The organism is Delftia sp. RIT313 (assembly GCF_000632165.1).
Taxonomy (GTDB): Bacteria; Pseudomonadota; Gammaproteobacteria; order Burkholderiales; family Burkholderiaceae_C; genus Comamonas; species Comamonas acidovorans.
In genome coordinates, this window is sequence record NZ_JFYT01000065.1 from 1 (window position 1) to 44523 (window position 44523).

General features: G+C 65.0%; 43 protein-coding genes. 19 read left to right on the forward strand and 24 right to left on the reverse strand.

Annotated features, from left to right (window positions below; genetic code table 11):
• Window positions 1–95: 95 nt before the first annotated feature.
• From hpnC to BW39_RS19790, 4 genes are all read left to right on the forward strand, one after another.
• On the forward strand, window positions 96–1061 hold the full coding sequence (gene hpnC, locus BW39_RS19775; RefSeq protein ID WP_442854787.1) for a squalene synthase HpnC: 966 nt from the start codon (window positions 96–98) through the stop codon (window positions 1059–1061).
• Window positions 1062–1128: 67 nt separating this feature from the next.
• Window positions 1129–1974, forward strand: coding sequence for a presqualene diphosphate synthase HpnD (gene hpnD / locus BW39_RS19780; RefSeq protein WP_012204489.1), 846 nt, complete (start codon window positions 1129–1131; stop codon window positions 1972–1974).
• Window positions 1971–3359: a hydroxysqualene dehydroxylase HpnE gene (gene hpnE, locus BW39_RS19785; protein ID WP_043823844.1), complete on the forward strand. Its 1389-nt coding sequence runs from the start codon at window positions 1971–1973 to the stop codon at window positions 3357–3359. The genes hpnD and hpnE overlap by 4 nt, the downstream gene beginning before the upstream one ends.
• Window positions 3360–3482: 123 nt before the next feature.
• On the forward strand, window positions 3483–4502 hold the full coding sequence (locus BW39_RS19790; protein ID WP_043823816.1) for a Bug family tripartite tricarboxylate transporter substrate binding protein: 1020 nt from the start codon (window positions 3483–3485) through the stop codon (window positions 4500–4502).
• Between the two features lie 39 nt (window positions 4503–4541).
• Here the strand turns inward: BW39_RS19790 and BW39_RS19795 are convergent, their stop codons facing one another.
• A complete protein-coding gene (locus BW39_RS19795; RefSeq protein WP_043823817.1) occupies window positions 4542–5225 on the reverse strand; it encodes a GntR family transcriptional regulator in 684 nt (227 codons plus the stop codon).
• A 167-nt stretch (window positions 5226–5392) separates the two neighbouring features.
• On the opposite strand from BW39_RS19795, the gene BW39_RS19800 reads away from it, so the two are divergent.
• From BW39_RS19800 to BW39_RS19810, 3 genes are all read left to right on the forward strand, one after another.
• Window positions 5393–5791, forward strand: a complete 399-nt coding sequence (locus BW39_RS19800) for a carboxymuconolactone decarboxylase family protein (RefSeq protein ID WP_012204485.1) — start codon at window positions 5393–5395, stop codon at window positions 5789–5791.
• A gap of 10 nt (window positions 5792–5801) precedes the next feature.
• Window positions 5802–6665, forward strand: coding sequence for an NAD(P)-dependent oxidoreductase (locus BW39_RS19805; RefSeq protein ID WP_043823818.1), 864 nt, complete (start codon window positions 5802–5804; stop codon window positions 6663–6665).
• A gap of 132 nt (window positions 6666–6797) precedes the next feature.
• Window positions 6798–7781, forward strand: a complete 984-nt coding sequence (locus BW39_RS19810) for a tripartite tricarboxylate transporter substrate binding protein BugD (protein WP_043823819.1) — start codon at window positions 6798–6800, stop codon at window positions 7779–7781.
• Window positions 7782–7955: 174 nt separating this feature from the next.
• Here the strand turns inward: BW39_RS19810 and BW39_RS19815 are convergent, their stop codons facing one another.
• The 3 genes from BW39_RS19815 to BW39_RS19825 are packed head-to-tail and all read right to left on the reverse strand — an operon-like array spanning window position 7956 to window position 9859.
• On the reverse strand, window positions 7956–8168 hold the full coding sequence (locus tag BW39_RS19815) for a DUF2788 domain-containing protein (RefSeq protein WP_012204482.1): 213 nt from the start codon (window positions 8166–8168) through the stop codon (window positions 7956–7958).
• Between the two features lie 56 nt (window positions 8169–8224).
• Window positions 8225–9058, reverse strand: coding sequence for a DUF2189 domain-containing protein (locus BW39_RS19820; protein ID WP_043823820.1), 834 nt, complete (start codon window positions 9056–9058; stop codon window positions 8225–8227).
• Between the two features lie 30 nt (window positions 9059–9088).
• Window positions 9089–9859: an HAD family hydrolase gene (locus BW39_RS19825; RefSeq protein WP_043823821.1), complete on the reverse strand. Its 771-nt coding sequence runs from the start codon at window positions 9857–9859 to the stop codon at window positions 9089–9091.
• Window positions 9860–9950: 91 nt separating this feature from the next.
• Here BW39_RS19825 and hemH point away from each other — a divergent pair, with 91 nt between their 5' ends.
• The 4 genes from hemH (at window position 9951) to BW39_RS31755 (ending at window position 13545) form a co-directional block, all read left to right on the forward strand.
• Window positions 9951–11048 carry a ferrochelatase gene (gene hemH / locus BW39_RS19830; protein WP_043823822.1) on the forward strand — a complete coding sequence of 366 codons (1098 nt, stop codon included), beginning with the start codon at window positions 9951–9953 and terminating at the stop codon, window positions 11046–11048.
• A gap of 146 nt (window positions 11049–11194) precedes the next feature.
• Complete coding sequence (locus tag BW39_RS19835; RefSeq protein WP_043823823.1) at window positions 11195–12169, forward strand: sulfurtransferase; 975 nt, start codon at window positions 11195–11197, stop codon at window positions 12167–12169.
• A 93-nt stretch (window positions 12170–12262) separates the two neighbouring features.
• Complete coding sequence (locus BW39_RS19840; protein WP_043823824.1) at window positions 12263–13360, forward strand: YeeE/YedE thiosulfate transporter family protein; 1098 nt, start codon at window positions 12263–12265, stop codon at window positions 13358–13360.
• 11 nt (window positions 13361–13371) lie between these two features.
• Window positions 13372–13545: a hypothetical protein gene (locus BW39_RS31755; RefSeq protein WP_192368150.1), complete on the forward strand. Its 174-nt coding sequence runs from the start codon at window positions 13372–13374 to the stop codon at window positions 13543–13545.
• A 104-nt stretch (window positions 13546–13649) separates the two neighbouring features.
• On the opposite strand, the gene BW39_RS19845 is transcribed toward BW39_RS31755, so the two are convergent.
• The 14 genes from BW39_RS19845 to BW39_RS19910 form a co-directional block, all read right to left on the reverse strand.
• Entirely contained in the window at window positions 13650–13868 is a 219-nt protein-coding gene (locus tag BW39_RS19845; RefSeq protein ID WP_013803322.1) for a hypothetical protein, read from the reverse strand.
• A gap of 69 nt (window positions 13869–13937) precedes the next feature.
• Window positions 13938–14258, reverse strand: a complete 321-nt coding sequence (locus BW39_RS19850; RefSeq protein ID WP_013803323.1) for a hypothetical protein — start codon at window positions 14256–14258, stop codon at window positions 13938–13940.
• Window positions 14259–14522: 264 nt separating this feature from the next.
• Window positions 14523–15518 (reverse strand): rhodanese-like domain-containing protein, encoded by a 996-nt coding sequence (locus tag BW39_RS19855; protein WP_012204475.1) that lies wholly within the window; start codon window positions 15516–15518, stop codon window positions 14523–14525.
• Between the two features lie 110 nt (window positions 15519–15628).
• Window positions 15629–16537 carry an alpha/beta fold hydrolase gene (locus BW39_RS19860; protein ID WP_043823845.1) on the reverse strand — a complete coding sequence of 303 codons (909 nt, stop codon included), beginning with the start codon at window positions 16535–16537 and terminating at the stop codon, window positions 15629–15631.
• 65 nt (window positions 16538–16602) lie between these two features.
• Window positions 16603–18807: a 3-hydroxybutyrate oligomer hydrolase family protein gene (locus BW39_RS19865; protein ID WP_043823846.1), complete on the reverse strand. Its 2205-nt coding sequence runs from the start codon at window positions 18805–18807 to the stop codon at window positions 16603–16605.
• Between the two features lie 52 nt (window positions 18808–18859).
• Window positions 18860–19927, reverse strand: coding sequence for a branched-chain amino acid ABC transporter permease (locus BW39_RS19870; RefSeq protein ID WP_043823847.1), 1068 nt, complete (start codon window positions 19925–19927; stop codon window positions 18860–18862).
• 13 nt (window positions 19928–19940) lie between these two features.
• Window positions 19941–20924: a branched-chain amino acid ABC transporter permease gene (locus BW39_RS19875; protein WP_043823825.1), complete on the reverse strand. Its 984-nt coding sequence runs from the start codon at window positions 20922–20924 to the stop codon at window positions 19941–19943.
• Window positions 20921–21664, reverse strand: coding sequence for a branched-chain amino acid ABC transporter ATP-binding protein (locus tag BW39_RS19880; protein ID WP_043823826.1), 744 nt, complete (start codon window positions 21662–21664; stop codon window positions 20921–20923). The genes BW39_RS19875 and BW39_RS19880 overlap by 4 nt, the downstream gene beginning before the upstream one ends.
• The gene (locus BW39_RS19885) at window positions 21661–22443 is read right to left on the reverse strand and encodes an ABC transporter ATP-binding protein (RefSeq protein WP_043823827.1); all 783 of its coding nucleotides are present in this window, start codon (window positions 22441–22443) and stop codon (window positions 21661–21663) included. Before BW39_RS19885 ends, BW39_RS19880 begins: the two co-directional genes overlap by 4 nt.
• A 3-nt stretch (window positions 22444–22446) precedes the next feature.
• On the reverse strand, window positions 22447–23649 hold the full coding sequence (locus tag BW39_RS19890) for a substrate-binding domain-containing protein (RefSeq protein WP_043823828.1): 1203 nt from the start codon (window positions 23647–23649) through the stop codon (window positions 22447–22449).
• Window positions 23650–23919: 270 nt separating this feature from the next.
• Complete coding sequence (locus tag BW39_RS19895) at window positions 23920–24945, reverse strand: methionine synthase (RefSeq protein ID WP_034391642.1); 1026 nt, start codon at window positions 24943–24945, stop codon at window positions 23920–23922.
• Window positions 24946–25061: 116 nt separating this feature from the next.
• Window positions 25062–26045: a DUF1852 domain-containing protein gene (locus tag BW39_RS19900; protein WP_043823829.1), complete on the reverse strand. Its 984-nt coding sequence runs from the start codon at window positions 26043–26045 to the stop codon at window positions 25062–25064.
• 43 nt (window positions 26046–26088) lie between these two features.
• A complete protein-coding gene (gene msuE, locus BW39_RS19905) occupies window positions 26089–26670 on the reverse strand; it encodes an FMN reductase (protein WP_043823830.1) in 582 nt (193 codons plus the stop codon).
• A 284-nt stretch (window positions 26671–26954) separates the two neighbouring features.
• A complete protein-coding gene (locus BW39_RS19910) occupies window positions 26955–27857 on the reverse strand; it encodes a LysR family transcriptional regulator (protein ID WP_043823831.1) in 903 nt (300 codons plus the stop codon).
• A gap of 111 nt (window positions 27858–27968) precedes the next feature.
• Here BW39_RS19910 and BW39_RS19915 point away from each other — a divergent pair, with 111 nt between their 5' ends.
• The 3 genes from BW39_RS19915 (at window position 27969) to BW39_RS19925 (ending at window position 31087) form a co-directional block, all read left to right on the forward strand.
• A complete protein-coding gene (locus BW39_RS19915) occupies window positions 27969–28943 on the forward strand; it encodes a Bug family tripartite tricarboxylate transporter substrate binding protein (RefSeq protein ID WP_034391632.1) in 975 nt (324 codons plus the stop codon).
• A gap of 54 nt (window positions 28944–28997) precedes the next feature.
• The gene (locus BW39_RS19920; protein ID WP_043823832.1) at window positions 28998–29855 is read left to right on the forward strand and encodes a substrate-binding domain-containing protein; all 858 of its coding nucleotides are present in this window, start codon (window positions 28998–29000) and stop codon (window positions 29853–29855) included.
• Window positions 29856–29983: 128 nt separating this feature from the next.
• Window positions 29984–31087 (forward strand): porin, encoded by a 1104-nt coding sequence (locus BW39_RS19925; protein WP_043823833.1) that lies wholly within the window; start codon window positions 29984–29986, stop codon window positions 31085–31087.
• Between the two features lie 118 nt (window positions 31088–31205).
• Here the strand turns inward: BW39_RS19925 and BW39_RS19930 are convergent, their stop codons facing one another.
• The 4 genes from BW39_RS19930 to BW39_RS32050 form a co-directional block, all read right to left on the reverse strand.
• Complete coding sequence (locus BW39_RS19930) at window positions 31206–31463, reverse strand: hypothetical protein (RefSeq protein ID WP_043823834.1); 258 nt, start codon at window positions 31461–31463, stop codon at window positions 31206–31208.
• 415 nt (window positions 31464–31878) lie between these two features.
• Window positions 31879–32673 carry a hypothetical protein gene (locus BW39_RS31235; protein ID WP_143343470.1) on the reverse strand — a complete coding sequence of 265 codons (795 nt, stop codon included), beginning with the start codon at window positions 32671–32673 and terminating at the stop codon, window positions 31879–31881.
• Window positions 32674–32990: 317 nt separating this feature from the next.
• The gene (locus BW39_RS19935) at window positions 32991–37247 is read right to left on the reverse strand and encodes an NACHT domain-containing protein (protein ID WP_152547283.1); all 4257 of its coding nucleotides are present in this window, start codon (window positions 37245–37247) and stop codon (window positions 32991–32993) included.
• Between the two features lie 543 nt (window positions 37248–37790).
• A complete protein-coding gene (locus BW39_RS32050; protein WP_235264247.1) occupies window positions 37791–38450 on the reverse strand; it encodes a S24 family peptidase in 660 nt (219 codons plus the stop codon).
• 238 nt (window positions 38451–38688) lie between these two features.
• Between BW39_RS32050 and BW39_RS19945 the strand changes: the two genes are divergently transcribed.
• The 5 genes from BW39_RS19945 to BW39_RS19965 all read left to right on the forward strand — a co-directional run bounded on the left by BW39_RS19945 (window position 38689) and on the right by BW39_RS19965 (window position 42969).
• A complete protein-coding gene (locus BW39_RS19945; protein WP_043823835.1) occupies window positions 38689–39387 on the forward strand; it encodes a hypothetical protein in 699 nt (232 codons plus the stop codon).
• Between the two features lie 36 nt (window positions 39388–39423).
• Window positions 39424–40167, forward strand: a complete 744-nt coding sequence (locus BW39_RS19950; protein ID WP_043823836.1) for a hypothetical protein — start codon at window positions 39424–39426, stop codon at window positions 40165–40167.
• 28 nt (window positions 40168–40195) lie between these two features.
• Window positions 40196–40876: a hypothetical protein gene (locus BW39_RS19955; RefSeq protein WP_235264248.1), complete on the forward strand. Its 681-nt coding sequence runs from the start codon at window positions 40196–40198 to the stop codon at window positions 40874–40876.
• A 122-nt stretch (window positions 40877–40998) separates the two neighbouring features.
• A complete protein-coding gene (locus tag BW39_RS31245; RefSeq protein WP_152547284.1) occupies window positions 40999–42159 on the forward strand; it encodes an RpiR family transcriptional regulator in 1161 nt (386 codons plus the stop codon).
• Window positions 42160–42969 (forward strand): nucleotidyltransferase family protein, encoded by an 810-nt coding sequence (locus BW39_RS19965; RefSeq protein ID WP_043823840.1) that lies wholly within the window; start codon window positions 42160–42162, stop codon window positions 42967–42969. It begins immediately after the preceding gene.
• 66 nt (window positions 42970–43035) lie between these two features.
• Here BW39_RS19965 and BW39_RS19970 read toward each other — a convergent pair whose 3' ends face one another.
• Window positions 43036–44214, reverse strand: coding sequence for a DUF4272 domain-containing protein (locus BW39_RS19970; RefSeq protein ID WP_043823841.1), 1179 nt, complete (start codon window positions 44212–44214; stop codon window positions 43036–43038).
• Between the two features lie 120 nt (window positions 44215–44334).
• Window positions 44335–44523: helix-turn-helix domain-containing protein (locus BW39_RS19975; protein WP_043823842.1), on the reverse strand; the 189-nt coding region annotated here is incomplete at its 5' end.

Here is a 44523-nt window from a genome sequence, read left to right on the forward strand (position 1 = left end):
GCGCGCGCACCAGGGGCTGATTGCCAGCGGTGACCAGTTCGGGGGCACGGCGGGCGCCCCTTTCGCGGTGGCGCAGGGCCCGCGGGCGGCAGGGCATGCGGGGCTGGCGGGGGGGATTGGAAGGGGCGCCGGGGCGCGGGGGCGGCCGGGTGCTGATCGAGGGGGGCGGCGGGCTCGACGGCTCCGCCAGCACCACCCCCCCCCCCTCCCCCGCCCCGGTCACGCACTACGAGAACTTTCCCGTGGCGTCCTGGCTGTGCCCGCCCCGCTTGCGCCCGCCGATTGCCGCGCTCTACCACTTCGCACGCACTGCAGACGATCTGGCCGACGAGGGCGACGCCACGCCGTCCGAGCGCCTGGCCGCGCTGGCCGCCTACCGTGCCGACCTGATGGCGCTGGGCACCGAAGGCGAGGCCTCCATGCTCGCCCGCACGGCCTGGCCTCTTGTCTTTGCAGGGCTGGCGCCGCAAGTACGCGCCCACCAGCTGCCGCTGGCGCTGATGGGCGACCTGCTCAGCGCCTTCGCGCAGGACGTGCACAAGACCGAATCCGGCACCACCTACGCCGACCGCGCCGAGCTGCTTGACTACTGCCGCCGCTCGGCCAACCCCGTGGGCCGGCTGCTGCTGCATCTGTACGGGGTGGATGATGCCGAATCGCTGGCCCGCAGCGACGCCATCTGCACCGCCCTGCAACTGATCAATTTCTGGCAGGACTTCAGCGTGGACCTGCCACGCCAGCGCCACTACCTGACCGATGCAGACTGCGCCGCCCACGGCGTGCGGCGTGAAGACCTGCGCGCCAAGCCCGCTGCACTGACCCCTGCCGTGCGCGCGCTGTTGGCCGACCAATCGGCATGGGCGCGCGCCCTGATGCTGTCTGGCGCACCGCTGGTGCACCGCCTGCCGGGCCGCATCGGCTGGGAGCTGCGTCTGGTGGTGCAGGGCGGGCTGCGCATCCTGGACAAGGTCGATGAGCTGCAGGGCGCCAGCCTCTACCGCCGCCCCACCGTCGGCAAGGCCGATGCGCCGCTGCTGCTGTGGCGCGCCCTGCGCATGTGATGACGGGCCGGCCGTTGCGACACCCAGGCTTTGGCCCCAAGCCGTCCATGGGACAATCCGGCCCCATATGAATCCGGATCAGTACGTCCAAGACAAGGCCGCCGCCTCGGGCAGCAGCTTTTATTACGCCTTCCTCTTCCTGCCGCGCGAGCGCCGTGCGGCCATCACCGCCTTTTATGCGTTCTGCCGCGAAGTGGACGACGTGGTGGACGAAGTCTCCGACCCCGGCGTGGCCGCCACCAAGCTCGGCTGGTGGCAAAACGAAGTGCACCAGGCCTTTGCAGGCAAGCCCTCGCATCCCGTGATGCGGGCGCTCATGCCGCACGCCCCGGTCTACGGCATCGAGGAGCGCCACCTGCAGGCGGTCATCGACGGCTGCCGCATGGACCTGGAGCAGACCCGCTACCTGGACTTCCAGGGCCTGACGCGCTACTGCCACCTGGTCGCAGGCGTGGTCGGCGAAGTGGCCGCGCGCATCTTTGGCCAGACACAGGAAGAAACCACGGCCTACGCCCACAAGATGGGCCTGGCCTTCCAGTTGACCAACATCATCCGCGACGTGGGCGAGGACGCCATGCGCGGACGCATCTACCTGCCCATCAGCGAGCTGCAGCAGTTCGACGTCAAGGCGCATGAGATCACCAAGCGCGAATACTCGGACCGCTTCACCGCGCTGATGCGCTTTCAGGCCGAGCGCGCCCACCGCCTCTACGACGAGGCCCTGGCCCTGCTGCCCGCCGCCGACCGCCGCACGCAAAAGCCCGGCCTGATGATGGCCAGCATCTACCGCACCCTGCTGCGCGAGATCGAGGCCGACGACTTCCGCGTGCTGCACCAGCGCATCAGCCTGCCGCCGCTGCGCAAGCTGTGGCTGGCCTGGAAGATGCAGGCGCTGGGGCGCATGGCGCGGTGAGCAGAGACAGCGCCAAGCACACGCCTCGCGCCGCTCAGCCGCGCGCCGCCATCCTCGGCGGCGGCTGGGCCGGCTTCGCGGCCGCCCTCACGCTGGCGCGCAGCGGCTGGCACATCACATTGCACGAGGCCGCACGCGAGCCCGGCGGCCGTGCGCGCGGCATGGACCTCGACACGCCACAGGGCCCGCTGCGCGTGGACAACGGCCAGCACATCCTCATCGGTGCCTACACCGAAAGCCTGCGCCTCATGCGCGAAGTGGGCGTGGACCCTGAACGGGCGCTGCACCGCCAGCCCATGGCCCTGCCCTATGCCGATGGCAGCGGCCTGCGCTTTCCCGACTGGCCTGCGCCGCTGGATGCGCTGGCCGGCATTGCCACCGCACGCGGCTGGAGCCTGGGCGAGCGTGCAGCCCTGCTGGCGCGTGCCGTGCGCTGGCGGCTGGCGGGCTTTCGCTGCGCGCCGCAGGCCACCGTGGCCGACCTGTGCGCCGGCCTGCCGCAGCGCCTGGTCAGCGAGTTCATCGACCCGCTGTGCATCTCGGCGCTCAACACGCCCATTCACCTGGCCAGCGGCACGGTGTTCCTTCGCGTGCTGCGCGATGCGCTGTTCAGCGGCCGTGGCGGCTCGCATTTCCTGGTGCCGCGCCGTGACCTGGGCAGCCTGTTCCCGGCGCCGGCCGCGCAGTGGCTGCAAGAGCGCGGCCACGCCGTGCGCCTGGGCAGCCGCGTCGCAGAACTGCAGCCCCAGGGACCGCACTGGACGCTGGGCGCAGCCCAGGCCGAAGACGCGCCCTTTGACGCCGTGCTGCTGGCCTGCCCCGCGCCCGAGGCGGCGCGCCTGGCACTCACCGCCGCCGAGCACGACAGCCTGCCTGCACGCGACAGCATAGCCCTGCAGCGCTGGGCGCAGCTGGCCCAGGACCTGCAGCACCGCCCCATTGCCACCGTCTATGCGCAGGCCTTTGACGCCTCGCACACATTGCCCCCGGGCGCGCCCTGGCTGGCGCTGCGCTCCACGCCCGATGCGCCTGCACAATTCGTCTTCGACCGTGGGCAACTCGGCGGCCCGCAGGGCTTGATGGCCTTCGTCATCAGCGACAGCGCATCGGACCGCGAAACCCTGCAGGCCCAGGTGCTGGCCCAGGCCCAGGCGCAGTTGGGCTGGCATGGACTGGTAGCGCTGCGCACCGTGATCGACAAGCGCGCCACCTTCGCCTGCCTGCCGCAGCTGCAGCGCCCCGGCATGGAGTTGGGCCACGGCCTGTGGGCCTGCGGCGACCATGTGGATGGACCGTATCCGGCCACCATCGAAGGCGCCGTGCGCAGCGGCCTGCAGGCGGCCGAGGCCATCGGCCAGGCCCTGGGTGCCGAGGGAAAAGCCTGATCCCCCGGGTATCTCCGTAGCCTGCAGACCCTGGTTTGACAGCAGATTGACAGCCGCCGGCGCCACCATCGCTGGCGCCGCATCCGCTGCCCATTCACTACAACGATAGCCAGGAGACCAGACATGCCTTCGCGCGACTTTCTTCACCACGCAGACCTGCCCCCGCTCGGCCGCCGCCAACTGCTGGCCGGCACGGGCGCCATGGCCCTGTCGGGCCTGCTGCCTGCGGCCGCGCTGGCGCAGGACGCCTGGCCCACGCGCCCCATCCGCTTTGTCGTGCCCTTTGCGCCGGGCGGCAGCTCGGAAATCGTGGCACGCTCCACGGCGGCCGAGCTGTCCAAGACCCTGGGCCAGAACGTCTTCGTGGACAACAAGCCCGGCGCGGCCGGCAACATCGCCATGCAGGAAGTGGCGCGCGCCGATGACCAGAGCACCGTCATCCTGGGCCACATCGGCACCCTGGCCGTCAATCCCTACATCTTCGACAAGCTGCCCTACGACGCGAACAAGGACTTCCAGCCCGTCAGCCTGCTGGCCAAGGTGCCCAGCCTGTACGTGGTCCACCCCGATGTGCCGGTCAAGAACCTGCGCGAACTCATCGCCTACGCCAAGAAAAAGCCGGGCCAGCTCAGCTACGGCTCGGCCGGCAATGGCAGCGCCGGGCACCTGGCCTTCGAGTACCTGAAGATGACGGCCGAGATCTTCATGCTGCACGTGCCCTATCGCGGCACGGGGCCGATGATGACGGACCTGATGTCGGGCCGCCTGGACGCCGCCTCCGTGGGCGCCGCCGCCCTGCTGCCCTTCGTCAAGGCGGGCAAGGTGCGCTGCATCGCCACGGGATCGACCCAGCGCCTGCCCCAGTTGCCCGACGTGCCCACCGTGGCCGAGCAGGGCTTCCCGGGCTTCGAGATGACGCAGTGGTACGGCATGCTCGCCCCCTCCAGCATGACCCGAGCCCACGTGGACAAGCTGGCCGCCGAATGCGCCAAGGCCGTCAAGGCGCCCGACGCGCTCAAGCGCCTGCAGGGCGATGCGGCCGAGCCCATCGGCAGCACGCCCCAGCAGTTCGCGCAGTTCATTGCCACCGAGCAGGCACGCTGGCAAAAGGTGCTCAAGCGCGCCCAGGTCAAGCCGGACTGAGCGCACACGGACTGACACCCCCAGGCACCGGCCCCGGCATCAGCTGGCCGGGCCTGCCTTCTCGGCCATGGCGCGCAGAACGCCCTGGCCGGCCTTTTGCACGTGATCGGCGCTCAGGCGCGCAGCCTGGTCCGCATCGCCCAGCTCTATTGCCGCCACGATGGCATCCAGCTCGGCCAGCGTCTGCGGCAGGCGCCCGGGCTGGGACATGGAGATGCGCCGCAGCACCGTCACGCGGTTGTTCAGCTGCCGCAGCATCTGGCCGGCCACCAGATTGCCGCAGCCCTCGATCAGGATGTCGTAGAACTGGTTCTTGATCGCCAGCAGGGCCACCTTGTCGCTGGCCACGGCGGGCACGGCCAGCTCGCCCAGCTTGGCGCGCAGCGCGGCGCGCTGGCCTGCCGAGGCATGCAGCGCAAAGCCCCGGCTGGCCAGCCCCTCCAGGCTGGCCCGCACCTCGTAGATATCGCGCACCTCCTGCACCGAGATGTCCGTGACCTCGGGGCCCCGGTGCGGAACGATGGTGATCAGCCCCTCGGCCTGCAGGTGCTGCAGCGACTCGCGCAGGCACGAACGGCTCACATCAAGGCTCTCGCACAGTTCGCGCTCGGACAGCTTCTGGCCCGGCGCAAACACGCCATCGAGGATGGCCGTGCGCAGGGTCTGCGTCGTGCGCAGGCGCAGCGACGTTTCTTCGCGGGGGACACGCAGCATCTGGTTCATGGGACGAATCCTACCCGCCAATCCAGGGGCCGAACGGACTGACGGATTGTCATACACACACCTGGCGCGGCAGGCAATCCCGATTTTCATTAAGTAGGATTGTCTGACAATCTGATTAAATCCACTCCACCGAAAGACATCTTCACCGCCTTCCATCAGGAGTTTTCATGACCCGAGCCTATGCACCCAAGAACCCCGCCCTCTTCGACCAGGGCCTGTCCACCCGCCGCGAGGTGCTGGGCGCCGAGTATGTCGATGCGTCCATCCAGAACGCCACGGACTTCAACATCGACATGCAGGAGCTGGTCACCCAGTACTGCTGGGGCGATGTCTGGAACCGCCCCGGCCTGGACCGCAGGACGCGCTCCTTCCTGAACCTGGCCATGATCACGGCGCTGAACCGCCCGCATGAACTCAAGCTGCATGTGCGCGGCGCCATCAACAACGGCCTGACCAAGGAAGAGGTCAAGGAGGTCTTCCTGCAGACCGCCATCTACTGCGGCGTGCCGGCCGCCATCGACTCCTTCCGCGTGGCTTCGGAAGTCTTCAAAGAGATGGACATCTGAGGCACGCAGCATGACCACCATAGGATTCATCGGCCTCGGAATGATGGGCCAGCCCATGGCCCACCTGCTGCACGCCGCAGGCCACGCCCTGGTCATCCGGGACGCCGTGCCCGCCGCCACCGCACGATTCGCGCAGGAGCATGCGGGCGTGGCCGTGGCATCCGGCGCGGCCGACTTTGCCGACTGCAGCGTGGTCTTCACCATGCTGCCCGACTCCCGCATCGTCGATGCCGTGGTCGGCGAACTGGCACCGCACCTGCCGCCCGGCGCCTGCATCATCGACATGAGCTCGGCCGACCCCAACCGCACGCGGGCGCTGGCCGGCCTGCTGGGCGAGCGCGGCATCGGGCTGCTGGATGCGCCGGTCTCCGGCGGCGTCAAGCGCGCCATTGCGGGCACGCTGTCCATCATGGTCGGGGGCGATGCGGACCTGCTCGCCCAGCACCTGCCGCTGCTGCAGCGCATGGGACAGGCCATCACCCATGTCGGCCCCGTCGGCGCGGGCCATGCGCTCAAGGCGCTGAACAACTATGTCTCGGCAGCGGCCCTCATCGCCACGGCCGAGGCCATCCATGCAGGCGCGGCCTTCGGCATTGCGCCGGCCACCATCGTGGACGTGATCAATGCCTCCACCGGCAAGAACAACACCACCGAAAACAAGGCCCACCAGTTCATGCTGAACGGCGCCTTCAACTCGGGCTTCTCGCTGGCGCTGCAGGCCAAGGACGTGGGCATTGCCCTGTCGCTGGGCCAGGCCATGCACACGCCCATGGCACTGGCCGAACAGGTCAGCGCCATGGCGGCCGAGGCTTCCAGGTCCCTGGGACCCGCCGCCGACCACACCGAGCTGTACAGGTACGTGGCCCCGGCCTGAGCCTGCGCCGTCTCGCCGTCGTCAAGGGCCGCATGCGGCCCTTGCCTTACTGCCTCACGCCACCAAACACGCCACCGACAACCGGCCGCACAGAGCCGGCGGCCCCTGCACGCGCCTCCAGGAGACAAACCCATGCGCCCCCTCATCCGCAATCCCTTTGCCCAGACCCTTCTCGCCGCCGCGCTGTCAGCGGCCAGCCTTGCCGCCCTGGCCTTCCCCAACAAGCCCGTCACCATCGTCGTTCCCTACGCGGCCGGAGGCTCCACCGACGTGCTGGCCCGCGTGCTGGCCGAGGCCATGACGCGCGACCTGGGCCAGCAGGTCATCGTCGAGAACCTGGGCGGCGCCGGTGGCACCATCGGCACCAGCCGCGTCACACGTGCCCAGGCCGACGGCCACACCCTGCTGCTGCACAACATGGGCATCGCCACGGCACCCGCGCTCTACAGCAAGCTCGCTTTCGATGTGAGGCGCGATCTGGAACCCATCGCGCTGGCAGGCGACGTGCCCATGATCCTGGTGCGCAGCAAAGGCTTTGCGCCCGCCACGCTGGCGGACTTCATCGCCCACATGAAGGCCAAGCCGGGCGAAGTGCGCTTCTCGCATGCCGGCGTAGGCGCCACCTCCCACCTGTGCGCCATGCTGCTGCTGCAGACCACCTCCACCGAGGCCACCCTGGTGCCCTACCGTGGCACGGGCCCGGCCCTGCAGGACCTGGTGGCAGGCAATGTCGATGTCATCTGCGACCAGCCCGTGGCCACCGGCCCGCACATACAGGCGGGCATGCTCAAGGGCTACGCCGTCGCCACGCGCGAACGCCTGCCCTCCCTGCCCGATGTGCCCACCTTCGCGCAGGCAGGCCAGCCCGGCTTCGAGCTTGCCGTATGGCACGGCCTCTACGCCCCGCGGGGCACGCCCCAGGCCGTCATCGAACGCCTCAACAAATCGCTGCGCACCGCCCTGGCCGAGCCCGCCCTGGTCAAGCGCTTCACGGACATGAGCGTCATCATCCCGCCCGCAGACCGCCTCACCCCCGACGCCCTGCGCCAGCACACCGCCGCCGAAATCAAGCGCTGGGACCCAGTGATCAAGGCTGCGGGGGCCAAGGCGGAATAGAGGCGCAGCAAGGAGCAGGCAGGCCAGGAAGATAGGCGCGCTGAGCAGGGCACAAAAACCCGACGCAGCCCAAAGCCTGGGACACCGAGCAAGGGCCGCCCCGCCGCGAGGGTGTCGTCCCCCTCCCGCGAAGCGAGAGAGGGGGAAGCCGCGCAGCGGCTCAGGGGGTGACGATCATTTTTCCATCCACCACTGGATAACGATCTTGGCGATGTAGCCGACAAAGCCCACACCCAGGCCCAGGAAGATCACGAAGGTGCCGAACTTTCCTGCCTTGGACTGGCGCGCCAGCTGCAGGATGATGAACACCATGAAGAGGATGAAGGCCCCCACGCCATAGGTGAGGAAGAAATGGGCGATCTGTTCTTCTGTATACCCGAATATCACGACAACACCGTCCTACATCCTACCCTGCAGGCCCGGCCGGTCCGGGCCCGCCCGGCTCAACGCGCCGGGAAGGCCGACGCATCGACCAGATCGCGGTACGCGTGCCAGCTCGCGTGCCCAAGCAGGGGCATCACGGCCACCAGTCCCAGCAGCCAGCTGCCCAGGCCCAGCAGGGTCAACAACACAATGAGGGCGGCCCACAGTGCCAGAGGCACAGGGTTGGCCAGCACGGCCAACCAACTGGTCAGCACGGCCTGGCGCACCGTCACCCGCCTGTCCAGCATCAGCGGCATGGCCACCACGCTGGACGCAAAAATAGGCGCTGCCAGAAAACTGCCCAGCGCCAGCCATATCGCAAACAACTGCCCGTCGCGGGCCAGCACCACGTGCTGCACGAAATCCGCCGGGGTGGCGATGCGCACGGGCGAGAGCACGGTGATCAGCGAGGCCGACACCAGCACCCAGCCCGTGGCCGCCAGCGACAGCAGCAGCCCGAACTGCACCAGGCACCAGTAGCCGCCCTGCCCGTCGGCCTTGGAAGCGTGGCCGCTTTGCCAGCGCATCCAGGTGCTGTGCACCAGGGACAGGTCGGCGCGCTCGCCACGCTCCAGCGCACGGCTGATGGCGTAGAGGCTGGTTGCCACGACAGGGCCGACGATCAGGAACCCCGACAGGGCCCCGGCCATCAGCCAAAAGCGATTGTGCCCCAGCGTCAAGATCAAAAACCCGATCAAGGTCAAGACCAGGCCATGTGCCAGGCTCAGCCAGGGCGCCCTGGCCATGTCGCGCGCGCCACGCGCCAGCCAGCTCAGGGGGTGTTTCCAGCCGATGCTGCGCACGGCGGGGAGGACGGGGGGGTGGAAGAAAGCGGTGCTGTGGCTGGTGGGCATGGCATGGCGCGGCTTCGCGGGCAGGCAGGGTCAGCTGTCAGCCAGCCCCTGGCACAACTGCGCAAGGCTGGCCACCGTGACGTGGGGCGTGGACCCCTCGTGAGGCCATGCTACGCCCGTGCGGTTGAGCCAGACTGCGTGCATACCCGCATCCATGGCGCCCAGCGCATCGAGCCGCGCGTCGTCGCCAATGTGCAGCACCTCGTCAGGCGCCACGCCTGCCGCTGCCGCCGCCGCGTGGAAAAAGCGCACATCGGGCTTGGCCATGCCGGCCTTGGTGGCGCTCAGCGCGGCATGGAAATGCTCGCCAATGCCCACCACGTGCACGCTGGCGTTGCCGTTGCTCAGCGCCACCACGGGCCAGCGCGCGGCCAGGAACTGCAGGGTGGGCAGCGCGTCCTCGTACAGGTCCACGCGCTGGCGCTCGGCAAAGAAGATATCGAAGGCCGTTTCCGCCAGGCCGCCATCGTCGCCATTGCGCTGCAGCGCCAGGCGGATGGACTCGCGGCGCAAGCCGCTCAGGTCGTGGGCAAGGTCCGGGCGGTCACGCTCGATCTGCACGCGGATGGCGCGCAGGGTGGCCACGTCGCGCAGCGCTGCGGCCGTGGTGGGCGCATGGGCGTGCAGCCAGTCCAGCAGCACCTGTTCGGCGCGCGAGATGGCTGGCCATACGGGCCACAGCGTGTCGTCCAGGTCGATGGAAATGGCGCGGATGCGGCCGCTGCGGCGCAGCTGCTGCAAGGCGGCCAATGCAGGGTCAAGAGAGGATTCGGCGAGGGGGGCGATGGTGGCTTGGGACATGGTTCGAGCATAGCGAAGGCAGCCGTTGCCGGCTGCAGCCGGGTCATCCGACTCGCGTGGCAGGCGGCTCCGTCCTGCCACAATCGGCCCCATGCCTTCCCGCTTCGCGCCAGAACCTCCATTCCGCCACGACCAACCCCAGCGCACCGCCGTGCTGCTGTGCAACCTTGGAACGCCCGATGCGCCCACGGCCCCGGCCGTGCGCCGCTACCTGGCGCAGTTCCTGGGCGACGACCGCGTGGTCGAGATCCCCAGGATTGCCTGGCTGCCCATCCTGCACGGCATCATCCTGCGCACGCGGCCGGCCAAGTCGGCGGCCAAGTACGCCACCGTCTGGCATGAGAAGGACGGCTCCCCCCTGCAGCACTGGAGCGCGCGCCAGGCCCTGCTGCTGCGCGGCTGGCTGGGCGAGGCCGGGCACAACGTGCTGGTGCGCCATGCCATGCGCTACGGCAACCCGTCCATCCCCAGCGTGCTCGATGCCCTCAAGGCCGAGGGCGCCACGCGCATCCTCATCCTGCCGCTGTACCCGCAGTACTCGGGCACGACCACGGCCAGCGTGTTCGACGCGGTCTACGACTGGGCCCGCACCCAGCGCCACATCCCCGAGCTGCGCTTCGTCAACCGCTACCACGACGACGCTTCCTACATCGACGCGCTGGCCCAGCGCATCGAGGCCCACTGGCGCGGCAACGGCCGTGGCGAGAAACTGGTCATGAGCTTTCACGGCGTGCCCGAACGCACGCTGCACCTGGGCGACCCCTACCACTGCGAATCGCGCAAGACCGCACGCCTGCTGGCCGAGCGCCTGGGCCTGTCGCCCTCGCAATACCTGGTGACCTTCCAGTCGCGCTTTGGCAAGGCCAAATGGCTGGAACCCTATACCGAGCCCTCGCTGATCGAGCTGGCACGCAGCGGCACCAAACGGGTGGACGTGGTCTGCCCCGGATTCACCAGCGACTGCCTGGAAACGCTGGAGGAAATCAGCCAGGAAGCGCGCGAGGCCTTCCTGCATGCCGGTGGCGAGCAGTTCGAGTTCATTGCCTGCCTCAACGACAGCGCGCCCTGGATCACGGCGCTGAGCCGCATCGCCCAGCAGCATATGCAGGGCTGGCCCACGCAGAAGGCGCCGCAGGCCGAACTCGACGCCAGCCTGGAGCGCGCCAAGGCCGTGGGCGCACAGCGCTGAGGCCGTTCTGCATCTTCTGCGCCGCGCCATATAACCCTGCCTCATGAGCAGAATGCATAAGCGTCTTTGTATATAGATGCTGCAAGCGGGACAATTGCACTCCAGTTGCTTGTTCCGCCGGTCTTCCATGACCGGCCCCAGCCATCATGACCAAGACCTTTTCCCCCGCTCTGCGCCTGGCGGCCCCGCTGCTGGCGCTGGGCCTTGCCTGCACCGCCTTCGGCACGGCCCACGCCGCCGAGCCCCTGCTCACCCCTGCCGGCGTGCAGGCCGCCGCCGGCCAGGACGCCGTGCGCATCATCGACATCCGCGACCCCAAGGCCTATGGCGAGCGCCACATTCCCGGCGCGCTCAACGCCCCCTACGGCAAATGGCGCGGCCCCGCCACCAATCCCGGCGAACTGCCCGAGCTGCCCAAGCTCACCGAACTCGTGCAGTCCCTGGGGCTGACGCCGGCCACCCACGCCATCGTGGTCTCCTCGGGCGCGGACGCCACCGACTTCGGCGCCGCAGCGCGCGTGTACTGGACGCTCAAGCTGCTGGGCCTCAAGGAGCTGTCCGTGCTCAACGGCGGCATGAAGGCCTGGAACGAGCAAAAGCTCCCGCAGGACAACGAGGCCGTCAAAGTCGCTCGCAGCAGCTACCAGCCCCAGCTCGACACCAGCCTGATCGCCACGCGCGAGGACGTGGGCCAGCACGTCAGGCTCAGCAACGCCGCCCTGGTGGACTCGCGCCCCGACGCCTTCTACCAGGGCAAGACGCGCGCGCCTGCCGCCAAGATCTCGGGCACCCTGCCCGGCGCGCAGCAGCTGGACTTCAACCAGTGGTTCGTGCCCGGCACCTCCACCTTTGTCGATACGGCCACGGCCAAGCAGATCGCGGCCAAGGTCAAGCGCGAGCAGGGCCAGGACATGGTGGCCTTCTGCAACACCGGCCACTGGGCGGCCACCGACTGGTTCGGCCTGTCCGAAGTCGCGGGCCTGCCGGGCGTCAAGCTGTATGCGGGCTCCATGGTGGACTGGACGCAGCAGGCCGATGCACCGCCCATGGCCAACCAGCCCGGCCGCGCCGAATCCCTGGCCTACGACGCCAAGCAGTGGTGGGAAAAAAAGTTCAAATAAACACCCCTTGAGGCGCTTGCGCGCCTCCCCCCCGTGGCACGGCGCCTCTCTACCCGCTTCGCGGGGGAGGGCGACTGCATGGAGAAAAATGATATGAAACGACTTCCTCTTGCGGCCATCCTGGCCGTTTTCTTTGGCTGGCTGCTGTGGAGCGTCTCGGTGCGCCAGGCCGCGCTGTTCGCCGTGGGCCTGGGCCTGGGCGCGGTGCTGGCCGGCAAGCGCTTCGGCTTCACCACGGGCTGGCGCATGCTGATCGAGGACAAGGACGCCAGCGGCGTCTTCGGCCAGTTGCTGCTGCTGGCGCTGGCCGCCGCGCTGGCCATGCCGCTGCTGGGCCACTATCCCGAACTCACGGCCGCCCTGGGCCCGCCCAGCATCAGCCTGCTGGTGGGCGCCTTCGTCTTCGGCCTGTGCATGCAGATTGCAGACGGCTGCGGCAGCGGCACGCTGTACAAGGCCGGCATGGGCATTCCCATGAACGCGGCCATCCTGCCCGTGTTTGCCATCGGCAGCTTCCTGGGCAGCCTGCACCTGGGCTGGTGGCTGGACCTGGGCAACACCCAGCCCGTGGGCCTGGTCACGGCCTGGGGCTGGGCCCCTGCCCTGCTGGCCACGCTGGCGGCGCTGGCCGTGGTTGCGCTGGGCGTGGCCTGGTATGTGCGTGGCGCCAACATGGCACTCAAGCGCCCGGCCAAGCCGCTGTTCGTGCGCAAGTGGGTGGTGGGCGCGGTGCTGCTGGCCGTGCTGGCCACGCTCAACCTCGTCATTGCGGGCCAGCCCTGGGGCGTGGTCTACGGCTTCGGCCTGTGGGCCGCCAAGATCGCCAACGCCACAGGCGCTGTGGACCTGGCCGGCAACTGGTTCTGGAGCCAGCCCGGCAACGCCGCGCGCCTGCACGAGACCGTTCTGCTGGACGTGACCAGCATCACCAACATCGGCATCCTGGGCGGCGCCCTGTGGGTGGCCGCCGCCAAGCCCGTCAATGCCAAGCCGCTCACGGGCACGCAATGGATGGTGGCCCTGGTGGCCGGCCTGGTGCTGGGCTACAGCTCGCGCCTGGCCTTCGGCTGCAACGTGGGCGCCATGCTCTCGGGCATCTCCACGGGCAGCATCCACGGCTGGATCTGGGTGCCGCTGGCCTTTGCCGGCACCATCTTCGGCCTGCGCATCCGCCGCCATTTCAATTTCTGAGAGGACCCGCCATGACACAGCAAAACACCCTGCGCGCGGTCTTCTGGGCCGTGCTGGTGCTCTTCCTGGCCTGGGACCACCTGCACTCGCCGCGCGTGGACCTGCGCTTCGAGGCGCCGCTGATCGCGGCTGGCTCGGGCAAGGCCACGCAAGGCGGGCACTGCTCGATGCCGGCGGGCAAATAGGTCTGCTGATGGCAGGACCTCACGACTGAATTCGCCTGAATGAAAAAGCCCCTTGGCAGTGCCAAGGGGCTTTTTTGCTTCGCACGCCCCCTCAGGACCAGGTTTTATTTGTCTTGAGCGATGACTCTCAGCAACTCGATGATCTTCTTCCTTTGCTCTTCTTCCACCGCCGACTGCCGGACCCTGAAAACAACGTAGGGGATGATGCAAAAAGCACAGGCCATAGCTGCAAGTGCCGCCTCTTGCGGTGCTCCCTGGACGCCAATGGTTGAGAGCATGAAAAAGACACCCATCACGGCGCCGATGTAGACAACGTACTTCATATTTCTTCTGGAACGAACCTGAGACAAGGATAAAAAATTGAACTGCAACGGGTGAGACGAGGAAGCTGCCTATTTGTGATCCCATCCGACGACATACCCGTCATCCACCGTGATACGCAGCCGATACCGGTTCCGGCCTGAGGGCTGGTACTTCCACACCTGACGATGTCTCGTCTTCATGACCTTGGAGTCGATGTCGACTGGGCTTCCAAGCGAATCGCATAGCTGCTCCTCTGTCTGCCCCTGCCAGAACATCTTTTTCATGATGCGCTCGACAATGTCCGCATCGCCGTACTTCTCCATAAGCCGCGCCCTCTTCTTCTCATTCAAGACATGCGCCAAATAGAAATATCCAACAGCGCCAAGAATCAAGAGAATCAGCAATGTCATGACCATGCCCTCATTCAAATGAACGGCAATAGTAACAAATTAAAACATTGAAGCATGGCGCGCTTCAGGCACCAGCAAACGCTAGGTGACCATCCTGCATCTTGGCAAGCGATAGGGCGAGGAGCGCATCAGAGAGAGAGCAAGGACCACTTCAGGTCCAGCCCGCTGACGTCTCTACCAGAACAGACGACTCGTTATCAACTTCGTGTGAACGTTAACGTTTTCTCGCCCTCAATCCGGCAGCAATCCGAGGACCTTCAGCCACTACGGCACGCTGGGCGCCGGCCCCTCGTCCGCGCTGGCCGTCACGGGCAGCGGCGCGGTTTCCACGTCGAAGCCAGCCGCCTGCCAGGCCTTGAGGCCGCCCACCAACGGGCGCACATTGGCAAAGCCGGCGCGCTGCAGCTGGCGCGCCAGGCGGGCGGCGGATATCTCGTTGGGGCAGTCGCAGTAGATCACCAGCCCGTGGGGATGGTCGTGCTGGGGCAGCAGGTGCGCATGCGACTCACCGCCATCGCGCGGGCGCAGCTCCCAGGACTGGGCGCCGGGGATATGGCCCTGGCGGTACTGCGGCAGGGCGCGCACATCGATCACCGTGGGCTCCATGCCCTGGGCATGCAGGCCCGCCAGTTCGCGCACCGACATGCGCGGCATGCGCAATGAACGCACCATGCGATGGCGCTGCCACCACTTGCGCACGATGAACAGCCCCAGCGCCACGCCCAGCAGCAACAGGCCCCACTGGCCCAGCGCCGTGAGCACGCCCAGCAGGTCTTCCACCGTGGAGCTGAACAGCGAGCCCAGGTACACGGCCGAGCCCACCCAGATCAGCGCGCCCAGCCCGTCATACAGCACGAAGCTGCGCAGCGGCGTGCCCATGACGCCGGCCAGCGCGCTGGCGATGGAGGCAAACCCCGGCACGAACTTGGCCACCAGCAGCGACCTTGCACCCCAGCGGCCGTAGACGGTCTCGGTCTGGCGGATGCAGGCATCGGGCGACAGCGAGATGCGGCAGATGCGCCCCAGCACCCGGTGGCCATAGGCCTTGCCGGCCTGGTACCAGAACAGATCGGCAATCAGCGCCGCGCTCACGGCCACGGCCACCAGCCACAGCAGGCGCACCCAGTCAGCGCCTTCCAGCGCGCCGGTCACGACAAGCACCGGGTAGGCCGGAATCGGCGCACCCAGCTGCTCGACGAACACATTGAGAAAGACGATGCCGAAGCCGTACTCGCGGATCAGCTCCACCAGAAAACCCATGTCAGGCCTCTCTTGCCCAGACGGTGCCCGCGCCCGAAAAAGAAGGCGAGGCTGCACCCGTCGCAAATGCTAGCGCGGCAGCAACATCCGCGCCCGGCCCGGGTTGATGCTCAGCCGCGCTGCAGATGCTCCAGCACCCATTGCCAGTGCGCGGGCACGTTCAGCGCCGGCGCATGGCCGCAGCCGGGCACCTCCTGCCAGTGCAGCAGGCCGCGCGCACCGGGGCCGCGCTTGGTCATTTCCCCGGCCACCTCGGGCAGCACCAGGTCCGAGTCCACGCCCCGCAGCAGCAGCACGGGGATCTCCAGCGCGTCGTAATGCGGCCAGATGCCGTAGTCGTCGTCATGGGCCGTGAACTGCTCGATCATGGCCGGGTCGTAGTGCGGCGTGACGCGCCCATCGGGCAGGCGGCGCACGCTGGTCTCGGTGAGCTTGCGCCACTCGGAGTCGCTTAACCAGCCATAGGGCCGGTAGGCTTGGCGAAAGAACGCCTCCAGCTCGCCCACGGTGTCGAAGGCCGGGGGCTGGCCCGCATAGGCCTTGATGCGCGCCAGCGCCGACTCGGCCAGTTGCGGCGCGTTGTCATTGAGCACCAGCGTCGCAATGCGTGCGCGCAGCGACGGCTCGAACAGGCCCGAGGCGCAGACCGTGCCAATCGCCCCGCCCATGGACGTGCCCACCCAATGCGCGCGCTCCAGCCCCAGCGCATCGAACAGCCCGCGCGCAATGCGGGCGTAGAAGCCCAGCCGGTATTCCTCGCGCGGCGCGCGGCTCCACTGGCTCAGGCCCCGGCCCGGCGTGTCGGGGCAGATCACGCGCCAGCCCTGGCCTGCCAGGAACTGCGCCAGTGCATCCATGTCGCGCCCCGTGCGTGCCAGCCCGTGCCAGGCGACGACGGTGCCCGCTGGCGCCACATCGGGCGCGGGCTGCCAGTCCATGTAGTGGATCTCGTAGCCCGCGCATTGCGTGTAGCAGGAAGCGGGTACGGGCGCGGATGAGGGAGATGCTTTGGAAGCCATGGGAGAAATCTCTGCTGTGCAGGAGCGGCCGGCCGCCTTGGCCGCCGGCCGCTCCAGGGCCTGGCTCACTCAGGGATGCGGATCAGCCCGTCGCTGACCTCGATGGTGTTGGCCGTGCTGGGCCGCGCCACGAAGGGCGGCACCTGGGCCGCCGTGATGGCGGGCGCCGCGCCCGGCTGGCCGCCGCGCGGCGTGGTGCGCACCACCTGGCTGGCGGGCAGCGCGGTGCTGCTGCGCAGGTTGGCCCACACGGCATCCATGGCCTGGTTGAAGTACGGATGCAGCGGCACGAAGCGCGTGTCGAAGCCGGAGAACGGCAGGAAGGCATCGAAGTGCTGGGCATTCACCACCTCGATATAGCGCAGCCGCGTGTTGCTGCCGTCCAGCCCCCGGTTGAGCACCGTGTAGGCGCGCGCATTGTGGTTGACCGGCACCAGCGCATCGCTGCGGCCCGCCACGATGATGGTGGGCTTGCCGCGCAACTTGGCGGTGTGCAGCACCTCGTTGATGCCGGCGCGCACGGCGTCGCTCTGGGCACGCGTGGGCACGCTGCTTTCGGAGAGATTGAAGCCGGTCACCGGATCGAAGCCCGTCACCAGCGCGTGCTGGCACAGCGCGTTATCCAGGCCCAGGTCGGCCACGCGCGTGGAGGGCGACACGGCAAACTGCCAGGCCTTGGCCCCGCCCACCGAGTCGTTGTAGACCACCGTGGCGGGCGTGCCGTTGGCCGTTCCATTGGCCGTGGCAAAGCTCTGGGCCAGCGCGGCCCCCGTGGCGGGCACCACGTCGCCCGTGGCATTGGCGGCCGCAAAGCTGGTGCGGCACAGGTTGGCATCCACGCCAAACCGGCCATAGGCCATGGTGTACATGGCCGACAGGATGGGGCCGTTGCCCAGCGCGTAGTGGGCGTTGTGCATGGCGTCATGGTCGCGCGTCCAGCCGTACAGGCGCAGCTTGCTCAGTGCATTGGCGGCGCGGTCGGCCGTGGTGCTGCCAATGACCAGGCCCTTGGCGGCCAGGCTGGTGCAGCGTGCCTCGGCCCGCGCCGTCATGGCCGTGAGGCCTATGTAGTTGAAGATGGATGTCTCGGTCAGCGCCGCATCGGGGGCCAGCGCCGCGCAGGGCTGGTAGATGTTGCCGTAGGTGGTGTACTCGGCCAGCGTGCGGCCCGGGTTGGGCATGGTCGCATTGCCCACGGCAATGGTGTAGCCCTGGCGCGTGGGCATCTCGGTCACGGGCTCGGAGGCCACCACGCCGTCGATCAGGCCGTCCGCATCCAGCTCGGCCGCACGCAGCACGGCCGCGCCGCCGTTGGAGGCCGAGCCCGCCAGCACCAGCGTGTTGTCCTTGCCGAAGGGCACGGGGTCCTGCGTGGTGCCATAGCGGGCATTGAGCACGTACAGCGCATAGCGGGCCGCGGCCAGCGTGTCGTTGCCCCAGTCCTTTTCGGGGTTCTGCTGGGAATGCGCGTGCTTGATGGCGATGCGGTTGGGAAACGCCGCGTTGTAGGCGGCGCGCGCCGCATCGGTCAGCCGTGCGGCAAAGAAGGACAGGCTGCCCGCATCCGTGCGCGTGGCGCGCGTGCCGTCCAGCTTGTTGACGGTGTCGTCGCTCAGGTTGTGCAGGCCCACGCCCTTGCCCGCATCGGTCAGCGCCACGGCGCAGCCCTTCTTCAGGCCCCACTCGCCCGCCGTGCCGATGGCGCCATACACGCCGCGCGAGCCAGAGGACGGGCCCAGCACGATGCACGGCCGGTTGCGGTCAAAACTGTCCGGCACCTGCACGGCCACCATGGTCTGCTTGCGGCCCGTGCCGTCGTCCAGCACGGCCAGGTACTCGCGCCCGGGGATCAGCCCTTCGCCCGCAGTCACCTGCCCGTCTGCCGTGATGTTGGGGCCGTACAGCGTGCCGTAGCCGCCGCCCGCCGTGGGGTCCAGGATGCCCCGGTAGTTGGAGTACAGCGCATTGCGCCGCAGCTCCGCCGCCGTGGGATTGGCAGGGTCCGCGTACAGGGGCGCGGCTGCGGCGCCCAGGCCGGTCTTGCCCAGGCCGCCCGTCAGCAAGTCCTGCGTGGCTGCCGTGGCGCCCGTGCCGGTGGCCGTGGCCGGATACACCGTGGCGCCCAGTTCGGTAAAGCCCTTGGGCAGATCGTTGCTGGGCTCATGCTCGCCGCTGCCGCAGGCCGCCAGTGCGGCAGCCGCCAGCGCCGTGAAGGCCCAGCGCCAGGGGGTTGCAGGAATCGACGACACCATCTCTTCACGCTTCAACATGCCCATCTCCTTGTGGTAGTTCTCTGATGCACGAATGCGCCAGGGGCCCTGGTCAGGCTCCGGCGCGGGAAGAACGCAGACGCCCCACGACGCCCGTGGGGAAATAGTAGACCGACAACACGAACAGCACGCCCAGCCACAGCAGCCAGCGGTCGGGCGACAGCAGCGCGGCCAGCCAGGGCAGGCTGTGCGCGGCCTCGCTGGCCACGCGCAGCAGGTCCTGCAGATAGCTCTGGGCAATGAGGAACAGCACCGAGCCGATCGCCGCGCCATAGATGGTGCCCATGCCGCCGATCACCACGATCAGCAGGCAGTCCATCATGATCTCGAACGACAGCGAGGTATCTGGCCCGTTATAGCGCAGCCACAGCGCCAGCATGGCCCCGGCCACGCATGCGAACAGGGCCGACAGCACGCTGGAGAGGGTGCGGTACACCACCACGCGGTAGCCGATGGCCTCGGCACGGAACTCGTTCTCGCGGATGGCCTGCAGCACGCGGCCGAACGGGGAATTGACGATGCGCAGCAGCGCCAGCACCAGCACCACGGCCAGCACGAACAGCAGGTAGTAGGTGATGATGCGCCCGTCGATCAGCACGCCCAGCACCTCGTTCTCGAACGGCTCGAAGCTGGGCGACAGCCACTCGGGCAGCTTGAAGCTCAGCCCGTCTTCCCCGCCCGTCCATTCCGACAGTTGGGAGGCCAGCGTCTGGAACGCCGCCGCCACGGCCAGCGTGATCATGGCAAAGAAGATGGCCCGCACCCGCAGCGAGAACAGGCCGATGGCCAGCGACAGCAGCAGCGACACCAGCAGCGCCGCGGCCAGGCCCAGCGCCAGCGCACCCCAGCCCGCGCCCATGCGCGACGATGCAATCGCCACGCCATAGGCGCCAATGCCGAAGAACATGGTGTGCGCAAAGCTCACGATGCCGGTGTAACCCAGCAGCAGATCGAAGCTGGCCACCAGCACCACGAAGATCAGCACCTTGGCCGCCACGTTCAGCGCCTTCACGCCAGGGAACACGAAGGGCGCCGCCGCCAGCCCCACGAAGATCAACAGCAGCAGCACCGCCAGCACGCGGCTGCGCGGCAGGTCGCCGGAAAGCAATCGGTTGAGCATGTCGATCACTCCTTCAGCGGTTCGCCACGGGATAGACGCCCTGAGGCCGCCACAAGAGGATGGCCACCATCAACGCAATGTTGGAAAACAGCGCCACCTTGGGCACCAGGAACCCCGTGTAGTTGGCCATCAGCCCCACCAGCAGCGCGCCGATCAGCGCCCCGCCCGTGCTGCCCAGCCCGCCGATGATGATCACGATGAAGATCAGCACATTCACCTGCGCGCCCATCTGCGGCACCACGCTCTGCTGGTACATGCCCCACATCACCCCGCCCAGCCCTGCAAGCGCCGAGCCCGCCACGAACACGCCCACGAACAGGCGGCGCACGCGGTAGCCCAGGGCCTCCACCATCTCGCGGTCCTGCACGCCTGCGCGGATCAGCAGGCCGATCTTGGTGCGCGACAGCGTCCAGGCCAGCAGGGCAAACACCGCCAGCCCCACCAGCACGGCCACCACGCGGTACTTCTCCACGGCGGCATCGCCGAGCAGCCAGGCGCCCTTCATGCCCTGGGGCAGCGGCAGCGGAATCTGCTGCGGGCCCCAGATGAGCTTGATCAGCTCCTCGCCGATGATCATGCCGCCCATGGTGATCAGGATCTGCTTGAGATGCTGGCCGTACACGGGCCGCACGATGAAGCGCTCGAACGCCAGCCCGATGGCGCCCGCCACCAGCATGGCCACCACCATGGCCGGCAGCACGGCCAGCAGGTTGCGCCACAGCTGCTCGGACCCCGTCCAGTCGCCCATGGCGCCCAGCACGCTGGTGGCCACGAAGGCGCCCAGCGCGATGAACACGCCGTGGCCGAAGTTCAGCACGTCCATCAGCCCGAACACCAGCGTCAGCCCCGAGGCGATGATGAACACGATCATCCCCATGGCCAGCCCCGCCACCGTCAGCGTCAGCCAGGTCGAGGCCGAGCCCACCAGCGGCAGCGCCACCAGGGCCAGCACGGGCACCAGCAGCAGCGGCTTGAAATCCACATCCAGCTTGTTCATAGCGAAAGCCCCAGCAGCGACTGCTGCAACGCCGCGTCTGCCGAGAACTCGGCCATGCCGCCCGCGTGCACCACGCGGCCGTTGTCCATCACCGCCACGCGGTCGCCCAGGCGGCGGGCAAAGCCCAGGTTCTGCTCCACCAGCACAATCGTCGTGCCGCCCGCCTTGAGCTGGGCGAAGGCCGCGATCATGTTCTCGATGATGGCCGGCGCCAGGCCCTTGCTGGGCTCGTCCACGATCAGCAGGTCGCGCGGCTCCACGATGGCGCGCGCCACCGCCACCATCTGCTTTTGCCCGCCCGACAGCTTGCCGGCCGGGTGGTTCCAGAACTTCTCCACGGCCGGGAACATGCCGAAGATCCACTGCAGCCGCTGCGCGTCCATGCGGTCGGCGCGCGAGGCGCCGCGCGCGGCCAGCAGCAGGTTTTCCTGCACCGTCAGGTCCGCGAAGATGCCCATGTTCTCGGGCACATAGGCAATGTTCAGCCGCGCGATCGCGGGCGTGGGCAGGGCCGTGATGTCGGCCCCGCCAAAGGCGATGCGCCCCTGGCTGGCTCGCCACAGGCCCATGATGGTGCGCAGCGTGGTCGTCTTGCCCGCGCCGTTGCGCCCCAGCAGCATGGTCAGCTGCCCGCGCGGCACGGCCAGGTCCACGCCGTGCAGGATGTGATAGGCCCCGATATGCGTGTGCACGCCCGACAGCTCAAGCAGGTTGGAGTGGGAACTGTGGTCGAGCGTCATGCGGACTCCTTCACGGCGCCCTGCTCCGGCATCACACCCAGGTAGGCCTGCTGCACCACAGGCGAGGCAATCACCTCGGCCGGCGGCCCATCGGCCACCAGCGTGCCATTGGTCAGCACGATGATGCGGTCGGCCAGCTCGCGCACCACATCCATCTTGTGCTCCACCAGCAGGATGATCTTGCTGCGGTCCTGCTTGAGCTTGCGTATCAGGTCCAGGATCACCGGCGCCTCGTCATGGCTCATGCCCGCCGTGGGCTCGTCGAACATATAGACCTGGGGTTCCAGCGCCATCAGCAAGGCCACCTCCAGCTTGCGCTGGTCGCCATGCGGCAGCGCGGCCACGGCCTCGTCGCGCCGGGCGGACAGGGCCACCTGGTCGAGGATGTGCAGCGCCCGCTGCGTCAATGCCCGGTGGTCGCTCCAGATGCTCCACAGGTTCAGGCCGCGCCGGTGCGGTCCCTCGTCACGCGCCTGCACGGCCAGGCGCACGTTCTCCAGCACGCTCAGGTGCGGGAACAGATTGGTGAGCTGGAACGCCCGCCCCAGCCCGGCGCGGGTGCGCGCCGAAGGGGCCAGCCCCGTCAGCTCGCGCCCGCCCAGCAGCACGCGCCCGGCAGTGGCCTTGAGCTGCCCGGAGATCAGGTTGAAATACGTGGTCTTGCCCGCCCCGTTGGGACCCACGATGGCCGTCAGCGTGCCCGGCTCGAAAGCGCAGCTCACGCCGTTGACGGCCACATGGCCCCCGAAGCGGATGGTCAGATCCTCTGTGCGCAACATTGCTCAGCGGCCGTTGCGGATGGGAACCTGCATCTCCTCGGGCTTGATCTCGCGCACCAGCTCGGGCACGCCCCAGGCCAGCGCCGGGTCCACGCGGATCTTGAAGTGGTACATGCTCTGCAGGGCCTGGTGGTCTTCCTTGCGGAAGGTCATCTGGCCCTTGGGCGTGTCGAAGCTCATGCCCTCCATGGCCTTGATCAGCGTGTTGGTCTTGGTGTCTCCACCTGTCTTCTTGAGCGCCGTCACGATGGCCATGGCCGCAGAGAAACCGCCCGCCGTGAAGAAATCCGGCGGTGTCTTGTACTGCTTGTAGTGCATGGACACCAGCGCCTCGTTCACCGGGTTCTTGGGAATGCCGTAGTAGTAGTACGTGGCGCCCTCCATGCCCGGCAGATTCTTGTAGGCCGCCATGGCGGGCAGGATGTTGCCGCCCGTGGCGATCTCGATGCCGTAGCGCTTGAGATCCATGTCCGCAATCTTGAACGGATTGCCCGCCCCGGCCCACACGATCCAGATGATCTTCCTGCCCGGCTGGTCCTTGAGCTTGTCGATCAGCCGCTGCGCCCCTGCCGTGAAATCCGTGGTGGCCGCGGGCAGGTACTCCTCATGCGCCAGCTTGCCCTTCTTGATGGCGTCCTTGAAGGCCTTCACCCCGTCGCGCCCGAAGGCGTTGTCCTGGGCCAGCGTGCCAATCGTCACGCCCGCCTTGTCGATGGCCACCGCATTGCTGATGGCGTCCTGGCTGGAGTTGCGGCCCGTGCGGAAGATGTACTTGTTCCACTTGTCGCCCGTGATCGAATCGGCCACGGCCGGCTCCACCAGCAAAATCCTCTTGTACTCCTCGGCCACCGGCAGCATGGCCAGCGCCACGCCGGACGACGTGGGCCCCACGGCCAGATCGGCCTTGTCATCGGAATACGCCGTGGCCAGCAGGCTCTTGCCCAGGTCGGGCTTGCCCTGGTCGTCCTTCTCGATCACCACCAGCTTTTTGCCATTCACCGCCATGCTGCCGCCCGTGGCGTACTCCAGCCCCATCAGCAACCCGGCCTGGGTCTGCTTGCCATAGGCCTCCAGCGCGCCGGTCTTGCTGTAGACGTGGGCAATGCGGATCTCGCCCTGCTGGGCCATGGCGGCAGGAGCCGCAGCGGCCACGGTGGCCATGGCGGAGAGTGCGAGGGCGGAATGCAGGAAGGGGCGGCGTTGCATGGTTTGTCTCCTTGGGTTGGCGGCTGGGCTGGCGCCCGCTGCTTTTGTGGGGAGGGACCATGCATGCTTTGTGCCAGGCGGGCCCAGGCGGGCCAAGGAGGCGCAATGACGGGCGCAATGGCAGGCACCGGCAGAGCACGGGCAGCGAGTGCCCGACTATTGAACAGATTCAGTGCCTTGACTTCAGACAGTTGCCTGAATCCGATACAGGGCAAACCATGAACCCCTGGCACCCCTGGCATCTTCCCCCGCGCTTGGCCACGCAGGGCATCAGGCCTTGGCGAGCCGCTCCTTTGCCAGCTTCGTGCCTTCTGCCAGCGCCTTCAGCTTGCGCCACGCCACGTCCCGGCCCATGGGCGCCAGGCCGCAGTTCGTGCAGGGGAACAGCCTCTCCTTCGGCACGAACTCCAGTGCCCGGCCGATGGTGTCCGCCACTTCCTCGGGTGTCTCCACCACGTCGCTGGCCACATCGATCACGCCGACCATCACGTCCTTGCCGGCCAGCAGCCTCATCAGGTCGGGCGGCACATGGGAGTGGATGCATTCCAGGCTCACCTGGTCGATGCGGCTCCTGGCCAGCGCGGGAAACACCGTCTCGTACTGGCGCCATTCCTCGCCCAGCGTACTCTTCCAGTCCGTATTGGCCTTGATCCCGTAGCCGTAGCAGATATGCACGGCCGTCGTGCAGGTCAGGCCCTGCGCTGCGCGCTCCAGCGCCTGCACGCCCCAGTCGGCGGCATCCTTCATGTAGACATTGAAGGCGGGCTCGTCGAACTGGATGATGTCCACGCCGTCGGCCTGCAGCGCCAGGGCCTCCTGGTTGAGCAGCTCGGCAAAGGCGAAGGCCATCTTGACCTTGTCGCCATAGAAGCGGTCCGCCACGGTATCGACGATGGTCATCGGGCCGGGCAGCGTGAACTTCAGCTTCTTCCTGGTGTGCGCACGCGCCAGCTGCGCCTCGAAGGCATGCACGCGGCCCTTCAGGCGCAGGGCGGCAACCACCTGCGGCACCATCGCGTCGTAGCGGTTGTCGCGGATGCCCATCTTCACCTTGTTGTCGAAGTCGATGCCCTCCACCTGCTCCAGAAAGCCATGCACGAAATGCTGGCGCGACTGCTCGCCGTCGCACACGATGTCCAGGCCTGCATCTTCCTGGGCCTTGATCCACAGCAGGGTTGCATCGGCCTTGGCCTGGCGAAGCGCATCGCCCTCGGCCTGCCACTGGGGCCAGAGCTTGTTGGTTTCGGCCAGCCAGGCTGGCTTGGGCAGGCTGCCGGCGATAGAGGTTTCAAACATCGGAGAATTCCTTCAAGGCAAAAAGGGGTGGTGCCAGCGTACTTCAGGACCGTTGTCCCAAGCCGCTGTGCAATCAATGAAAAATGGTCTGTCTGTCTGTCTGTCTGTCTAGCCGGTCAGAGCGCGCAATCGGCTGCCCATTGCTCAAGAACATTCCTGTACGGCTTGATGAAATGCTCCTGCGCAAACCTGCCCTGCTTGACGGCCAGCTGGCTGCGCTCTTCGCGGTCATAGACAATCTGCGTCAACGAGTAATCATGGTTCTTCAGGCTCGGCTGATAGATTTTTCCTGCCGCGCAATTGGCGTTGTAGATCTCGGGGCGATAAATCTTCTGGAAGGTTTCCATGGTGCTGATGGTGCCGATCAACTCGAGATTCGTGTAGTCGGCCAGCAGGTCGCCCTGAAAATAGAAAGCCAGGGGTGCAACGCTGTTGGGCGGCATGAAAAATCGAACCTGCATCCCCATCTTCCCGAAATACCGGTCCGTCGATGACAACTCATTTTGCTGATACTCGGCACCCAGTACGGGATGCTGGTTCCCGGTGCGCTGATAGGTCTTGCTGGTAGAGGCGCTGATGCAGATGACGGGGGGCTTGTTGAAGTGCTCCCTGTACGTGCTCGAACGGGCGAACTGCTTGAACAGCTTGCCATGCAGGTCACCAAAATCGTCCGGCGTGCTGAACTCCTGGCGGTTGATGTTGTATTCCGGCAGCAGAACACTGAAGTCATAGTCACGCACGTAGGAAGAAAAATTATTCCCTGCAATGCCGGCTATGCGCTTGTTCGATTTCCTGTCGAGAATGCTGGTCTTCAATATCTCGATCAACGGAAATACGCCACTTCCCATCTCGGCACCCATGCCCATGTCCACGGAGATGATGTCCAGCTCGACTGAATAGCGGTCTCCCGTCGGATTGTCCCAATGCGCCAGGTCATTGAAGCGGTTGTCAATCATCCTCAGCGTGTGGCGCAGGTTCTGCTGCCGGCTCGCTCCCCTGGCCAGATTGGCAAAGTTGGTGGTAATGCGCGTGCTGTCCGATGGGTGATAGTTCTCATCGAAACGGATGCTCTTAAGGCTGAAGTGCAGTTCTGCGTTCATGGTGATCCAATGACCTGATTTAGAAATAAAAATGTGGGTTGATTCAGGCCGCAGCCATTTCCTTGGCCAGGCAGGGCCTGGCGCGGTGCATCAGCTCGACCAGCGGCAATGCCCGTTGCACCGCCAGCGCGGCCCGCTGTATCAGGGCCTCGTCGTGCAGGCGGTAGTCCACGAAATCCTTGTCGGTCGCGTACACGCCCAGCGGCAGGGTGCGCGCCTGGAAGAAGCTGAACAGCGGCCGCAGCTGGTGGTCAATCACCAGGGCATGGCGCTCGCTGCCACCGGTGGCCGCCAGCAGCACGGGCTTGTCGATCAAGGCGTCCTGGTGGACGAAGTCGAAGAAGTGCTTGAACAGCCCGGTGTAGGCGCCACGAAAGACCGGGGTGGCCACCACCAGCACATCCGCCTGCTCCACCGCCGCAAGCTCACGCTCCACCCTCTCGGGCAACTGCGAGCGCCACACCGCGCCGGCAAGCTGCGGCGCAAGCTGGCCCAGTTCCACCAGGCGTTGTTCGCACGGAACTTCGTCGGCGATCAGATCAGACAGATGCTCTGCCAGGGCGGCAGATTTGGAGGGGCGTTGCAGTCCACCAGAAACGGCGACCAGACGGAGCGGACGTGACATGGCTGCTTTCACGCGAGACGGCCAAGTTCAGCGCGGGATCCTGCTCCGGCATCCATGCGATCCGAGGGTGTGGTGATGACCATGACTGCTTCCCAAAATGCAAACGAACAATGGGAGCGAATGGTATGGATGCGAATCGATGAAGTAAAATGGTTTTAATTCACCTATGCATGAGCTGCATTCATGCGAAAGTGTGATCCCATCCTTCTGCGCACTGCGCTATGCGGCAGCCATGCCAGGGCCTGCGCGCAACGGGGTTGCTGCGCAGTGAATCCAAGGCCAGTTCAGCCGCCCGCGCCCTGCACCTGCACCAGGCACTCCCGCAACGCCTGCGCCACAGGCCCCAGCACGCGGTCACGCCTTTGCAGCAGGCCCAGCGTGCGCCACACATCGGGCGCGGTCAGGGGTACGCCGCAGACCTGGGCGTGGTCCTGGCGCAGGGCCAGCTGGGGCACGGCGGCCAGGCCCAGGCCGGCTTCCACCAGGGCCAGGGCGCCTGTGACGTGGTTGCACTCGTGCCAGGCCACGGGCTGCTCTGGCAGGCCGGCCATCACCTGGTCCAGCAGCAGCCGGTTGCCGCTCTTATGGGAGACGGAGACCAGGCGCTTGCCCGCCAGCTCGGCCCACTCCACCTGGCTGCGCCCGGCCCAGGCGTGGCTGCGCGGCATGGCCAGCACATAGCGCTCGCGCGTGAGCGCCTCAAAGCGCAGCGACGGCTCCTGGCTGCCCGTGAAGCTCAGGCCAAAGTCCGCATCCCCGCGCAGCACGGCCTCCACCACCTGCTGCGCGCTTTCGTCGATGACGTGCACCTGCACATCGGGCTGCTCCACGGCAAAGGTCTTCAGCACGGGCGGCAGCAGATTGGTGGCCACCGAAGGCACGCAGGCAACCGTCACGCGGCCACGGCGCAGCTTCAGCTGGTCATCCACGCGCTGCACGGCCTCGTCCAGGCCGGCCAGGGCCCTGCGCGCCTCCTGCAGGAATTCATGGCCCACCTCGGTCAGTTCCACACGCCGCGTGGTGCGCTCCAGCAGCCGCGCGCCCAGCACGGACTCCAGCCGCTCCACCCGCCGGCTCAAGGCAGGAGGCGACAGGAAAAGCGCTTCTGCGGCCAGGCGAAAGCTGGCTTTCTCGGCCGCGGTCACGAAGGCGATCAGTTCCCCCATGTCGAATTTGATGCGCTGCACGCAACAGTCCTTCCAAAAGTTGCAATTCACAGAATAACACCCGCTGCATAGGATGGCGCCCTTGATAACGCTGCCCCCTGCGGGCAGGCAAGACCAACAAACGGAGACGACATGCACCAACGCAGACTGATCGCAGGCGGCGCCCTGGCCGCCCTTCTTTCCCTGGCCGTGGGCACCGCCCAGGCCCAGGACTTCCCCCCCAAGAAACCCGTGGTCATGGTGGTCGGCTTCGCCGCAGGCGGCTCGGCCGACATTGCCGCGCGCATCATCGCCAAGAAGCTGGGCGAGAACATCGGCCAGAGCGTGGTCGTGGAAAACAAGCCCGGCGCAGGCGGCAACCTGGCCCACACGCAGGTGGCCAATGGCCCGTCCGACGGCTCGGTGCTGCTCTTCGGCTCCATCGGCCCGCTGGCCATTGCGCCGCACTTCATGAAGATCGGCTACGACCCGCTCAAGGACCTGGCCCCCATCACCATGGGCGTGAACTTTCCCAACGTGCTCGTCGTGCCTGCCGCCACCGGCATCAAGACCCTGGGCGAATACGTGGCCAAGGCCAAGCGCGAACCCGGCAAGCTGGACTTTGCCTCCACCGGCCCCGGCTCCGCATCGCACCTGGCCGGTGAACTGCTCAACGATGTCGCCAAGATCGACACCCTGCACGTGCCCTACAAGGGCGGTGCGCCCGCCCTGCAGGACGTGCTGGGCAACCGCGTGACCTCCTTCTACGCAGCCCCGCCCACGGCCCTGCCCCACATCGAATCGGGCAAGCTGATCCCGCTGGCCACCACGGGCCTCACGCGCCCGGCCTACCTGCCCAACGTGCCCACCGTGGCCGAAAGCTTCCCCGGCTTCAACGCCACCAACTGGTACGCCTTCGTGGCATCCGCCAAGACGCCCAAGCCCTTGCTGGACCGCTGGAACACCGAGCTGGTCAAGGTGCTGAACACCCCCGAAGTGCGCGACAACCTGCTCAAGCACGGCCAGACCGCCGCCCCGGGCACCCGCGAGGAACTGGGCCAGTTCATTGCCGCCGAGCACGCCAAGTGGGGCCGCATCATCCGCGAGCGAAAAATCACCGCCGATTGATTCCCTCGGCAGCCGTTAGCCGTTCCCCAACCATAAAAAACCAGGAGACAAACCATGACCGCCATCCGTTCCACCCCCCTGCCGCCCGCTGTGCAGTCCTCCGTGCCATCCACCCTGCGCCGCCGCACCCTGGGCGCGCTGCTGGGCGGCGCACTCAGTCTGGGCCTGGCCCTGGGCGCTGCCACGCCTTCCACCGCCGCCGCAGATGAAATCCGCGTGGTCACCTCGGGCGGCTTCTCTGCCGCCTATGACCAGCTGATACCCCTGTACGAGCAGGCCACGGGCCACAAGGTCGTCACCTCGCGCGGCGCTTCCATGGGCAACGCGCAGGACTCCATTCCCAGCCGTCTGGCACGCGGCGAGCAGTTCGATATCGTCATCCTCGCGGATGGAGCCTTGGACAATCTGGCCGCCCAGGGCAAGGTGGAAGCGGGCAGCCGCGTGGACCTGGCGCGCTCCATGATCGGCATGAGCGTGCGCAAGGGCACGCCCAAGCCCGACATCAGCACCGTGGACGCGCTCAAGCAGACCCTGCTGGATGCCAAGACCATTGCCTACTCGGCCAGCGCCAGCGGCACCTATCTGGCCAACGAACTGTTCCCGCGCCTGGGCGTGGCCGAGCAGATGAAGGGCAAGGCCACCCGCATCCTCAGCGAGCGCGTGGGCGCCGTGGTTCTGCGGGGCGATGCGGACATCGGCTTCCAGCAGGTCAGCGAACTGCTGCCGTTCAAGGAACTGGAATTCGTCGGCCCCCTGCCCGATGAAGTGCAGCAGCGCGTCTTCTTCTCCGCAGGCGTGGCCACCGGCGCCAAGAGCCCTGAGACGGCGCGCCACCTGATCCGCTTCCTGGCAGCCCCCGCCGCCGCGCCCATCGTGCGCAGCACGGGCATGGAGCCGGCGGCCAAGCCCTGACGGCAGGCCCCCGAGCCCTCAAGGCTCTCTAGGCACTCAAAGCCATCAGGGCCCTCGACACACAGGGGGCCTTCACCCCTCCCCGGTTCGACCTCCATCCAGCGGCGCTGCAACGGCACTGCTGCGGCATGCCGCTGCCCAGCCCTATCACCCTCGCCACACCCATGAACACCAAAACCCTGGTGCTGATCACCCTCGCCGCTGCACCGCTGTCGGCCCTTGCGCAATCCAGCATCACGCTCTACGGCATTGCCGATACCGGCGTGCGCTACACCAGCGGCCTCACCGCCGCCAACGCGGCCAGCAACACCTCGGGCGCCGCGCTGTCCAGCGGCGTCAACACCACCAGCCGCTTCGGGTTTCGCGGCCGCGAAGACCTGGGCGGCGGCATGTACGCCCTGTTCAACCTGGAAACCGGCCTGAACCTGGACACCGGCACCACCGCCAACTCCAGCAAATTCTTCGACCGCGCAGCCATCGTGGGCCTGGGCGGCGGCTGGGGCCAGGTCACGGCCGGCCGCCAGACCAACCTGCTGGCAGATGCCATCAGCCCCGTGGACCCCGTGGGCATGCGCTTCGCCGCCTTCAACCCCAACATCGCCACAGCGGCCCTGAGCAGCCACGGCCTGGGCGTGGAATACGGCAGCGCGGGCGCCACCACGGGCTCGTACCGGCTGGACAACTCGGTCAAGTACACCGGCCGCTTCGGCGGCCTCACCGCCCGCGCCATGTACAGCTTTGGCGAGACGGCGCAAGGCGGCTCCGCCCGCTCATCGGCCGGCGCGGGCCTGGCGTATGGCACGCAGACATGGACGGTCTCCGGCGCCTACCAGCGCTTCAAGACCGCAGACCAATGGGAGCTGAAAGCCGCCACCCTGGGCGCCTCCTACAAATGGGACAACCTGCGCCTTGCGCTGAACACCGCGCGCAGCGACGGCCAGACCAACGCCACCACCAGCCGCACCGTGCAGCGCGTGCACTCGCTGGGCGCCACCTGGTCCGCCCGCAGCACGCTGGACCTGACCGCCGCCCTGTACCGCGTGGAACGCGAACGCAGCGGCCGCGCCGCAGACGGCTACACCCGCGCCCTGCTGTTTGCGGAATACAAGCTCTCGCGCCGCAGCAAGCTGTATGCGGAGCTGGACCGCACGCATTGGAGTGGAGGGTTTCAGGGCGGGCAGAACAAGGATGTGGCTACGGGGGTGACTGCGGGGTTGATGCATAGTTTTTGAGGGCGGTTGCAGCGACCCGCAGCACCTGTTTTGAGGTGCTTGTGGAGGGCTGCTGCCACTCATCTCCGCCGACCTCAGGCGCAGGCACCGGGCAGTGCATGCGTCTTTCGCGCCGCCATCAATGACAAACTGCCCAGGCCTGCCAAAGCGCAGAGCGTACAGAGCGAAAGGACGGCAGGTCCGCCCTCGGTGACAGGCGGCTGCCTACGGCAAAGACTTCGGAAAAGGCAGCTTTGAAGTCCGCATGCTCGCTGGCCGAAAGATCAAAGTCAATGAACAGATGCTCCATGCTCTTCATGTCCTCAACAGCCACCGCTTTAGAAGTGATCTCGGCGAAGTCACACTTCAAACTGTTGAATAGGCTGGTTGAATACATGGTCGGCAACAGCTTCCAGCGAAGGACTGTTAACGGCCTGGGGTAGTCAATCCCGCCAGGACTGCATTCGGACACTCTGTCGGCATGTCTCGGCTGAATGCGGCCATCGAAAATATCGAAGAAGAAACAGTTCAGGCGCTCATCAGGATGCCCTGCGCGTATTCCTTGAGATCAAGCTTAATGCAGGCTGAGACTTGATGCCAAGGTATGACCGGTCGCGATGCTAACCTTGATGGCTGCTTTAAGCTAATAGTCCGCGTTCGACGACGGAAACTGGATGACGGCAATCGCCCTTAAGCGGATTTCAGTATGGAAAAATTCAATATCTCATCTGAGCTACAAATCGGGAATATCAATTACATAGATAAATTAAGAATTAATTACCATTTTAGAGAAAAAACTTATTCTTTGAATTTTAGAAATTCGGCAACTTAAGATGAGCAGGCCTTATATCAGAAGAGATGTCAAACACTTCACACCCAATATTTTCGATAGCTGTTTGGACATCACTTACTTTACAAACCACAAATGCTTTTTTACTTTCATAATTATCTTTAGTGTAGCTTCTGCGTCTAATTGAAATATATTCATTAGTATTTCCCGAAAGATATTCAGCTGGAATTTTTTCCTCTATGATCTTAGCCACTTTCTCTGAGATATCATTATTTTTCACTAATTGCATAAGCATCTCTTTTGCTTTTTCTTTTCTATTAAGGCGTATAACGACGGAGATTTCATAGAAACGTCGATCATTTTCAATTACTGGCTCAAGGAATACTTGCTCTCTAAGACAAGGAAGTTGTGTACCTTTAAACCAAACAATCGCATGCTTCTCGGAAAGAGTATTTTTCTCCTCAGGAAATATAAGAACAAGCGCCAAGTAGGAGCTTTTCTCTTTGGAAAGTAGAAAAAATTCATCCTCGGTAATCTTGAAATTAATTACAGCTTCTTGTCGTTGATTTTTCTCCTGAAAATAACTAGCCTGAATAATTCTCGACTTAACTTGAAGAACATAAGGAAAATCATAGATCCGGTTAATTTCACTTTTCTCTCCAAAAGATTTATTCATCTGATTAGAGATTAAAAGATCAAAACCGAAATCTGCAGGAAGCTTGAATGCTTCCAAGCCGGCACCAAAAATCTTTCCGGCAACTATATACTCAGCCTTAAATCCACTGTAAAGCCTCTTGAAAAAATCTTTACGCTGCAAAATAAACCCCTATCTATTTAATTTATTAATTTTGTCCATATTTGATATGGCAAATTCAGATATCACACAATTTTAAAATAGAGATATAAAATTTGTACTCCCTTCATGACAGAAGAGCTCAAAAAATTATTGCAATGCCCATTCTATTTTATCGCCTTAACTTCGAGACTTCTTGACTGCTTATGGCCGGCAGCGGCGCTTAGTCCACACGTCCGGCAGCTGGGAATTCTAGGCTATCGCCGTAGTCGCTGGGCCTCATTTTCAGGATTTTAGTGAAGCGATGAGATCTTTTGCTTGCAGCCCGGGCGATTGAATTGCTAGCCCTCTGTGGGCGGAGCCAATCCGGCCTTATTTGCCCGCTTTGTCAGATCAATTCCAATAACCTGGATTTCCTCGACTCCGGGATGATGGGCGGCCACATATGTCCCATGCGACTGCAAAGCAGCGACCAGCGTCACGAAATCAACGAAGCTACCATTAGGCAGTTCCCAGCGATGCTTCTTAGCACCCCGCCAGATCAACAAGTAGATCCCACGGTTGGAGGCTTGGTCTCGCAAATAGTCGCCCGCAAGTTGCCCCTCGAGCCGCTCAAATAGCTTCGGCCCCGTCCAGTTATCAGCGATCTTCAACTCAGTCGGAACTGCGCCAGAAAATGTCGAGCAGGTCCATCGCAAATCAGGACGTTTTGCGTCAGGAAGCTCGTCCTCTTGAGGAATCACGAATCGACCGTGGGCATGTCGTTGGCACCATGCTGCGACCCAGTTGCGCAGCTCGGTTTCAAGCTCCGTGCGGATGACCACTGACGCAGTGCTGAGATCGCTGTCTTCCATTTCATGCTTCAAGTCAAGCAAGCGCATGACAGCCAAGTCGAACATCTCGCGGTGGTTAGCCGGAGAGCGCTCGTAGGTTTCGGCGAATTCGCTCACCTGTATTTCACTCCATGCTGGCCGCTCGCTATCGGCCTGGGCCCTGGCTAGTGCCTGCCGCGCCAGCCAAGGGCGGTAGTCGGCGTGGGGATGTTCCTGCGAAAGGCTCTGCAGTGCCAAGAAGGAATCGCGCCCAGGTATATCCTGCAGCAGCCGCACCAAGTACTCGCGGGCATCCTGGGCGTCATCGCGCAAGCCAGGTGTAAACACGCCCTTGCCAGAGCGGTCAATGTCCTTATCGGCGCGCACATGCTGGTGCGCCAGAAGATAGAGGCGCTTGAGCACCGCTGGCGTCCGGTAAGCGCCGCGCATACAGGACGAGGTCCGCCGGTTGCCTAGCAGATGCGCGACAAACGCCATCGTGAATTCCGTGCGCTGAGTGGCGTCGCCCAGTACGTTCAAGTGCTGCTCCACGGTATGGATGGCTGGGCCAGGATCAACGCTGGTCCATGCCGCGGCCCACAGTGCATGGTGCATGGAACCTGCCGCCCCCATCTGTTCACGCGCCAAGGTGGCAATGAGCCCATCGGACAGAGCTGACACCTGGAGAATGTCAACTAGGTGCTCCAGCACAATGGAACGCTGCGGCGAGTGGATGGCCAGCAGCGAAAGGATGTCGTGCGCCACAGCGTTGGCAAGCCACTCCCTGGCGCTATGGATGCGCGCAACCACATATTGGGCGGCCGTGTACGAGTCGCTCATCTGAAGTTCGAATGCGATCTCGACCAGCAACATCGCTGCGACGACCTGCGGGTGGGCTGCGAACAAGGCAGGAAACCAGTCCGGGAAGCCGTTTATCTCCCGCATCGCGTAGCGGAACGCCACACCGGCCTCCGCAGGCGAGAGAGATGCCATCAGTCCAGGGGTCTCCACGGCTTCGACGGTCAATCCGGTGAGTCCCAACAAGTCAGCATGCGGCATGTTGCTTATTTGCGCGCCTTCGGAGAGCAAAGGGGGCGAATACCGGCGCCAGCACGCTACCATGCCATCCCGGAACGCGAGCGCCGTCGGCGCTCCAAACTCTGCTTCGAGGCTGCGCCAATTGCTGCAGGCCCATCGAGAGTGGTTGACCTTATCCAGCTTGCGCATAGCGTTGAGCAGGTAACGCTGCTCATAGCACACGTTCGAAGGATCATCGAAGCTCGAGTTACGCAAAATGTCCAGCCTGCCAGCGAGAAAGACGACTTTCTCGCAGCGTTGTCGCCTGGCTCGTTCCGCAGCTTCTTTGTTACGCTGAGTCCATTCGGCACTCTGTTGCTCCAACTTCTGGCGCGCATCATCCTTCTCTGGAGGCGCCTCAAGCTGCTGCAGTCTTAGTGCTAAAGCCTCATTACCTACCACGGCGCTCACCAACTGATCGTGCAGACCCTGCGGTCGATCAACCTGCACATACAGCGAGAACGCAATCTCCAGTGCCGTGCGTTGGTCCTCTGCCAAGTCGCGTTCGGCAGTGGCAGCGATGGCGGCGGCGAAGTCGTTCTCATCCCAGACTATGGGGTGCATGGCGGCCTGCGCTGCCCAATGGTTGATGACGCGTTGCTCCGAGCGCAGCCAATCGACGAGATACCAAAGCCAAGCCCATTTGAGGGCAGACCAAGCCTGCACCTGCTCAGGCAGGCCTGTCTCCATCACGCCGTGGACGTCCTCATCGTAGGGAACGTCCCGCATCAGCACATGTAGCGTGGCTACAGCGCTCGGCCTCAGCGCGAGCGCATGACGCGCGGTCACAAGGCGGCTTAGCAACGCGCCTATAGGTCGGCGCAACCATCGGTTCCTGACGGACAGGTAGTAGTCATGGCGGTCCATGACCGGGGGTTCGATCAACAGTGCATACAACTGGTCAATGATGTTCGGCAATAAAGAAAGGTCCGTCCGCTCCAAGAACCGTACTGTCGCGGTGGTAAGCCCCGTAACTTCATATTCGTTGAATTCTTTCAGCCGGGGAATGCAGTAGATCAGCCACTGCAACGTCGCCGCGTCGGGTTGATCGATTAGGTTGAGCAACTCAGCCATGCACCGTCGGTCTAGGCTGTCGCCTTCCGAGGCGAACTTACTGCGAACGATTGCCATATCCGACGGGTGTCCCACAGCATCCACGGCATGGAATGCTGCAATGCGCCCCTCGGAAGGCAATATGGCGGAGAGGGCAATCTGCAGGGCCTCGGGGCCAACGTCGGCGATGCGCGCGTGGTAAACCACCCACATGAGGAAGCCGGTTACGGTTTCCTTGTCCTTGTACTCTTGAATCAGCCGGCGCACTGTCTCGCACATATCCGGCGCCGCGAAGCGATGAATAGCGCCGTACTGAATCAGGCTGCGATCAGATATACCCGACGCCAGTTGCTTGCAGACATCCGTCAGTATGGCGCTGCGCACGTTTGAAGGAAGCAGGAGTGGATCACCACCCTCGAACAGAATCTCCGGCGCCACCTGCTGCACTCGCGAAAGGATGCGTGTATCGGACATAGCCAGCCACGGCAACAGACCGCGCAGCGAGGGTGTCACCACCTGAAGCCCGTACTGCTCGCGAATAAACAGGGCTTCTACGCGCTGACGCGACACCTCTTGCTTGAGCAGCCTGTGAAACCAATGCGCAGCGAGATATTCCAGCACGGATCGATGATGGAACCGAACGCTACCGTAGACGTCCGGATCGAACAGAGATCGCTGAAGCAGCGCAGCGATCTCTACATCGTCCCAGCCCAGCACATCGCGCGGGCGCAGACCCAGACCGGCCTGCGGCCCATCGGGCACCTGGATGTTTTGTAAGCGCGTTAGGACCAGGGCGGCCGCGAGCTTTTCCACCCCCTCTCGCGCACGTGCGGGAGTCATGGGATGCGCTTGTGCGCGATCCTGGTTGTCCTGCAAGCGGCGCTGCACGCTGGCGTTCATTAGTTCCTGCCGTGAACCGATCCGCCCCCGTTCGGCCCAAAATCCCACGAGCTCGTCCAGATCCTGAGGGCGCTGGGTAAAAGAACCGGCATCGGCCCGTTCGATGGCATCCATGAACGGCCTGACGAGCCCGATTCCGCGTGCGGTTACAAATCCCTCAACTTGCGACGACGAAAGTGGCTCCAACCCCACCACCTGGAAGACCGGCCCTTCATCCTGACCCTGGCCGGGATGTTCAGACCGCTTCGCGGATGACGGAAATAGCTGGCCACAGAGCTTCAGATCAGTCCGGGGCCGCCATGCCGACGGCCGCCCCGTTATCAGAATGTGCGTCCGGTCTAACGCCTTAGCCAGCTTCACGGCAACCCTGCGCACCGCCCTCTCGAAATCCTGCGATGAGCGCAGCCGCGACTCATCGATGGAGTCCAACAGCACCCAACCGGGCTCCTCAGAGGCCAACCATGCCTCGAAATCTTCGTGACTGCCGATGTCAAAAGACCCATCGAATTCTTGGATTACATGCTCTAGGCGGAGAAAAAAGGCCGCCTTGCGCTCGCTGCGCAAGCGCCGCGCAGCTTCCTGCAGCAACCATGTCTTGCCGGACCCACCTTCTGCCAGCATGACCACCCTGGGCTGCTCCAGCAGAGCAGACATAAGCACCGCATCCTGTCCCCGACCGGGCTCCATCGCCACGTCATCGCCTGGCCGCCCTGTTGGAAGCAGTTCTCGGAAGGTGCGGTGCAGTTCGATATACATGAGCGGCAAGGATAACTAACAACCTGTCGCCTAGGCAGTGCCGAATGGGCTGCTACGAGTTTCGATGACAACTTCTTGCGTGGCCGATGAAACTGAGAACAACACAATATGGCACGCCGCACGGAAGGTGCTCCTCATGCTCTAGCTACTGCTTCGGGTCGGCAGTACCAGTTCATGAGCCGCAATAGCGGACTTCCAGCAGCCTTCAGGCTGCGCTGACGATCACTGTCGGCTGCCCAGACCTGTCGTTGGGCCGCCGCCAGTTTGGGTGCTCGAATGACTGCTATATAGCCGTGAGCGATTGATCACGAGGCACTAATGAACAGCGGCAACCGCTGCAAAGCCGAGACCCACACCCCACAGATCAGCATCACCAAATGGATCGATATCAGACCAGAAGCTGGACAACTGGCCAAGCCGGTTGATCAGTTCCGAGGGAGATCCCAATTGCTTGGCTCTGCGACTGACCCATCCCAAACGAACGCACAAGGCATTCAAGTTCCCGCGACGAATGAAAGAGTCAGCCATCAACAAACCACAGACTCAGAGCTTGGCCCCGACCCATATGGCTCGCCCTTGCACCAGGCCCTCTGCCTTCCCGGCAATGACGATATCCGGGTGCTCGCTTTTATCAGCGTTGTCAGCCACTGCATGCCAAACATCGCCCACCCGCTGAAAGCGCCGCACAAGCATCTGCCCTTCCCACGCGAATGCATAGACGCTGCCACGGCGCGGCGTTCCATCCGCACGATTGAGCAAGAGCACGGCACCGTCCCGGATCGTGGGCTCCATGCTGGTTCCTGCCACATGGACGAGGGCCGCGTTCACCGCACTGACACCAACTGAGCGCAAAAAGTCGCGCCGGAACTGCAATGCGCCAAGCTCCGCCACAAGAGCGCTCCCAACATCCGAGTCTTCGGTCACGCCGACGCTGAGTTGCGAGACCTGAACGAAGTCGCTGTGTTCTTCATCCCCGTCCAGGGAGTATTTCGGCAGATTCAGCGCCTCTTCTATCTCGCGCGCGAGCTTCGCGCCTATGGGCTTTCTCCCTCTCAAGCGATCAGACCAATAACTGGAGGTCCGGCCAAGTCGGTTGATCAGCTCCGAAGGGGAACCCGAGTTGTCGCCCTTCCGACTGGTCCAGCCCAAGCGCAGGCAAAGGGCATTCAAGTTCGCACAGCGGATATTTGACGTGTCGCTCATGGGTGTACTTGAGCCCACGAATTACACCAAAGGGTGTTGACAAGAAGTGATTCCAACGATGCAATGGCGATTGATCGTTTCTATGAATACACGCTCGTCCTTACCCCATGCACATCACCCACCACTTGCGCGAGTGCCGCTGCCTGGCCGCAATCACGCTGTCGCCCGCGCAACGCGGCAATGCAGGGCCATTGACGGGGCACGCACCGTGTTGAAGTCCACCAAGACAAGGTCCCAAATGGATGAGACCACGCACCTCACCCACCGCTTCACCCGAGGGCTTCGCTTTGACGGACTGTGGACCTACTCGGCGCTCACGCCTTCAGGCCGAGCCTATTGGGCACGGCTGCCGGCAACCCGGGCAGGCGGCATGGCTGCAGCAGATCCACAGCGGGCCTGGTGGTGCGTGCGCCAGTGCGTTGCAGTGCTCAATCGCAGGCCCTGGCGTTCCGCGCATCTGCCCTCGGGCCTGCCTGCGCGGCCGGAATGTGGCGATGTGGTGCTGGCCCTGGGCGCAATGCTTGCGGGCTGGAACGTGAAGGTGCTGGATGACCCCTCGACACAGGCGCCACTGCTGCGCAGCACCGATGCGCTGCTTGCCGGTGGCTGCTCTTTGCTGCAACTGCAGGCCGAGGATTCGAGCGATGGCGTGCAAGCCGTTTTCTGGGCCTGGGTGATCGGCGTGGAAATGCACGAGAGGTTCCAGCGTGCCAAGCGCATTTCAGCCTTTGACATGCCCGGGCGCCCTGGCGCGCTGCTGATCTGGCCCTTCGGCTCGCCCCTGGCATGGAATCACGCCTTGAGGGTGACGGTGGATGGCGAGGGGCTGTGTGATGTGGATGGCCTGGATGCGCGCGCAAGCCGGTACCGCTGCACGGCGGCCATCACGCTGGAGCCACTGAGCAACGACATTGCCGTCAACGGCAGCTTCTCCTGACCGGCTTTTTCTGACCGGCTTTCCTGACCCGAAGAAATGCAGAACTCCAATCTCACGCCAGAGCAGTACGAGCGGGAAATTCCGCTGGAGCCAAGTAGTCCCGGTCAACGCCTCATCAGCGGCCTGCTCTTTGATGGTCACTGGCAATACAGAAGGCGTGCGGAAGCCGGCAAGACCAGCTGGACACAGCTGCCGGTGGCCTCCGACCTTGCTGGCCCGGCCGACCCTTATGGCACCTGGTGGTGCGTTCGCCGGTGCGCCGTGGTTCTGGAGCAGCAGCACTGGTTGTTCCTGCGGCTGCCCGTTCACCTGCCCCCGCTTCCCGACGTGGAGGAGCTGGCGCAGATCCTTGATGTGCTGCTGCCCGATTGGGACGTGCAGGCACCTGCTGAATGCGCCCGGACGCCCTTGCTGTGCGCCCAGGCAGTCGAGCAGGGAGGCAGTGCCTTGCTGATGCTGGAGTCACCGGAATGCGAAGGGCCCAAGCCGGGCATTTTCTGGGCCTGGGTGGTGGGGTACGAGCCGGAGCTGCCGTTGTCGTGCACCGACGATTGCGTTGCGTCCGACACATTGCCGTCCCCGGGCGCGCAGGCCATGGCGCCTCCCAAGGCTTTGCTTGCCCTGCCCTTTGGCTCGACCCTGCCCTGGTCCAGCGGGTACGCCACCCGGATCCAGGTGCAAGCCGACGGGACCTGCCTCCTGCATGATGCGGGCGGCCCCTGGCACCCATGCCAGTGGCTTGGCACGGTCACGCTTGCAGCCAGGCCCGCACCGGCCTGACGGTGGTGGATCTGCAGCCGCAATGCACATGCCCAGGTCTCCCATTCGTACCTTCATGCCCGGCCTGCGCTTCGATACGCAATGGCGCTACGAGGTGGGTACACAGACGCGCAAGACGCGCTGGGCCACACTGCCCACGGTTCCCGATGCCCAGTGCCTGCCCGATCCGCTGGGCGCCTGGTGGTGTGCGCGGCGATGCGCTGCCGTGCTGCGGCAACGGGCATGGCTGCAGGTGCAATTGCCGCTGCAGTTGACGCCGCAGCCCGGCCCGCAAGAGCTGGCGCAGGTTCTGGCTTTGCTGCTGCCCGGCTGGAAAGCGCAGCTTGAGAATTTCCCCGCCCTCGCTCCGCTGCGTTGTGCCCAAGCCATGCAGCGGGGCGGCAGCGCCATGCTGCTGCTGGAAATGCCAGGTCACAGATTTCGCCACCCTGCGCTCTTCTGGACCTGGGTGATCGGCATGGAGCGATCACCGCTGCGCCTGCGCTCTGCAAAAAATCTCACGCGCCTCGAATCCTATCCACCAGCGCAGCCGCTGCCCGAAGCCTTGCTGGCCATGCCCGCCCGCCGCTCAAGGCCCGGCGCCAACCGCCACGTCACCCGCATCCAGATGGACGCCGCCGGGCGCTGTATCTCGGATGACGCCGCCTGGCCATTGGATGGATGCAGGTGGCTGGCCTGCATCACGCTGGAGCAGTTGGGCGGGGGTTGAGTTGTGGCCGCGGCCAGGTGCGATGGTTGGTGAAGGCGGGCCAGGTTTTGCAGCCAGGGGGATCGGAGATTCCTACCACGGCCATGTTATATACAATGCCCACGTTATCCAAGGAGTCGCCGATGCCCTCAACACGCTCACCCATCAGTCGCGCCAGCCAGGCCGAGCGGTTCGTGGCCGGGCTGTTTGAAGACGCAGGCTGGACGATTGATACCGCGCCGGAAGGTGACGATGACCGTGTGGACCTGAGCGTTCACCGTGGCAATCAACGCTATGCGGTGGAGATCAAGTCTTCACAAGGACGGGCTGATCGCGTGGTGCCACTGCTGGCTCAGGCCATTTTGCAGGCCCAGACTCTTGCAACTCAGGAACGCGGCGCGGCTCCGCTGGCGGTGGTCTATGTGGACCATGTATCACCTGCCCTGCTCAGGCAGGTGATGGCATTTGCCGAGCGTTTTGCGCCCCATGTCGCCTTCGGTATCGTGTCTGAAGAGGGGCCCAATCATTTCCACGGTCCGGGCCTCGATGATCTTCAAGAGTCACCGCGCCCGCGCTTGCTGGCCAGACACGCGCCCGCCAGGCCCGCTCCCGCGATCAACCTTTTCTCGGACCTCAATCAATGGATGCTGAAGGTGCTCTTGGCACCTGAGTTGCCTGAAGGTTTGCTCAACGCGCCAAGGGGCCGGTATTGCAGCGGGGCGGAGCTGGCTGCTGCGGCCCAGGTTTCTGCCATGAGTGCTTCCAGATTCCTGACCCAGTTGGGCAATGAGAATTTCCTGGACAGGTCATCAAGCCATCTGCGACTTGTGCGCAGGCGCGAGTTGTTCAGCCGCTGGAGTGCAGCAGCCACACGCCCTGGCACCGAAATTCCCGCCCGCTTTCTGGTGCGGGTGCCGGTGGCCTTGCAGATGCGTGAGTTGCTGGACCGCGCGCCCGGTGAACGCTGCCTGGGCCTGTTCGCGGCAGCCGACGCGCTCAAGCTGGGCCATGTCAGCGGTGTGCCGCCCCATGTCTTTGTGCGCAAGCTGCCGCGTTCGGGCTTTGCGGCCTCTGACGATTGGGACATGCTGGCGGCGTTTCCCGAGGGAACGCCCGACATCATCGTGCGACAGGCACCGTGGCCGGAGTCGATATTTCGGGGCGCCACAAACCATGATGGACTACTGACAGCCGATGCAATCCAGGTCTGGCTGGATGTTTCCAGCCATCCGTCCCGAGGCAAGGAGCAGGCTGAACTGATCTACCAGGAAGTTCTTCAGCCGCTGATCGAAGAAGGACTCTGAATGAATGACTTGCACGCATTCGCCAAGCTGGTCAAGGCACTGAGCCCCTGGCGGGGGCAGTTGGTCTTCATCGGTGGCTGGAGCCATCGGCTGCACAGCTTGCATCCGCAGGCCAACAGACAGGAGCACCAGCCGGTTTTCACACGCGATACGGATCTGGCTTTTGCCAACAAGGCACCCATTGAGGGCGACATGAGGAGTGCGTTGGCGGCACATGGATTTACCGAGCAATTGGCAGGAGAGTTCAAGCCACCAGCGGCTCACTACACGTTGGGCAGCGACAGCAAGGGTTTCTACGCCGAGTTTCTGACACCACTTTCCGGCAGCGGGCGCAAGCGCGATGGAACGCCAGATGCCACGATGGAGAAGGCAGGCATCTCAGCCCAGAAGATTCGTCATCTGGAGATCCTGCTGGTCGACCCGTGGGTTGTCACGGCAGGTCCGCAAAACGGTATTCCGCTTGAAGCACCGGTAGACCTTCAGGTCGCCAACCCGCTGTGCTTCATGGTCCAGAAGCTGCTGATCAAGAAGGACAGGAAGCCAGCGAAGCACGCTCAGGATTTGCTGTACATCTACGACACCATCAGCCTCTTCGGCCATCTTCTGCCGCTATTCAAGGACTGCTGGAACACGAGCGTGCATCCCGCCCTTGGCGACATGGGAGACACGGTTGCAAGAGAGTGGGATGCGAGCTTTGCGCATGTGACTGATGCCATCCGGCAGGCCGCACTCATCCCTGCAGATCGAAAGCTTTCTCCCGAGGAATTGCAGGCCACGTGCAGGTATGCGTTCGACCGGATTTTCAGGTAGGGCAAGCAGTGCAATAGTGCTCGCCCCGATCCGCATGGGTTCTTGATGTGCCCTGCGCAGCACGCCTCAGGTCGGCGTATCCACGTCATCCCAGTCATTGCCTTCGAAGCGCACCAGCCAGTTCAGCGCATGGTGGCGTTCCATGAGCACGTCGGCGCTCAGCCCGGCTGGCGCGGGCTGCTGTTGCACCTGGGCCTGGCGCACGATCCAGTGCAGGCGGTAGTGCTGGTCCAGTGCGTCGAGGATTTCGCTGTCGGGCCGCATGCGTGCGGCATGCAGGGCGCCCTTTAGGTCGCCCGCCTGCAGCAGGGTGCGCGAGGTGAGCGACACGTCGCAGATGGCGTCGGGGAACGGCAGCGTATCGACCAGGCCCAGCGCCCATTCCAGCAAGTACGCGGCTTCGTAGCGCCAGCCGAACTTGGCGATGGCCTCTTCGGAGGGCTGGGCAGTGGCCATGAATTCGCGCTCGTTGGGGGTGAGCGCAGCCTGGGCGGCCGGCAGGCGCTGGAACAGTTGCTCGGGCGTGAGCGGTTCGCCACTGTTCAGTGCTTCGTTCAGTGCGTCGTTCAGTGATTCGGCGCGCACGGCCACGGCCAGCAGAGCAAAGGCACGGGCGGCGATCTCGTCAGGTGCGCGCATGCGCAGTTCGGGCTCGGAGATCAGCGGCGGCAGGCTGGCCGCTGGCGTGAAGCCGCGCTGCGCCAGCAGCTGTTCACTGCGCTGCTTGCGCTGCCAGGCCTGCTGCGGATAGGGCAGCGCAGCCTGCTCATCAGGCTCGGCGCCGTTGGCATCCAGCAGGATGCGGCCTTGCGGATCGCGGATGCTGCCGTCCGTCAGAAAGGCGAAGGCGTTGGCGCGCTGCGCCCAGCCGGCAAAGGCATCGAGCTGGGCCGGCGCAATGCCCAGGCTCAGGTGCTGCTGCACGCGCTGGATGTGGCGCATGGCGTGGTAGCGGTTGCGCGTCATCTGCCCATCGCCGCGCCCCAGCACATAGCCGACAAAGCCGGAAAGATGGGGCGCCAGCTCAGGGTCCGCAAGATCGCGGCGCCCGGCCAACGTGTGCGGAAAGTCAAGCGCGGGAAGGTCCCAGACGGTGCAGTAGGCGTTGATGAGTACCTCATCTTCTGCGGCATCCGACTGGGGTTCGTGCGGCTGGTGCTGGGTTTGCTGGTGTTCCTCTTGGCGAGCGGTCTCGGGGGCGGGCTTGCTGAATGCGGTCTTGAGGCGGGTGAGGAGATTTTTCATGTTCACGGGCTTGGTTCCGGGCTTGGTTCCGGGCTTGGTTCCGGGGTTGGTTCCGGGATTGGGAGCGGCAGGAAACGCACCGCCTCTTGGCCACAGTGCGGCTTGCAGACGGCGGGTAACTCAGCCCTGCAGCTCCAGCACCGCCATCCGGTCATACAGCGTGGCCCGCGAAATGCCCAGCTGGCGCGCCGTGGCCAGTTTGTTGCCGCTGTTGGCGGCCAGGGTGGCGGTGATGGCCTTGCGTTCCAGCTCGGCCACCTGCTGGGCCAGGGGGCGCAGCAGGTCGGTGTCGGCGGGGCTGTTGTGGCG

Coding starts and splice junctions, on each gene's coding strand:
- BW39_RS19890 (WP_043823828.1), bottom strand. CDS start 23,649: ATGCAACGCCGCCCCTTCCTGCATTCCGCCCTCGCACTCTCCGCCATG.
- BW39_RS31755 (WP_192368150.1), top strand. CDS start 13,372: ATGACACAGCAAAACACCCTGCGCGCGGTCTTCTGGGCCGTGCTGGTG.
- BW39_RS19865 (WP_043823846.1), bottom strand. CDS start 18,807: ATGTTGAAGCGTGAAGAGATGGTGTCGTCGATTCCTGCAACCCCCTGG.
- BW39_RS19805 (WP_043823818.1), top strand. CDS start 5,802: ATGACCACCATAGGATTCATCGGCCTCGGAATGATGGGCCAGCCCATG.
- BW39_RS19900 (WP_043823829.1), bottom strand. CDS start 26,045: ATGAACGCAGAACTGCACTTCAGCCTTAAGAGCATCCGTTTCGATGAG.
- BW39_RS19965 (WP_043823840.1), top strand. CDS start 42,160: ATGAATGACTTGCACGCATTCGCCAAGCTGGTCAAGGCACTGAGCCCC.
- BW39_RS19925 (WP_043823833.1), top strand. CDS start 29,984: ATGCCGCTGCCCAGCCCTATCACCCTCGCCACACCCATGAACACCAAA.
- BW39_RS19935 (WP_152547283.1), bottom strand. CDS start 37,247: ATGTATATCGAACTGCACCGCACCTTCCGAGAACTGCTTCCAACAGGG.
- BW39_RS19860 (WP_043823845.1), bottom strand. CDS start 16,537: ATGGCTTCCAAAGCATCTCCCTCATCCGCGCCCGTACCCGCTTCCTGC.
- BW39_RS19870 (WP_043823847.1), bottom strand. CDS start 19,927: ATGCTCAACCGATTGCTTTCCGGCGACCTGCCGCGCAGCCGCGTGCTG.
- hpnC (WP_442854787.1), top strand. CDS start 96: ATGCGGGGCTGGCGGGGGGGATTGGAAGGGGCGCCGGGGCGCGGGGGC.
- hemH (WP_043823822.1), top strand. CDS start 9,951: ATGCCTTCCCGCTTCGCGCCAGAACCTCCATTCCGCCACGACCAACCC.
- BW39_RS19820 (WP_043823820.1), bottom strand. CDS start 9,058: ATGCCCACCAGCCACAGCACCGCTTTCTTCCACCCCCCCGTCCTCCCC.
- BW39_RS19915 (WP_034391632.1), top strand. CDS start 27,969: ATGCACCAACGCAGACTGATCGCAGGCGGCGCCCTGGCCGCCCTTCTT.
- BW39_RS19840 (WP_043823824.1), top strand. CDS start 12,263: ATGAAACGACTTCCTCTTGCGGCCATCCTGGCCGTTTTCTTTGGCTGG.
- BW39_RS19930 (WP_043823834.1), bottom strand. CDS start 31,463: ATGTATTCAACCAGCCTATTCAACAGTTTGAAGTGTGACTTCGCCGAG.
- BW39_RS19825 (WP_043823821.1), bottom strand. CDS start 9,859: ATGTCCCAAGCCACCATCGCCCCCCTCGCCGAATCCTCTCTTGACCCT.
- BW39_RS19895 (WP_034391642.1), bottom strand. CDS start 24,945: ATGTTTGAAACCTCTATCGCCGGCAGCCTGCCCAAGCCAGCCTGGCTG.
- BW39_RS19885 (WP_043823827.1), bottom strand. CDS start 22,443: ATGTTGCGCACAGAGGATCTGACCATCCGCTTCGGGGGCCATGTGGCC.
- BW39_RS19955 (WP_235264248.1), top strand. CDS start 40,196: ATGCCCAGGTCTCCCATTCGTACCTTCATGCCCGGCCTGCGCTTCGAT.
- BW39_RS19845 (WP_013803322.1), bottom strand. CDS start 13,868: ATGAAGTACGTTGTCTACATCGGCGCCGTGATGGGTGTCTTTTTCATG.
- BW39_RS31245 (WP_152547284.1), top strand. CDS start 40,999: ATGCCCTCAACACGCTCACCCATCAGTCGCGCCAGCCAGGCCGAGCGG.
- BW39_RS19920 (WP_043823832.1), top strand. CDS start 28,998: ATGACCGCCATCCGTTCCACCCCCCTGCCGCCCGCTGTGCAGTCCTCC.
- BW39_RS19800 (WP_012204485.1), top strand. CDS start 5,393: ATGACCCGAGCCTATGCACCCAAGAACCCCGCCCTCTTCGACCAGGGC.
- BW39_RS19950 (WP_043823836.1), top strand. CDS start 39,424: ATGCAGAACTCCAATCTCACGCCAGAGCAGTACGAGCGGGAAATTCCG.
- BW39_RS19810 (WP_043823819.1), top strand. CDS start 6,798: ATGCGCCCCCTCATCCGCAATCCCTTTGCCCAGACCCTTCTCGCCGCC.
- BW39_RS19855 (WP_012204475.1), bottom strand. CDS start 15,518: ATGGGTTTTCTGGTGGAGCTGATCCGCGAGTACGGCTTCGGCATCGTC.
- BW39_RS19835 (WP_043823823.1), top strand. CDS start 11,195: ATGACCAAGACCTTTTCCCCCGCTCTGCGCCTGGCGGCCCCGCTGCTG.
- hpnD (WP_012204489.1), top strand. CDS start 1,129: ATGAATCCGGATCAGTACGTCCAAGACAAGGCCGCCGCCTCGGGCAGC.
- BW39_RS32050 (WP_235264247.1), bottom strand. CDS start 38,450: ATGAGCGACACGTCAAATATCCGCTGTGCGAACTTGAATGCCCTTTGC.
- BW39_RS19880 (WP_043823826.1), bottom strand. CDS start 21,664: ATGACGCTCGACCACAGTTCCCACTCCAACCTGCTTGAGCTGTCGGGC.
- BW39_RS19945 (WP_043823835.1), top strand. CDS start 38,689: ATGGATGAGACCACGCACCTCACCCACCGCTTCACCCGAGGGCTTCGC.
- msuE (WP_043823830.1), bottom strand. CDS start 26,670: ATGTCACGTCCGCTCCGTCTGGTCGCCGTTTCTGGTGGACTGCAACGC.
- BW39_RS19875 (WP_043823825.1), bottom strand. CDS start 20,924: ATGAACAAGCTGGATGTGGATTTCAAGCCGCTGCTGCTGGTGCCCGTG.
- BW39_RS19970 (WP_043823841.1), bottom strand. CDS start 44,214: ATGAAAAATCTCCTCACCCGCCTCAAGACCGCATTCAGCAAGCCCGCC.
- BW39_RS19790 (WP_043823816.1), top strand. CDS start 3,483: ATGCCTTCGCGCGACTTTCTTCACCACGCAGACCTGCCCCCGCTCGGC.
- BW39_RS19795 (WP_043823817.1), bottom strand. CDS start 5,225: ATGAACCAGATGCTGCGTGTCCCCCGCGAAGAAACGTCGCTGCGCCTG.
- BW39_RS19850 (WP_013803323.1), bottom strand. CDS start 14,258: ATGACATTGCTGATTCTCTTGATTCTTGGCGCTGTTGGATATTTCTAT.